The organism is Brevundimonas vesicularis, assembly GCF_014204545.1.
Classification (GTDB): Bacteria; Pseudomonadota; Alphaproteobacteria; order Caulobacterales; family Caulobacteraceae; genus Brevundimonas; species Brevundimonas vesicularis_B.
The window spans coordinates 392,770-448,478 of record NZ_JACHLJ010000003.1; the positions used below are offsets into that span (position 1 = coordinate 392,770).

Annotated in this window: 54 protein-coding genes (2 of these 54 only partly in view); 32 read left to right on the forward strand and 22 right to left on the reverse strand. The window is 66.7% G+C overall.

Annotated features, from left to right (window positions below):
- Together HNP47_RS13690 and HNP47_RS13695 are read right to left on the reverse strand one after the other, a co-directional pair.
- Positions 1 to 47: the 5' portion of a universal stress protein gene (locus tag HNP47_RS13690; RefSeq protein WP_184279953.1), read on the reverse strand. 421 nt of this gene lie to the left of the window's left edge; only the first 47 of its 468 coding nucleotides appear in the window; the start codon lies at positions 45 to 47; its stop codon lies off the left edge, out of view.
- A 73-nt stretch (positions 48 to 120) separates the two neighbouring features.
- Complete coding sequence (locus HNP47_RS13695) at positions 121 to 4,992, reverse strand: NAD-glutamate dehydrogenase (RefSeq protein ID WP_184279954.1); 4,872 nt, start codon at positions 4,990 to 4,992, stop codon at positions 121 to 123.
- A gap of 452 nt (positions 4,993 to 5,444) precedes the next feature.
- Here HNP47_RS13695 and HNP47_RS13700 point away from each other — a divergent pair, with 452 nt between their 5' ends.
- The gene (locus HNP47_RS13700) at positions 5,445 to 6,341 is read left to right on the forward strand and encodes a hypothetical protein (protein ID WP_184279955.1); all 897 of its coding nucleotides are present in this window, start codon (positions 5,445 to 5,447) and stop codon (positions 6,339 to 6,341) included.
- Here HNP47_RS13700 and HNP47_RS13705 read toward each other — a convergent pair whose 3' ends face one another.
- The gene (locus tag HNP47_RS13705) at positions 6,342 to 7,502 is read right to left on the reverse strand and encodes an aminotransferase class V-fold PLP-dependent enzyme (protein WP_184279956.1); all 1,161 of its coding nucleotides are present in this window, start codon (positions 7,500 to 7,502) and stop codon (positions 6,342 to 6,344) included.
- Positions 7,503 to 7,565: 63 nt separating this feature from the next.
- Positions 7,566 to 10,415 (reverse strand): preprotein translocase subunit SecA, encoded by a 2,850-nt coding sequence (gene secA / locus HNP47_RS13710; protein ID WP_184279957.1) that lies wholly within the window; start codon positions 10,413 to 10,415, stop codon positions 7,566 to 7,568.
- Positions 10,416 to 10,659: 244 nt separating this feature from the next.
- On the opposite strand from secA, the gene HNP47_RS13715 reads away from it, so the two are divergent.
- From HNP47_RS13715 to HNP47_RS13730, 4 genes are read left to right on the forward strand one after another with little or no spacing between them, the layout of a single operon-like run.
- Positions 10,660 to 11,571: a peptidyl-prolyl cis-trans isomerase gene (locus HNP47_RS13715; protein WP_260394861.1), complete on the forward strand. Its 912-nt coding sequence runs from the start codon at positions 10,660 to 10,662 to the stop codon at positions 11,569 to 11,571.
- 1 nt (position 11,572) lies between these two features.
- Entirely contained in the window at positions 11,573 to 12,964 is a 1,392-nt protein-coding gene (gene argJ, locus HNP47_RS13720) for a bifunctional glutamate N-acetyltransferase/amino-acid acetyltransferase ArgJ (RefSeq protein ID WP_184279958.1), read from the forward strand.
- Positions 12,961 to 13,374, forward strand: coding sequence for a (deoxy)nucleoside triphosphate pyrophosphohydrolase (locus tag HNP47_RS13725; RefSeq protein WP_045810978.1), 414 nt, complete (start codon positions 12,961 to 12,963; stop codon positions 13,372 to 13,374). The genes argJ and HNP47_RS13725 overlap by 4 nt, the downstream gene beginning before the upstream one ends.
- Positions 13,375 to 13,399: 25 nt before the next feature.
- Positions 13,400 to 13,588 (forward strand): Flp family type IVb pilin, encoded by a 189-nt coding sequence (locus tag HNP47_RS13730; protein ID WP_039246696.1) that lies wholly within the window; start codon positions 13,400 to 13,402, stop codon positions 13,586 to 13,588.
- Here the strand turns inward: HNP47_RS13730 and HNP47_RS13735 are convergent.
- Positions 13,585 to 14,487, reverse strand: coding sequence for a methyltransferase domain-containing protein (locus HNP47_RS13735; protein WP_184279959.1), 903 nt, complete (start codon positions 14,485 to 14,487; stop codon positions 13,585 to 13,587). The two genes, HNP47_RS13730 and HNP47_RS13735, sit on opposite strands and share 4 nt — an antisense overlap.
- Here HNP47_RS13735 and HNP47_RS13740 point away from each other — a divergent pair.
- From HNP47_RS13740 to HNP47_RS13760, 5 genes are all read left to right on the forward strand, one after another.
- A complete protein-coding gene (locus HNP47_RS13740; RefSeq protein WP_184279960.1) occupies positions 14,486 to 15,280 on the forward strand; it encodes a ComF family protein in 795 nt (264 codons plus the stop codon). The two genes, HNP47_RS13735 and HNP47_RS13740, sit on opposite strands and share 2 nt — an antisense overlap.
- 64 nt (positions 15,281 to 15,344) lie before the next feature.
- A complete protein-coding gene (grxC, locus tag HNP47_RS13745) occupies positions 15,345 to 15,602 on the forward strand; it encodes a glutaredoxin 3 (RefSeq protein ID WP_184279961.1) in 258 nt (85 codons plus the stop codon).
- A gap of 3 nt (positions 15,603 to 15,605) precedes the next feature.
- Positions 15,606 to 16,445, forward strand: coding sequence for a carbon-nitrogen hydrolase family protein (locus HNP47_RS13750; protein ID WP_184279962.1), 840 nt, complete (start codon positions 15,606 to 15,608; stop codon positions 16,443 to 16,445).
- Positions 16,446 to 16,451: 6 nt separating this feature from the next.
- A complete protein-coding gene (locus tag HNP47_RS13755) occupies positions 16,452 to 16,886 on the forward strand; it encodes a DUF1178 family protein (protein ID WP_184279963.1) in 435 nt (144 codons plus the stop codon).
- On the forward strand, positions 16,886 to 17,383 hold the full coding sequence (locus tag HNP47_RS13760; protein WP_184279964.1) for a GNAT family N-acetyltransferase: 498 nt from the start codon (positions 16,886 to 16,888) through the stop codon (positions 17,381 to 17,383). Before HNP47_RS13755 ends, HNP47_RS13760 begins: the two co-directional genes overlap by 1 nt.
- On the opposite strand, the gene HNP47_RS13765 is transcribed toward HNP47_RS13760, so the two are convergent.
- Positions 17,380 to 17,685 carry a UrcA family protein gene (locus HNP47_RS13765; protein ID WP_184279965.1) on the reverse strand — a complete coding sequence of 102 codons (306 nt, stop codon included), beginning with the start codon at positions 17,683 to 17,685 and terminating at the stop codon, positions 17,380 to 17,382. The genes HNP47_RS13760 and HNP47_RS13765 overlap by 4 nt on opposite strands.
- Before the next feature lie 232 nt (positions 17,686 to 17,917).
- Between HNP47_RS13765 and typA the strand changes: the two genes are divergently transcribed.
- From typA to HNP47_RS13790, 5 genes are all read left to right on the forward strand, one after another.
- Positions 17,918 to 19,750: a translational GTPase TypA gene (gene typA / locus HNP47_RS13770; RefSeq protein ID WP_184279966.1), complete on the forward strand. Its 1,833-nt coding sequence runs from the start codon at positions 17,918 to 17,920 to the stop codon at positions 19,748 to 19,750.
- A 51-nt stretch (positions 19,751 to 19,801) separates the two neighbouring features.
- Positions 19,802 to 22,507 (forward strand): [protein-PII] uridylyltransferase, encoded by a 2,706-nt coding sequence (gene glnD / locus HNP47_RS13775; protein ID WP_184279967.1) that lies wholly within the window; start codon positions 19,802 to 19,804, stop codon positions 22,505 to 22,507.
- Between the two features lie 170 nt (positions 22,508 to 22,677).
- The gene (murJ, locus tag HNP47_RS13780) at positions 22,678 to 24,273 is read left to right on the forward strand and encodes a murein biosynthesis integral membrane protein MurJ (protein ID WP_184279968.1); all 1,596 of its coding nucleotides are present in this window, start codon (positions 22,678 to 22,680) and stop codon (positions 24,271 to 24,273) included.
- A gap of 125 nt (positions 24,274 to 24,398) precedes the next feature.
- Positions 24,399 to 25,442 (forward strand): tryptophan--tRNA ligase, encoded by a 1,044-nt coding sequence (trpS, locus tag HNP47_RS13785; protein ID WP_184279969.1) that lies wholly within the window; start codon positions 24,399 to 24,401, stop codon positions 25,440 to 25,442.
- Entirely contained in the window at positions 25,442 to 25,906 is a 465-nt protein-coding gene (locus HNP47_RS13790) for an OsmC family protein (protein ID WP_184279970.1), read from the forward strand. Before trpS ends, HNP47_RS13790 begins: the two co-directional genes overlap by 1 nt.
- Here the strand turns inward: HNP47_RS13790 and HNP47_RS13795 are convergent.
- From HNP47_RS13795 to HNP47_RS13815, 5 genes are read right to left on the reverse strand one after another with little or no spacing between them, the layout of a single operon-like run.
- On the reverse strand, positions 25,903 to 26,844 hold the full coding sequence (locus HNP47_RS13795; protein ID WP_260394863.1) for an NAD(P)/FAD-dependent oxidoreductase: 942 nt from the start codon (positions 26,842 to 26,844) through the stop codon (positions 25,903 to 25,905). The genes HNP47_RS13790 and HNP47_RS13795 overlap by 4 nt on opposite strands.
- Entirely contained in the window at positions 26,822 to 27,301 is a 480-nt protein-coding gene (locus HNP47_RS13800; RefSeq protein ID WP_184279971.1) for an Rrf2 family transcriptional regulator, read from the reverse strand. Before HNP47_RS13800 ends, HNP47_RS13795 begins: the two co-directional genes overlap by 23 nt.
- Before the next feature lie 58 nt (positions 27,302 to 27,359).
- On the reverse strand, positions 27,360 to 28,109 hold the full coding sequence (locus HNP47_RS13805; protein WP_184279972.1) for a dienelactone hydrolase family protein: 750 nt from the start codon (positions 28,107 to 28,109) through the stop codon (positions 27,360 to 27,362).
- Between the two features lie 52 nt (positions 28,110 to 28,161).
- The gene (locus HNP47_RS13810) at positions 28,162 to 28,800 is read right to left on the reverse strand and encodes an alpha-ketoglutarate-dependent dioxygenase AlkB (RefSeq protein WP_184279973.1); all 639 of its coding nucleotides are present in this window, start codon (positions 28,798 to 28,800) and stop codon (positions 28,162 to 28,164) included.
- Complete coding sequence (locus HNP47_RS13815) at positions 28,763 to 29,131, reverse strand: hypothetical protein (protein ID WP_184279974.1); 369 nt, start codon at positions 29,129 to 29,131, stop codon at positions 28,763 to 28,765. The genes HNP47_RS13810 and HNP47_RS13815 overlap by 38 nt, the downstream gene beginning before the upstream one ends.
- A 257-nt stretch (positions 29,132 to 29,388) precedes the next feature.
- Here HNP47_RS13815 and dnaK point away from each other — a divergent pair, with 257 nt between their 5' ends.
- The 3 genes from dnaK (at position 29,389) to dapB (ending at position 33,453) form a co-directional block, all read left to right on the forward strand.
- On the forward strand, positions 29,389 to 31,329 hold the full coding sequence (gene dnaK / locus HNP47_RS13820) for a molecular chaperone DnaK (RefSeq protein ID WP_255353582.1): 1,941 nt from the start codon (positions 29,389 to 29,391) through the stop codon (positions 31,327 to 31,329).
- Between the two features lie 175 nt (positions 31,330 to 31,504).
- A complete protein-coding gene (dnaJ, locus tag HNP47_RS13825; protein ID WP_184279975.1) occupies positions 31,505 to 32,707 on the forward strand; it encodes a molecular chaperone DnaJ in 1,203 nt (400 codons plus the stop codon).
- Positions 32,704 to 33,453, forward strand: coding sequence for a 4-hydroxy-tetrahydrodipicolinate reductase (gene dapB / locus HNP47_RS13830; protein ID WP_184279976.1), 750 nt, complete (start codon positions 32,704 to 32,706; stop codon positions 33,451 to 33,453). The genes dnaJ and dapB overlap by 4 nt, the downstream gene beginning before the upstream one ends.
- 65 nt (positions 33,454 to 33,518) lie before the next feature.
- Here dapB and dnaQ read toward each other — a convergent pair whose 3' ends face one another.
- Genes dnaQ through HNP47_RS13855 form a run of 5 tightly spaced genes read right to left on the reverse strand, consistent with a single transcriptional unit; the run spans position 33,519 to position 37,223 of the window.
- Positions 33,519 to 34,241: a DNA polymerase III subunit epsilon gene (dnaQ, locus tag HNP47_RS13835; RefSeq protein ID WP_184279977.1), complete on the reverse strand. Its 723-nt coding sequence runs from the start codon at positions 34,239 to 34,241 to the stop codon at positions 33,519 to 33,521.
- Positions 34,242 to 34,265: 24 nt separating this feature from the next.
- A complete protein-coding gene (gene coaE / locus HNP47_RS13840; RefSeq protein ID WP_184279978.1) occupies positions 34,266 to 34,898 on the reverse strand; it encodes a dephospho-CoA kinase in 633 nt (210 codons plus the stop codon).
- Positions 34,895 to 35,725, reverse strand: coding sequence for a shikimate dehydrogenase (locus tag HNP47_RS13845; protein WP_184279979.1), 831 nt, complete (start codon positions 35,723 to 35,725; stop codon positions 34,895 to 34,897). Before HNP47_RS13845 ends, coaE begins: the two co-directional genes overlap by 4 nt.
- Positions 35,722 to 36,354 carry a nucleoside triphosphate pyrophosphatase gene (locus HNP47_RS13850; protein WP_184279980.1) on the reverse strand — a complete coding sequence of 211 codons (633 nt, stop codon included), beginning with the start codon at positions 36,352 to 36,354 and terminating at the stop codon, positions 35,722 to 35,724. Before HNP47_RS13850 ends, HNP47_RS13845 begins: the two co-directional genes overlap by 4 nt.
- Positions 36,354 to 37,223 (reverse strand): pyruvate, water dikinase regulatory protein, encoded by an 870-nt coding sequence (locus HNP47_RS13855; protein ID WP_055809600.1) that lies wholly within the window; start codon positions 37,221 to 37,223, stop codon positions 36,354 to 36,356. Before HNP47_RS13855 ends, HNP47_RS13850 begins: the two co-directional genes overlap by 1 nt.
- A 450-nt stretch (positions 37,224 to 37,673) precedes the next feature.
- On the opposite strand from HNP47_RS13855, the gene hemE reads away from it, so the two are divergent.
- From hemE to HNP47_RS13910, 11 genes are all read left to right on the forward strand, one after another.
- On the forward strand, positions 37,674 to 38,732 hold the full coding sequence (gene hemE, locus HNP47_RS13860) for a uroporphyrinogen decarboxylase (RefSeq protein WP_184279981.1): 1,059 nt from the start codon (positions 37,674 to 37,676) through the stop codon (positions 38,730 to 38,732).
- Positions 38,729 to 39,790: a ferrochelatase gene (gene hemH, locus HNP47_RS13865; RefSeq protein WP_184279982.1), complete on the forward strand. Its 1,062-nt coding sequence runs from the start codon at positions 38,729 to 38,731 to the stop codon at positions 39,788 to 39,790. Before hemE ends, hemH begins: the two co-directional genes overlap by 4 nt.
- Positions 39,787 to 40,254, forward strand: coding sequence for a CopD family protein (locus tag HNP47_RS13870; protein WP_184279983.1), 468 nt, complete (start codon positions 39,787 to 39,789; stop codon positions 40,252 to 40,254). Before hemH ends, HNP47_RS13870 begins: the two co-directional genes overlap by 4 nt.
- 207 nt (positions 40,255 to 40,461) lie before the next feature.
- Positions 40,462 to 41,895, forward strand: coding sequence for a transcription termination factor Rho (rho, locus tag HNP47_RS13875; RefSeq protein WP_184279984.1), 1,434 nt, complete (start codon positions 40,462 to 40,464; stop codon positions 41,893 to 41,895).
- Positions 41,896 to 41,977: 82 nt separating this feature from the next.
- The gene (locus HNP47_RS13880) at positions 41,978 to 42,202 is read left to right on the forward strand and encodes a DUF6489 family protein (RefSeq protein WP_184279985.1); all 225 of its coding nucleotides are present in this window, start codon (positions 41,978 to 41,980) and stop codon (positions 42,200 to 42,202) included.
- Between the two features lie 36 nt (positions 42,203 to 42,238).
- Complete coding sequence (gene mnmE / locus HNP47_RS13885; protein WP_184279986.1) at positions 42,239 to 43,549, forward strand: tRNA uridine-5-carboxymethylaminomethyl(34) synthesis GTPase MnmE; 1,311 nt, start codon at positions 42,239 to 42,241, stop codon at positions 43,547 to 43,549.
- A 102-nt stretch (positions 43,550 to 43,651) separates the two neighbouring features.
- Positions 43,652 to 45,532: a tRNA uridine-5-carboxymethylaminomethyl(34) synthesis enzyme MnmG gene (gene mnmG, locus HNP47_RS13890; RefSeq protein WP_184279987.1), complete on the forward strand. Its 1,881-nt coding sequence runs from the start codon at positions 43,652 to 43,654 to the stop codon at positions 45,530 to 45,532.
- Positions 45,532 to 46,164, forward strand: coding sequence for a 16S rRNA (guanine(527)-N(7))-methyltransferase RsmG (gene rsmG, locus HNP47_RS13895; RefSeq protein ID WP_184279988.1), 633 nt, complete (start codon positions 45,532 to 45,534; stop codon positions 46,162 to 46,164). The genes mnmG and rsmG overlap by 1 nt, the downstream gene beginning before the upstream one ends.
- Entirely contained in the window at positions 46,145 to 46,963 is an 819-nt protein-coding gene (locus tag HNP47_RS13900) for a ParA family protein (RefSeq protein ID WP_039246649.1), read from the forward strand. Before rsmG ends, HNP47_RS13900 begins: the two co-directional genes overlap by 20 nt.
- Before the next feature lie 24 nt (positions 46,964 to 46,987).
- Positions 46,988 to 47,878 (forward strand): ParB/RepB/Spo0J family partition protein, encoded by an 891-nt coding sequence (locus HNP47_RS13905; protein ID WP_184279989.1) that lies wholly within the window; start codon positions 46,988 to 46,990, stop codon positions 47,876 to 47,878.
- A gap of 25 nt (positions 47,879 to 47,903) precedes the next feature.
- Complete coding sequence (locus tag HNP47_RS13910; protein WP_055755069.1) at positions 47,904 to 48,086, forward strand: hypothetical protein; 183 nt, start codon at positions 47,904 to 47,906, stop codon at positions 48,084 to 48,086.
- A 2-nt stretch (positions 48,087 to 48,088) separates the two neighbouring features.
- On the opposite strand, the gene holA is transcribed toward HNP47_RS13910, so the two are convergent.
- The 4 genes from holA to HNP47_RS13930 all read right to left on the reverse strand — a co-directional run bounded on the left by holA (position 48,089) and on the right by HNP47_RS13930 (position 52,820).
- Positions 48,089 to 49,141, reverse strand: coding sequence for a DNA polymerase III subunit delta (gene holA, locus HNP47_RS13915; RefSeq protein WP_184279990.1), 1,053 nt, complete (start codon positions 49,139 to 49,141; stop codon positions 48,089 to 48,091).
- Positions 49,138 to 49,617 carry an LPS assembly lipoprotein LptE gene (gene lptE, locus HNP47_RS13920; RefSeq protein WP_184279991.1) on the reverse strand — a complete coding sequence of 160 codons (480 nt, stop codon included), beginning with the start codon at positions 49,615 to 49,617 and terminating at the stop codon, positions 49,138 to 49,140. Before lptE ends, holA begins: the two co-directional genes overlap by 4 nt.
- Positions 49,617 to 52,196 (reverse strand): leucine--tRNA ligase, encoded by a 2,580-nt coding sequence (leuS, locus tag HNP47_RS13925; protein ID WP_184279992.1) that lies wholly within the window; start codon positions 52,194 to 52,196, stop codon positions 49,617 to 49,619. Before leuS ends, lptE begins: the two co-directional genes overlap by 1 nt.
- A 159-nt stretch (positions 52,197 to 52,355) precedes the next feature.
- Complete coding sequence (locus tag HNP47_RS13930; protein WP_184279993.1) at positions 52,356 to 52,820, reverse strand: DUF3576 domain-containing protein; 465 nt, start codon at positions 52,818 to 52,820, stop codon at positions 52,356 to 52,358.
- Between the two features lie 363 nt (positions 52,821 to 53,183).
- Between HNP47_RS13930 and HNP47_RS13935 the strand changes: the two genes are divergently transcribed.
- Positions 53,184 to 53,564 carry an NtrZ family periplasmic regulatory protein gene (locus tag HNP47_RS13935; RefSeq protein ID WP_039246640.1) on the forward strand — a complete coding sequence of 127 codons (381 nt, stop codon included), beginning with the start codon at positions 53,184 to 53,186 and terminating at the stop codon, positions 53,562 to 53,564.
- A 10-nt stretch (positions 53,565 to 53,574) separates the two neighbouring features.
- Here the strand turns inward: HNP47_RS13935 and HNP47_RS13940 are convergent, their stop codons facing one another.
- Positions 53,575 to 54,219, reverse strand: coding sequence for a thiamine phosphate synthase (locus HNP47_RS13940; protein ID WP_221415125.1), 645 nt, complete (start codon positions 54,217 to 54,219; stop codon positions 53,575 to 53,577).
- Between HNP47_RS13940 and HNP47_RS13945 the strand changes: the two genes are divergently transcribed.
- Together HNP47_RS13945 and HNP47_RS13950 are read left to right on the forward strand one after the other, a co-directional pair.
- Positions 54,218 to 54,934, forward strand: coding sequence for a YggS family pyridoxal phosphate-dependent enzyme (locus HNP47_RS13945; protein ID WP_184279995.1), 717 nt, complete (start codon positions 54,218 to 54,220; stop codon positions 54,932 to 54,934). The two genes, HNP47_RS13940 and HNP47_RS13945, sit on opposite strands and share 2 nt — an antisense overlap.
- 64 nt (positions 54,935 to 54,998) lie before the next feature.
- The gene (locus HNP47_RS13950; RefSeq protein WP_184279996.1) at positions 54,999 to 55,685 is read left to right on the forward strand and encodes a response regulator transcription factor; all 687 of its coding nucleotides are present in this window, start codon (positions 54,999 to 55,001) and stop codon (positions 55,683 to 55,685) included.
- Between the two features lie 4 nt (positions 55,686 to 55,689).
- On the opposite strand, the gene HNP47_RS13955 is transcribed toward HNP47_RS13950, so the two are convergent.
- Positions 55,690 to 55,709: the final stretch of a YitT family protein gene (locus tag HNP47_RS13955; protein ID WP_221415126.1), read on the reverse strand. 580 nt of this gene lie beyond the right edge of the window; 20 of the gene's 600 nt are visible here — the last part of the coding sequence; its start codon lies beyond the right edge, outside the window; its stop codon occupies positions 55,690 to 55,692.

Consider the following 55,709-nt stretch of genomic DNA (forward strand, 5'->3'; position numbering starts at 1 on the left):
TCGAACTCCGGACTGTCGTCGACGACGACGAGGAACTTTCTCGGCATTGCGGCCTCCCCAGCCTGATCAGCGGCTGAAGAGGCCGTGAGACGACGGCTTCGTCAAGCGAAGACCCGCTGCTCAGCCATTCACCGCCGCCGTCGCCAGATCGCGGATCGTGGCGTTGGCGATGGTCAGTTTGGCGAAGGTCCAGCCCGAGCCAGACTGTTCGATCTCGTCCACCGAAGCGCGCACGCCCTCGACCGTCGCCTGTTTGGAGCCGATCCAGGCGTCCACGGCGGCCTCAGCCGCGTCCTCGCTGACGCCGACCGACGGATCGGAGGCGCGGGCGACGGCGCGGGTCAGGGCCGCCTGCTCGTTCATCAGATCCTCGATCAGACGACGGACGGCGAGACGATCGAAATGATCCGCAGACGGAATAGAGCCGGCGGCGGCCCGCAGACGGTCGAAGTCGAAGGCGGCGCCGACCTGGTGATACAGGCGCGCCATGGCCGCGACTGGCCAGTTCGCCTCCTGCGCCAAGTCCCCAATGTCGGAGGCGGCGACGAGGGGGCGCATGATGGCGATGCTGCGGGTCAGATCCTCTGGCGCGCCGTGGTTGGCGAAGCGTTTGACGCGCGCATCCAGACGCCCCTGTTCGAAGCGCGACAGGACCGGCGCGCCCTCGGCCTGCAAGGCGTCGGCGATCGGACGATAGCGATCGATCAGGGCCTGGACCGACAGACCGCCCTTGGCGCGGCGGGCCAGCCAGAAGGTCTGACGACGCAGGACGACGGCGATCTCTTGATAAAGGGCGATCTGGGCCTCGGCCGAGATCTTAAGGTCCAGGGCCGAAACGGCGTCCCAGGCCTCGTCCAGACGGAAGACGCGGCGCGCGGCCTCGAAGGCGATGATCAGGGCGGTGGTGTCGCATTCCGCCGAGCCTCGCAGGCGGTCGGGGAAGGTCGGGCCGCACATGTTCACGACTTCGTTGGCCATGACGGTGGCGATGATCTCGCGCCGCAGACGGTGGCTCTTCATCTCCGGTTCGAACCGAGCCAGGGCCTCGGGGAAGTAGCGGACCAGGATCTGTTCGAAGAAGGGATCCTCGGGCGCCTGCGAGGCGACGATATCGTCCGACAGCTCCAGCTTGGCGTAGGCCATCAGGACGGCCAGCTCCGGCCGGGCCAGCGGGATGCCCGCCGTCATCAGCTCCTTGACGCGGGCGTCGTTGGGCAGGCCCTCGACCTTGCGGTCCAGCTTTCCGCGCGCCGAGAGGGTCTGCATGAACCGCTGCTGGGCGTCCAGGGCGCCGACGCCTTCGGCCTGTTGCAGGGTCAGGGCCAGGGTCTGGTCGTAGTTGTGGGCCAGCACCTTGAGGCCGACCTCGTCGGTCATGGAGGCCAGAAGCGGCGTGCGCTCCTCGGCCGGCAGGACGCCGTTGGTCACGGCCGAGCCGACCAGGATCTTGATGTTGACCTCGTGATCGGAAGTGTCGACCCCGGCGGAGTTGTCGATGGCGTCGGTATTGATCCGGCCGCCGGCCTGGCCGAAGGCGATGCGTCCCGCCTGAGTGAAGCCGAGGTTTGCGCCCTCGCCCACCACCTTGACCCGCAGTTCGTCGGCGTTGATTCGCAAGGCGTCGGTGCCCTTGTCCCCGACCTGGGCGTCGGTTTCGGCCGCCGATTTCACATAGGTGCCGATGCCGCCCAGATAGAGCAGTTCGACCGGCGCTTTCAGGATGGCGCGTATCAGGCTGACCGGGTCCAGCTCGTCCTCGGCGATGTCCAGGGCCGCCTTGATCTGCGGCGTCAGCTGGATCGACTTGGCCGAGCGCGAGAAGACGCCGCCGCCCTCCGAGATCAGGGCCTTGTCATAGTCCTGCCAGGACGAGCGCGGCAGGTCGAACAGACGCCTGCGTTCGGTCCAGCTGGTCACATGATCCGGGTTCGGATCAATGAAGATATCGCGGTGATCGAAGGCGGCGACCAGGCGCGTCGCCTTGGACAGAAGGACGCCGTTGCCGAAGACGTCGCCGGACATGTCGCCGACGCCGACCATGGTGAAGGGCTGGGTCTGGATGTCCTTGCCCATTTCGCGGAAGTGGCGCTTGACCGCCTCCCAGGCGCCGCGCGCGGTGATGCCCATGGCCTTGTGGTCATAGCCGATGGAGCCGCCCGAGGCGAAGGCGTCGCCCAGCCAGAAGCCGTAGGCGGCCGAGACGCCGTTGGCGATGTCGGAGAAGGTCGCCGTGCCCTTGTCGGCGGCCACGACCAGATAGGGGTCGTCGCCTTCCCAGGCGATGACATTGGCCGGATGGGTCACCGAACCGTCGGCGGCGATATTGTCGGTGATGTCCAGAAGGCCGGACAGGAAGGTGCGATAGGCGCGGATGGCTTCGCCCTGAATGGCCTCGCGGTCCGTCGTGCGGGGCAGCTGCTTGGGATAGAAGCCGCCCTTGGAGCCGACCGGCACGATGACCGCGTTCTTGACCTGCTGCGCCTTGACCAGGCCCAACACCTCGGTGCGGAAATCGTCGCGACGGTCCGACCAGCGCAGGCCGCCGCGCGCGACGGGACCAAAGCGCAGGTGCACGCCCTCGACGTGCGGCGCCCATACGAAGATCTCGCGATAGGGTTTGGGCAGCGGCAGATCGTCCAGCTCGCGCGACGCGATCTTGATCGAGATGTGCGGCTTGGGCTGACCGTCGGCGTCCAGCTGGAAATAGTTGGTGCGCTTGATCGCGCCGATCAGGGCGGCGATGCGGCGCAGGGCCCGGTCGTGATCCAGGCTCTTCACGTCCTGCAGCAGGGTGACGATCTTGGCGTCCAGCTCGGCGACGGCCGGCGCGCGGTCGTCGGCCGAGCCGCCCAAAGAAACGTCGGAGTGAGGCGCGAACTTGGCCTTGAACAGCGACAGCAGGGCGCGCGCCACGTCGGGGTATTCGCGCAGGGCCTCTTCCTGCACCGTCTGGGAGGGGTCGAGACCTGTCTGCTGGCGATAGTGGGCCAGGGTGCGGATCAGGGCGGCGTCGCGCCATTCCACGCCCAGTTCGATCACCAGGCGGTTGAAGCCGTCGCTTTCATTGCGGCCGGTCCAGACGGCGGCGAAAGCGTCCTCGAACGGGCCCTTCACGTCGTCAAAGACCAGCGCCTCGCCGCGCGGATCCTCCATCAGGAACTCGTGGACGTGGATCTCCTCCTCGCCCATCGGGCGGATCGGATAGCCGTATTCCTCCAGCGTCTTCAGACCCATATCGGCCAGGATCGGCAGGACGTCGGACAGGGGAACGGCGGGGCCGCGGCGGTAAAGCTTGAAGCGGAACTGCAGGCGGCTGTCGTCCGGCGTGCGGAAGGCGCGCACGGCGACGGCCTTGCCCTCGCCAGGCAGACCCGTCTCGTTCAACCGGTTCACGTATTGCAGGTCGGTCGCGGCCTCGTCGGCGTCATAGCGATCGCGATAGGCGGCGCCGAAGGCGCGGGCCCATTGGGCGCTTAGCGGCCCGACGGCGACTTCCTCGACGCCCGAGCGGCGCAGGGCGGCTTCGAAACGGTCGACCCAGCCGCGACCGGCCTCGGCGACGTCGGCTTCCAGCTGGGCGGCGTCCGGGATCGGGTGGGCGCCGGGCTCGACGCCGATGATGTAGTGGATGCGCACCAGGGGCGCGTCGGACAGCTCCGGATACCAGGCCGAAATGCGGCCGCCCCAGGCGCGGGCGATGATCTGGCCGATGCGTTCGCGCACGGCGGAATCGAACTTCTCGCGCGGGATGAAGCACAGGACCGAGACGAAGCGGTCGAACGGATCCTGGCGCGAGAACAGACGGATGCGCGGCCGGTCGTAGAGGTGAAGGATGCCCAGGGCGATGGACAGCAGCTCGTCCTCGCTGACCTGGAACAGCTCGTCGCGCGGATAATTCTCAAGGATGTTCTTGAGGCGTTTCTCATTGTGGCTGCCGGGCGCCTTGTCGGCGCGGGCCAGGGCGTTGGCCACCTTGCGACGCAGCAGCGGCACCTCGGTCGCCAGATGGTCGTAGGCTTCCGACGTGAACAGGCCGACAAAACGGGTCTCGCCGATCGCCTTGCCGTCCGGGCCGTAACGCTTGACCCCGACATAATCCATATAGGCGCGGCGGTGGACGCGCGAGCGGGCGTTGGCCTTGGCCACCGTCACCGGTTCGCTGAGATCCAGCTGGCGGCGCATCTGTCGCGTCAGGACGGCGGGTTCCGAGGCGCGACGTAGCACGGTGCGCTCGGGATCGGCCAGAATGCCCAGGCCGTCGGTGGACAGGCCCAGCGGCGCCTCGGCCTCATAGTCGCCGTCGGCGTTCAGCGGATAGTCGTAGTCGCGCGCGCCCAGGAAGACGAAATGGTCGCTCTTCAGCCATTTCAGGAAGGCGATGTTCTCGGCCAGGACGGCGGGATCGACCGAGGGCGGGGTCTCTTCCAGACGCTGTACGGCCTGGCGCATCAGGGACGTCATGGCGTCGTGATCGGCGACGGCCGCGTGAACGTCCGACAGGCTCTGGGCCAGGCCTTCGCCCAAGGCGTCGCGACGCTCCTGCGGCACGCTGTCGATGACCAGCATGATGATCGACAGACGACGGCCGTCCAGCTCGACCACCGGGTGAAACAGAGCGCGCACGGACACGCCGGCGTCGGCCAGGGCGCCCATGACGCTGTCGACCAGGAAGGGGGCGTCGGACTGGACGATGCGCACCAGATCGTAATCCAGCACCTTGTCAGACGCGCCGTGCAGCGGGCCGACGGTGATGGCGGGGGCGGTTGCGTCGGTCGGATAGGCCTTGGCGGCGGTCCAGGAGGCGGCGAGCAGGGCGGCCAGATCCTCGCCGCTCAGCTCTGGCGTCTCATCGGCGGAATAGTCTTCGTGCGCCTGGGTCAGATAAGTCTGTTCGACTGCGCCGGGCCCGGTCCCCACGATCTTGGCGAAGGCCGCCTCCAGCGCGGCCTTGGTGATCGGCTGAACGGGTTGGCGCAGATCGTGGGCGGTCATGGACGAGCAGTCTCGAACGACGCGGCAGGGCCGCAAGGGATGCGGCGCGACGGGGCGCCACCCCCGCTGACTAGGCCAGGTCCGGTCGCTCGGGAAGCCCCTGGCGACCGTTCATTGTAATGATCAGTGATCAGGTTGGAATTATTGTGCAGCGCCACAAAGCAGAAAGCCGCCGGACTGGGGGAGTCCGGCGGCCTGCGCGAGCGGCGCCTGGAGGGGAGGGGGGGGCGCCGGCTTCGCTTCGCTGCGGTTCGGAGGGGGAGTGTCCCGCAGCGTCGAAATCGAAAATGGGAAGCCGCCTGCGCCGTTCAAGAGCGCATCGGGCGGAATCTTTCGCGACATTTTGGCGCCTCTGGTTGGCGCCGACGAAGACGTCGGCGAATGCGGGCGACAACGGATTCCGATGCTATGCGTTAGGAAGGGTCAACGGTGAAGCTGGAGCACCCGATTACATGCGTCGCTTTTTGATGGGTTCGATCGTGTCGGCCGTGGTCGGCCTGCTGCTCGCCGGCGCCGGATACTGGGCCTATTGGAACTTCTATTCGCGGTTCCAGCCGGTCACGATCAGCCGCAATCAGGCCGAAGTGCAGCAACTGCTGGACGAGGCGTCCTGGGTGTCGGACGGCAGCGGGGGGCAGGCCCTGTATATCGTCACCTATCGCGACAGCGCCTCGGCCCTGCGTTACGCACGCGACGAAGCGCCCAAGCTGAAGGCGGCGGGGATCGAGACGCGCTACATCCTGTTCGCTCGCCCAGATCTGGAGGGCGCAGCGCAATCGACGGCGGCGGAGCGGGCGACGGTCGCCGAACTGTGGCTGACGCGTGACTGGCCGCTTTATCAACGCTGGATGGCGACGCCGGCGAACAGCTGGACCGCCGCCGGCGTGCCGCAGGCGGACGGTAATCTGGCGCGCACCGCCGTGGTGGAGGCCGGCCGTCGCTTCAACGAACGGCTGAGCCAGCTGCTCAAGGAGTCCGGCGTCGACATCAGCTATCCGCTGATCCTGTGGCGTGACAAGCAAGGCTTTCTGAAGGCCTGCGGCTGCTCGGACCGGCAGGCCTGGGCCTTCATCCGCGACGATGTCGGCGCGCCCGACCGGTTGGGCCAGCCCGACGCGGGACCAATCGCGCCCGAAGAAGCGGCGCCGGCGCAGGACGCTCGCCCCTCGGCCATGCCCTATCCGGATTTGCCGGCTATTCCGCCAGTCGATGCGCCGGCTGCGGGGACGACGCCGGCGCCGCCCTCGCCTCAAGCCCGCCCGGCGACCCCGCCCGCATCAAACCGTCCGACGACGCCGCCGCGCACGGCCCCGGCGCCCAGCAAGCAGGACGACGCGACCTTCTATTGATCAAAGCGTTCGGCAGGCCGCGATCAGACGATCGACGTCCTCGGCGTCCTGATACAGGCCGAAGCCGAAACGGATCACATCGTCGCGCACGTCGGTGACGATGTTGGCCGTCCGCAGACCGGCGCACCAGGCCTGGGCGTCGGGATGACGCAAGGCGAGGAAACGGGCGCGCGGCGCGGCGCCTTCGACCGGATTGAGGATTTCGGCCTGCGACAGCACTCCGGCCTGTCCGGCCTGAACGGCCTGCTGAAACTTGCTCGCCAGATCGCGCGCATGGGCGGCGATGCCGGCGGTGTCGAGCCCCTGCTGATCCAGCAGTCGGCGCACGGCGTTGAAGCGATACAGCGGAGTGCAGTCGAAGGTGGCGCCCCAGAAACGACCGCCGTCGCTGCGATACTGAACGCCGCCGGGCGGACCCGACAGGTCCCCGAACTCCGCGAACCAGCCGGTGACGACAGGACGCGGGCAGAAGCCGGGCGGGGCATGCAGGAAGCAGACGCCCTCGCCCGACATGGCGTATTTATAGCCGCCAGAGACATAGAAGACCCGGTCCGCCACCGCCGACAGGTTGGTCGGGGTCGCCATGAAGCCGTGATAACCGTCGATCAGCACCCAAGGCCCTTCGGGTCTCGCCAGGGCGGCGAGCTCCTCGACCCGTTCGAACAGGCCCCCGGTGCGGAAGAAGACTTGGCTGACCACGATCCAGTCGTAACCGCCCTTGGACGCCTCGGCGACGAAGCGATCGGAGAAGGTGTCGAAGGGCGCCAGCGGAACGCGCGTGACCACCGCCGCCCCGACCTCTTCCCACCGTTCGGCCTGACGACGAAAGGAGTGGAACTCGCCGTCGGTCGCAAGAATACGGACCGGCTTGGTCTCCACGCCCGAAAACAGACGCAGCAAGAAGTCGTGGGTGTTGGACGAAAAGACGATGCTGTCGGGCGAGGGCAGGCCCAACTCGGCCGCAACATGAGCCTGGGCCTCGGGGATCACCTGACCGAAGACGAGGTCCCACTTGTGATCGGCATGAAGATTGGCGTCGAGCCAGGTCTGCTGCTGCGCCTCGAAACTGGCGTCGGGCCATAGGTGATGGCTGTGCGCGGCGAAATGCAGCCGACCGGGCGCCGCTGACAGGGCGTGGGAGAAGAGGGACTTGTAGGTCATCCCTCTTCTTTAGGACATCTCACCCAGCGCTCAAGCAGCGAGCCGCCGCGCGTAGCGCGCCTCTTAAACGAGCGCCCCGTGGCAGTGTTTGAACTTGCGCCCCGAGCCGCAGGGGCAGGGGGAGTTGCGGCCGGTCATTTCCCAGCCGGGCGGCAGGGCCTCGATCGGCAGTTTGGAGCGGTCGTCGCCGATCAGCGTGCCTTCGGGGTTCTGGGCCGACGGATTGGCCATCTCGTTCTCGCCGGTGCCGGGGTTCAGGTGGATTTCCTGGAACTCGGGCAGTTCGGGCGGCGCCTGGAAGCGGAACTCGACCGTCATCAGCCAGCGGGTCACGTTGTGGCGCAGGTCGTAGAGGAGGTTCTCGAACAGCGAGAAGGCTTCGGTCTTGTATTCGTTCAGTGGGTCGCGCTGGCCATAGCCGCGCAGGCCGATGACGCCGCGCAGGTGGTCCAGATGGACCAGGTGCTCGCGCCACTGCATGTCGATCATCTGCAGCATAAACTGCTTTTCCAGACCGCGCGTCTGGTCGGCGCCGATCTGTTCCAGGCGTTCGGCGGCGCGGGCGTCGGCGGCGGCCAGCAGCCGCTCCTCGATCTCTTCGTTCGACACGCCTTCCTCTGCGGCCCAGTCGTGCAGCGGCAGCTCCAAGCCCAGGGTCGAGCGGACCTTTTCGTCCAGGCCGTCGATGTCCCACTGCTCGGCATAGGCCTTGGGCGGCATGTAGCGTTCGACCAGATCGGACACGACGTCGCGGCGGAAGTCGCCGACCAGTTCGGACAGATCCTCGGAGTCCATGAACTCCTGACGCTGCTCGAACACGGCCTTGCGCTGGTCGTTCACGACGTCGTCGTATTTCAGCAGGTTCTTGCGGATGTCGTAGTTGCGGGTCTCGACGCGCTTCTGGGCCGTCTCGATGGCGCGGTTCAGCCAGGGGTGGGTGATGGCCTCGCCCTCCGCCACGCCGAAGGTCTTCATGATCGAATCGAGGCGGTCGCCGGCGAAGATGCGCAGCAGGTCGTCCTCGCACGACAGATAGAATTTCGAGGTGCCGGGGTCGCCCTGACGGCCGGTACGGCCGCGCAGCTGGTTGTCGATGCGGCGGCTCTCGTGACGCTCTGTGCCCAGAACGAACAGTCCGCCCGCCTCCAGCGCGATCTTCTTCTGGACGGCGATCTCGGCCTTGAACTCGGCCTCCTTGGCCGCTTCCATTTCCGGGGTGACCTCGACGGCCATGTTGCGCTGTTCCAGCAGCCACTTCTGCATCTTCATCTCGAGGTTGCCCCCGAGCTGAATGTCGGTGCCGCGGCCGGCCATGTTGGTGGCGATGGTCACCACGCCCGGCAGGCCGGCGTCGGCGACGATGTAGGCTTCTTGCTCGTGCTGGCGCGCGTTCAGGACGCTGTGCGGAATGCCGCGCAGCTTGGTCTCGTAGGTGATGTCATAGGCGGCGTCGCCGATCTTCTCGGCTTCCTTGGCCTTGCCCGCATATTCCGGCTTCAGCGCGCGCGAGGTCTCGACCTTGTATTCGAAGCGGCTCAGCAGATCCGACAGCTGTTCAGAACGCTCGATCGACACGGTGCCGACCAGGATCGGTTGACCGGCGAGGTGGCATTCGGCGATCTGGCGCGCGATGGCCTGGTTCTTCTCGGCGTGGGTCCGATAGACCTCGTCGTCATAGTCCTTGCGCTGGATCGGGCGGTTGGTCGGCACCTCCAGCACGTCCATCTTGTAGATGTCGCCGAATTCCTGGGCCTCGGTCGCGGCCGTGCCGGTCATGCCCGACAGCTTTTCGTACAGGCGGAAGTAGTTCTGGATCGTCACCGAGGCCAGGGTCTGGTTTTCGGGCTGGATCTTGACGTCTTCCTTGGCCTCAATGGCCTGGTGGAGGCCTTCGGACAGGCGGCGGCCGGTCATCATGCGGCCGGTGAATTCGTCGATCAGGACGATCTCGCCGCCCTTGATGATATAGTCCTTGTCGCGCTGATACAGGGTGTTGGCGCGCAGGGCCTGGTTGGCGTGGTGAACCAGGCTGATGTTGGCGGCGTCGTAAAGGCCGGTGGTGTCGGCCGCGAAGTGACCGCCGGCCTCCAGGGCCTCTTCCATCCGCTCGGAGCCCAGCTCGGTCAGCAGGACCTGCTTCTGCTTCTCGTCGAGCTCGAAGGTCTCCTTGTCCTTGATCAGCTCCTTGATCAGGCCGTCGAGGATTTTATAGAGATCCGAACGGTCCTCGGTCGGGCCGGAGATGATCAGAGGCGTGCGCGCCTCGTCGATCAGGATGGAGTCGACCTCGTCGACGATGGCGAAGTTGTGCGGACGCTGCACCATCTCGCGCCGATCATAGACCAGGTTGTCGCGCAGATAGTCGAAGCCGAATTCGTTGTTGGTGCCGTAGGTGACGTCGGCGTTGTAGGCCTGCTGGCGCTGACCCTGGCTGAGGCCGTTGACGATGACGCCGACCTCAAGACCCAGGAAGCGATAGACCTTGCCCATCGTCTCGGCGTCGCGGCGGGCCAGGTAGTCGTTGACGGTGATGACGTGCACGCCCTTGCCGGGCAGGGCGTTCAGATAGACCGGCGCCACGGCGACCAGGGTCTTGCCTTCGCCGGTCCGCATCTCGGCGATGCCGCCTTCATGCAGGATCATGCCGCCGGCCAGCTGGACGTCATACTGACGCTGGCCCAGCACGCGCTTGGAGGCTTCGCGCACGACGGCGAAAGCTTCGGGCAGGATCTTGTCCAGGGTCTCGCCGTTCGCCAGCCGATCGCGGAAGGCGTCGGTCATCATCCGCAGTTCGTCATCGGACAGGGCGGCGAACTTGGGCTCCAGCGCATTGATGCGCTGGGCGTGGTCCTGGAAGGCCTTGACCTTGCGGTCGTTGGAAGAGCCGAAAAGTTTCTTGGCGAAGCCGAGCATATTGGATCCGGTAAGCGGTCGAGCGTCTGCGAGCTGAGCGGCTCTGAAATCCCGTGAGGGGCGGCGATACGGACGCCGTGACAGAGGCCCTGACCGACCGCAGCCCCGGAGCGCCGCATCAGGCGCGCGCGAAGGGCCGCGCAGACGATCAAAACCCCTCGACTTGGGCGCAGGCGGGACTTAAGCACCGGCCTAACCCCTGTCAACGCGAGGGGCTTTCGGCCGCCTTCGACGGAGCGCCCCCTTGACCCCATTCCGGCGATCTTCACATCTTCTGACAGCGGCGGTGCTGACGGCGGCGCTTTCGACCGCCGCCTGTTCGCGCGGCGGCGACAACCGGCCGCCCGAACAGGGGGACCAGGCCGTTGCCACGGTCCAGGACGAGACCATCTGGGCCTCGGACGTGAAGCGCGAGGCGGTGGCGCAAGGTTTGATTGGCGAGGATGAGGCGCTGGACACGACGTCGGATCTCTTCCGCCGGGTGCTGGACGAGGTGATCGACCAAAAGCTGCTGGCCGGAGAGGCGCAGCGGCGGCGGCTGGACTCCTCGCCCCTGGCGCAGCGGCGTCTGGAAGCGACGCGCGAACGCATCCTGGGCGACATGCTGGTCGAGAGCGTGGTCAACAAGGCCGTCTCGGACCAGGCGGTGCAGACCCTGTATAATGAGCAGCTGCGGCTGGCGAAGACCTCGGAAGAGATCCGCGTGCGGCTGATCCTGTCGCGCACCAAGCCCGAGGCGGACGCCGTAATCGGCATTCTGGGCCAGGGCGCCGGCTTCGAAGCGGTGGCGGCGGAGCGGTCGATCGACGAGGCGACGCGGTTTTCCGGCGGCGATCTGGGCTATTCGACGCTGGACGTAATGCCCCAGGCCTATGCCGACGCCCTGCGTGACAAGCCGGCCGGATCGACCGTGGGGCCGTTCCAGACCGAGGGCGGCCAGACTCCCGCAGGATGGGCCGTTCTGAGGGTCGAGGACCGGCGCAAGGAAAATCCGCCGACGCTGGAACAGGCCCGACCGCAGATCGTGCGCTATCTGACCTATGAGGGTGTGCGGCAGTTGCTGGAACAATTGCGCGGCAAGGCCAAGGTCGATGTCCGCCTGCCCGCCCAGACGCCGCCCGCATCGCCTGCTCCTTCCGTTCCTCCGGGCGCCTGACATGACCAAGCCTCCCTCCACGACCGGCCAGAAGATCGAGCATGCGTTCGAAAAGGCGCTGGACCCGTTCGCCACGGCCCTGAAGCGCGCCACCCGCACGCCGGGATCGGATGCGGCCCCGGCCGCCGCGCCTGCGCCGGCCGCCGGCAAGCCGGGTCTGGCCATCTCGCCCCTGGCCGTGCCGTTCCCGACCATTCCGCCGATCGGCGGGGTCGAGATCGCGACCGCGCGCGCCGGCTTCTACAAGCATGAGCGCGACGATCTGGTGGTGTTCCGGTTCGCGCGGGGGACCAGCTGCGCCGGGGTCTTCACCCGCCACAAGATCGGCTCGGCGCCCGTGGACTGGTGCAAGAAGCATCTGGCCGGGGCCGAGGGCGGCAAGGATGTGCGCGCCCTGGTGATCAACGCCGGATGCGCCAACGCCTTCACCGGCAAGGCCGGCGCGGACGCCGCGCGGCGCACGGCCTCGGAGGTCGCCAAACGGTTTGGCTGTCGCCAGCGCGACGTCATGCTGGCCTCGACAGGGGTGATCGGGGTGGTGCTGGACGACAAGAAGATCGTCGCCAAACTGCCAGAGATCGAGAACGGGCTGGAGGCGGACGCCTGGGCCCGGGCCGGTCGCGGCATCATGACCACCGACACCTTCCCCAAGGGCTCCTACGCCGAGGCCGAGATCGAAGGCTACAAGGTCCGGATCGCCGGCATCGCCAAGGGATCGGGCATGATCGCGCCGGACATGGCGACCATGCTAGCCTTCATCGTCACTGATGCGGACATCCATCCGAACGTGCTGCAGGCGCTGCTGGGCCTGCACGTGCGCACCACCTTCAACAGCGTGACGGTGGACGGCGACACCTCGACCAACGACACGGCCCTGCTGTTCGCCACCGGAACCTCGGGCGCGCCGCGCATCGGGCGGGTCGGCGATCGCCGGCTGAAGAGCTTCTCGGCCGCCTTGGACAAGGTGATGCTGGACCTGGCGCACCAGCTGGTGCGCGATGGCGAGGGCGCGACCAAGTTCGTCAAGGTGACGGTGGACGGCGCCGCCAGCCCCGCCTCAGCCCGCAAGCTGGCCAAGTCCATCGCCGACAGCCCCCTGGTCAAGACCGCCATCGCCGGTCAGGACGCCAACTGGGGCCGGGTCGTCATGGCGGTGGGCAAGACCGAGGAACCGGTCGATCGCGACCGCCTGGCCATCAAGTTCGGCCCGCACCAGGCCGCCATCGACGGCGCCCCGTCCCCGACCTACGATGAGGCCAAGATGACCGCCTATATGAAGAACCCGGAGATCGACATCACCGTCGACGTGGGTTCGGGCCGGGCGTCGGCGACCGTGTGGACCTGCGATCTGACCAAGGGCTACATCGAGATCAACGGCGACTATCGCTCGTGACCGACACGGCGCTTCCCACCGTCCTGGTTGTCGCCGTCGCCCTGATCGACGTGGATGGACGTGTCCTGATCGCCAAACGTCCCGAGGGCAAGAAGCTGGCCGGCCTGTGGGAGTTTCCGGGCGGCAAGGTCGAGCCCGGAGAGCGGCCTGAACAGGCGCTGATCCGCGAGCTGAAGGAAGAGCTGGGCATCGACGTCAGCGAAAACTGTCTGTCGCCGTTCGTTTTCGCCAGTCACGCTTACGATTCGTTTCACCTGTTGATGCCATTGTATCTGTGCCGACGGTGGGACGGCGTGGTCACGGCGCGTGAACACGACGGCCTGGCCTGGGTGAAGCCGAGCAAGCTTTCGGACTATCCCATGCCGCCGGCGGACGAACCTCTGGTCGCCTGGTTGCGCGACCTGCTCTGACCACCGCCGACCAGGGAGGCCGGCCATGCGACGTCTTATCGGCCGGTTCCTGCGCAATGAGAGCGGGGCCACAGCCATTGAATACGGCCTGCTCTGCGCCCTGATCTTCCTGGCGATCGTGACCTCGATCAGCGCCTTGGCGAACAGCCAGAACGGCGGCTTGGCCGCGACGGTGAACAAGCTGAGCGCCGCCATACAGGCCGCGATCAGCTAGTCCGGCTCTTCGCCTGTCATTTCCTTGACGCCCAGCGCATCGGCCAGCCGCGTCTTGGCCGAGCCGCGCGGAAGGGGCTTCTGCTGGCTGTCGTGGGGCTTCCAGCCGGCCAGATGGATGATCTCGAACGTCGCCGGGATGCGGCCGTCGTCGAGACCGTAGCGCTCGGCATAGAGGGCGGCGGCGCGCGCGACGATGCGACGGCTTAAGGGTCGAACAGGTCCGTGCAGCACATTGGTCTCGCCCATGGCGCGCAGGTCGCGGATCAGGGCGAAGAGATCGGTGTAGCGGACGGTGAAGCGGTCCACGTCCGACACCGGCAGGGCGAACCCGGCGCGCTGCAACAGGGCCGCCCCGTCATAGCCGTCAGCGAAGGGCGAAACCCGCGCCTGGGCGCCGCCGCGCTCCTCCAGTTCGACCTCGGTCAGGACGGCGCGAAGCTCTTTCAGCGTGCCCGCGCCGAACAGCGTGCCGATGAACAGGCCGTCCGGTTTCAACGCGCGCCGGATCTGAGCCAACGCGCCAGGCAGGTCGTTGGCCCAGTGAAGGGTCAGAAGGGAGACGATCAGGTCGGTCGAGGCGTCGGCCAGCGGCAGCGCGTCCGCACCCGGCGCCGCACGCTGAGCCAGGGAGACGGGCGTCTGGACGGGACCGACGCGTCCGGCGGCGTCGCTGGACCGAACCGCCGCATCGAACACGCCTGGATGAGCGGATAGATCGTCCGCAACGGGAAAATCGCGCAGTATGGCTTCCAGGCTCTCGGCGGCGTTGGCGGCGGCGCGGGCGTGCAGGAAGTCGGCCTGGGGGAACCGGGAGGCGGACCGCGCCAGCCGCGCCTGACGTCGCACGGCGTCGAAGATGCGCGGGGGGCCGTCGGAAGGGGATTGGGGGGCGGTCATGGACGTACAGGATGGGGGCTGGCGACGCGCCTGGGAAGGGGCGGGCCGTCACTTGCGCGGCGCGGGGCGGGGACTGGCCGACCTGATCCTGCCGCCGATGGCGCACGACAGCCGTGAGGCGACGGCTGCGGCCGGCCTGACGCCCGACGCCTGGAGCCGGATCAGATTTCTGGAGGCGCCGGTCTGCGACGGCTGCGGAGCGGCCTTCGAATTTGACGGCGGCGCCTTCGCCGAGGATCGCTGCGCCGCCTGTATCGCCAAGCCCTACGCCTTCGAGAGGGCGCGCGCGGCATGCCTGTATGACGAAGCGTCGCGCGGCCTGATCCTGAGGTTCAAGCACGGGGACCAGCAACAGTTCGCGCCCCTGTTCGCGCGCTGGATCGCACGCGCCGCCGCCGATCTGGTCCAAGGCGCGGACGTGATCCTGCCCGTGCCGCTGCATCGGTTTCGCCTGTTGTCGCGGCGCTTCAATCAGGCCGCCGAAATCGCCCGGCCGCTGGCCCGGCACGCCGGCCGCGACTATTTGCCCGACGCCCTGGTCCGCAAGACCCACACGACCAGCCAGGGCGGCAAGAGCCAGCGCGGACGGCGGCTGAACGTCAAGAAGGCCTTCGCCGTGACCGAGGCGGGCCGGCGTCGGATCCGGGGACGACGCATCCTTCTGATTGACGATGTGTTGACCACGGGCGCGACCGGAGAGGCCTGCGCGCGCGCCCTGATCGACGCCGGAGCGCGCGCCGTGGATCTCGCCGTCATCGCGCGGGTGCGAAACGCCCGTGAACTTATTATGTAGGCCCTAGCGCTCGCCATGCGGCGGCTCGCTGCTTGAGGGCGCCTTTATTTCTGGAGATCTGATTTTGGCCGACGTCGTTATCTACACCAAGCCTGGCTGTCCTTATTGCTTCAGCGCCATGTCGCTGCTGAAGAAGAAGGGCGTGGACTATACCGAGATCGTCGCGTCCAACGATCCCGACAAGAAGACCGAGATGGTCGAGAAGTCGGGCGGTCGCATGACCTTCCCGCAGATCTTCATCGACGGCCAGCACGTCGGCGGTTCCGACGACATCCACGCGCTGGATCGCGACGGCAAGCTGGACGGACTTCTGGCCGCCTGATCCATGAGCAGCGGGCTCGACATCGCCCTGATTCAGACGCGCACGCCGGCGACGGCGCGCGAGGCGCTGGTCCATGTCGAGCCCCTGATCCGCGAGGCGGCGTCGGGCGGGGCGAAGTTCGTCCTGACGCCTGAAGGGACCAATGTCCTGGAGCAACGCCGCGACCGGCGAGCGGCGGCGGTCACCACCGAGGACGAGGACGTCGCCGTGCTGGGCCTGCGTCGTCTGGCGGCGGAACTGGGCGTCTGGCTGCTGATCGGTTCAGCTATCGTCCGGTCAGGTCAGGCGGGAGACGGCCGCGCCGCCAATCGGTCGCTGCTGATCGATGCGTCGGGCGGGATCGTGGCCCGATACGACAAGCTGCATGTCTTTGACGTGAACCTGCCCAATGGCGAGACCTATCGCGAGAGCGCGACGGTGCGGCCCGGCGACGGGGCGGCGGTTGCGGATACGCCCTGGGGTCGGCTGGGTCTGACCATCTGCTACGACATCCGCTTTCCCTATCTGCATCGCCAGCTGGCCAAGGCCGGGGCGTCGATGATCGCCGTGCCGGCCGCCTTCACCGCCCCGACCGGGGAGGCGCATTGGGAAACCCTGTTGCGCGCCCGCGCCATCGAGACGGGGGCCTTCGTTTTGGCGCCGGCGCAGGGCGGACTGCACGAGGACGGTCGCCGCACCTGGGGGCGATCCACCGTCGTCGGCCCGTGGGGCGAGATCATCGCCAAGGCGGATCACGACGAGCCTTGCATCGTGCATGCGAAACTGGACATGGAGGCCGTGGCAAGGGCGCGCGCCGCCGTGCCCAGCCTGACCCACGATCGCGATTTCCTGCCCGCTGTTTGACGCCCCATGATCCGCTACGCCTTGAAATGCGACCAGGCCCACGCCTTCGAAGCCTGGTTTGGCTCCTCGACCGACTATGACGATCAGGCGGCGCGGGGGCTGGTGGAATGCCCGTTCTGCGGATCGCACGCGGTCGAAAAGGCGATCATGGCCCCGGCCGTCAGCGGCGCCCGCAAGGCCGATCCCGCCTCTGACGTCGCCGCCAAGATGCAGACGATGATGATGGCCGCCGCCCGCGAGGTTCGCGCCCATGTCGAGGCCAACTTCGACTATGTCGGCGACACCTTCGCCCGCGAGGCGCGCGACATCCACGAGGGTCGGTCCGAGAAGCGCGAAATCTATGGCGAGGCCACGCCCGCCGAGGTCAAGAAGCTGAAGGACGACGGGGTGCCGGTCTCAGCCCTGCCGGCTGCGCCCGTCGATCCGGCCAAGGTGAACTGATGACCCTGCAATGGCGGCCCATGAGGCCGAAGGACATCGATGCGGTGGTGGAGGTGGCGCGGCTGTCGTTTCCCGACCATTTCGAGGATCGCGCCTGCTTCCAGAACCGTCTGGCGCTTTATCCGCGCGGCTGTTTCGTGCTGGAGGGGGGCGACGGCGCCGCGCGGGGCTATCTGATCGCCTATCCGTGGAAGGCCGAGAGCGCGCCGCCGCTGAATACGGTGATCGAAGGCCTGCCGGCCGAGCCGGACCTGATCTATCTGCACGATCTGGCCCTGCATCCCGAGGCGCGGGGCGGCGGCGTGACCGGCGCCATCGTCGAGCGATTGGCCGAACAGGCGACGGAAGACGGCTGGCCCGCCATCGCCCTGGTCGCCGTCAATGACGCCGTCGGCTTCTGGTCGCGACACGGTTTCGTCGAACAACCCGCCGAGGCCATGGCGGCCAAGCTGGCCAGCTACGGCGCAGACGCCCGCTATATGCTGCGACCGCTCTAGCGCCGATTGAGCGCGGTCTGGCCGCCCGCACGCACGAAATGCATACGTTGAGGACGGGGCAGGGCGACATAGGCCCGGCGTCTCATTTCACGCTCGCAGACGCTGGCGTCGCCAAGGCTGTCGGGCGTCAGGACCGCGCGATGGACCGCGCACCAGTCGCGGCTGGCGGTGCGGATGCGGCCGGCCAGGATCATGGCCTCGCCCGGTCGAGCCATGTTCAGCCCCTCGGCGTGCACATGCATGTCCGGCGCCTCGCCCGCGGCCAGGGCGGAGGCAAGCGCGGCGGCGATCATCAAACCCATCGTCATCTCCCATCGGAATGGGCCTGCGTCAGGCCCGTCGTGGGAAAGAGGCGTCCGTCTGCGGCGTCGGATGCGGCGTCAGGGATGAAATATCGGTAAGGCGGCGATCAGCGCGGCGAACGCCCGCTCTGGTCTTTCTGTCCACATGCCTGTAAGAGGCGCGCGCCTCCCGCATGCCTTTTCATGACCAGCGGCCGCCCGTATGCCGGCCGCGCCTTTTCGCGATACTCAAATGAACCTGCGCAACGTCGCCATCATCGCCCACGTTGACCACGGCAAAACGACCCTGGTTGACCAACTGCTCGCCCAATCCGGCGTGTTCCGAGCCAATGAGGCGACGACCGAACGCGCCATGGACTCCAACGACCAGGAAAAAGAGCGCGGCATCACCATCCTGGCCAAGTGCACCTCGGTGCTCTGGAACGGCAAGGCGGGCGAAACCCGCATCAACATCATCGACACCCCCGGCCACGCCGACTTCGGCGGCGAGGTCGAGCGCATCCTGGGCATGGTGGACGGCTGCGTCATCCTGGTCGACGCCGAAGAGGGCGTCATGCCCCAGACCAAGTTCGTGCTGACCAAGGCGCTGAAGATGGGCCTGCGACCGATCCTGTGCATCAACAAGGTCGACCGCGCCCACGCCGATCCGGACCGCGTCCACAACGAAACCTTCGACCTGTTCGCCGCCATCGGCGCGACGGACGAGCAGCTGGACTTCCCGCACATCTACGCCTCGGGCCGCAACGGCTGGGCGACGCTGGACCTGAACCAGCCCAACGACAATCTGGCCCCGCTGTTCGACCTGATCGTCGATCACGTCCCGCCGCCCGCCGTCCAGGCCAACCGCGACAAGCCCTTCCGCATGCTGGACGTGCTGATCGAAAGCGATCCGTTCCTGGGTCGTCTGCTGACCGGCCGCATCGAAAGCGGCAAGGCCGTTCCCGGCATGGCGATCCACGCCTTGGACCGTGAAGGCAAGGAAATCGAACGCGGCCGCATCACTAAGGTGCTGGCGTTCCGCGGCTTGAAGCGTCAGGCCCTGGACGAGGGTTCGGAAGCGGGCGACATCGTCGCCATCGCCGGCATGTCCAAGGCGACCGTGGCCGACACCCTGTGCGCCATGGAGGTCACCGAGCCTCTGCCCGCCCAGCCGATCGATCCGCCCACCATCTCCATGACCGTCTCGGTCAACGACAGCCCCCTGGCCGGTCGCGAAGGCGACAAAGTCCAGTCGCGCGTCATCCGTGACCGCCTGCTGAAGGAGGCCGAGGCCAACGTGGCCATCCGCGTGACCACGACCGAAGGCGGCGACGCCTATGAAGTCGCCGGCCGTGGCGAACTGCAGCTGGGCGTTCTGATCGAAAACATGCGCCGCGAAGGCTTCGAGGTTTCGATCTCGCGTCCGCGCGTGGTGTTCCAGACCGGCGAGAACGGCGAGAAACTGGAGCCGATCGAAGACGTCATGATCGACGTCGACGACGAGTTCTCGGGCATCGTCATCGAGAAGCTGTCGGCCCGTAAGGCCGAAATGACCGACATGGGCCCGTCGGGCGCCGGCAAGACCCGCATCAGCCTGAAGGCGCCGTCGCGTTCGCTGATCGGCTATCAGGGCGAGTTCCTGACCGACACGCGCGGTTCGGGCGTGCTGAACCGCGTGTTCAGCCACTATGAGCCGCACAAGGGCGCGATCGCCGGTCGTCTGAAGGGCGTTCTGATCTCGAACTCTGACGGTGAAACCGCCGCCTTCGCCCTGTGGAACCTGGAAGACCGCGGCATCATGTTCGTCGGCGCCGGCGAGAAGACCTATCAGGGCATGATCATCGGCGAGAACGCGCGCTGGGACGACCTGGACGTCAACCCGATCAAGGGCAAGCAGCTGACCAACGTCCGCGCCTCCGGCAAGGACGAGGCCGTTCGCCTGACCCCGCCGCGCCAGATGTCGCTGGAACAGGCCATCGCCTATATCGACGACGATGAGCTGGTCGAGGTGACGCCCAAGTCCATCCGCCTGCGCAAGCAGACGCTGAACCCGTCGTTCCGCAAGAAGCGCGTTCGCCCGGAGTAGTCAGCAATCCCTGACTGACGTGCGGTGGGATGCGGCCTATAGACGGCTGACATGAACGCCTCGCCCAGTCTGGATGACCGCCTTGACGAGGCCGCCCGCGCGGAAGACCCGCGCGCGGCGGTCTCTGTCGTTTTGCGCGAGACCTATGACGCCGCCCGCGCCCGGGTCGAGCGCAAGCTGGACGGCGGCATGAAGGGTCGCGACGTGGCGCGTCTGTACGCCGCGGCCGCCGACGAGATGCTGGCCGGCCTGTGGCGGGTGGCGACCCAGACGTTGTGGCCAACCTCGCCGGTCGAGGCCGAGCGGCTGGCCCTTGTCGCGGTCGGGGGCTACGGCCGGGGCGTGCTGGCGCCCCATTCCGATCTGGACCTGCTGTTCCTGAGGTCGTCGAAGGCGACGCCGCGCGGCGAGCAGGTGATCCAGTTCGTGCTCTATGTGCTTTGGGACCTGGGGGCCAAGGTCGGGTCGGCGGTGCGCTCGGTCGAGGAATGTCTGAGCCTGTCGCGAACCGACATGACGGTGCGGACGACCCTGCTGGAGGCGCGTCCGCTGGCGGGGGACGAGGCGCTGGCCCAGCTGATGATCGGCCGGTTTCGCGACATGGTGTCGAAATCCGATCCCCGCCCCTTCATCGCCGCCAAGCTGGAGGAGCGGGCCGCCCGGCACGAGAAGGCCGGCTCGACCCGCTACAAGGTCGAACCCAACGTCAAGGACGGCAAAGGGGGCTTGCGCGACCTGAACACCCTGTACTGGATCGCCCGGTCCCTGGCGCCCGAAAGCCGGCTGGGCGCGACGGTGATGGACGAACTGTTCACCCCGCGCGAGCGCCGCACGTCGGACGAGGCGTTCGACTTCCTGTGGCGGGTCCGCATTCATCTGCATCTGATCGCGGGCCGGGCCGAAGAGAAGCTGACGTTCGACATGCAGCCCGAGGTGGCCCGGCGCATGGGCTGGCGTGGGCGCGGCGACGAACCGGCGGTCGAGCGGTTCATGCGGCGATACTTTCTGGTGGCCCGCGACGTCGGCGCCCTGACCCGCGCCATGTCGGCCAAGCTGGAGGCGCGCCACCAGAAGACGGCGCATGGCCTGTCGCGTCTGATGGCGCCGTTCCGGCCCGCCCCCCGGCGCAAGCTGGACGTCGAGGGGTTCTGGATCGATCAGGGGCGTCTGTCGGTCGAGGGGCCGGAGGTGTTCGCCGCCGCTCCGGTCAAGCTGCTGACCCTGTTCGTCTGCGCCGACAAGCACGACCTGGACCTGCATCCCGACGCCTTTTCGGCGGTGACGCGCTCTCTGTCGCTGGTGACGCCCCGACTGAGGCGCGATCCGGCGGCGACGCGGGCGTTCTTGGACGTTCTGGCGCACGGGCAGCGGCCCTATCGCGTCCTGACCATCATGAACGAGACGGGCCTGCTGGGGCGATTCCTGCCCGAATGGGGGCGGATCGTCGGCCAGACCCAGTTCAACATGTACCACGCCTATACGGTCGACGAGCACACGCTTCAGGCCATCGGCATCATCAACGACATCGCGCGCGGCAAGCTGAAGACCGACCACCCGATGGCCAGCGAGATCGTGCATCTGATCTCGGACATGGAAGCCCTGATGCTGGGCATGCTGCTGCACGACGTGGGCAAAGGCGGCGAGCGGGGGCAGTTGGAGGACGGCGCCATCGCCGCGCGCCGGGCGTGCGAGCGGCTGGGCGTCGATCCGCGTCGGATCGAACTGGTCGTCTGGCTTGTGCGCAGCCATCTGGCGCTGTCCGACTATGCCCAGAAGCGCGACCTGTCGGACCCGGCGACCATCCGCGCCTTCGCCGAACTGGTCGGCGATCCCGAGCGACTGCGAATGCTGCTGGTCCTGACCGTCGCCGATATCCGGGCCGTGGGGCCGGGGGTGTGGAACGGCTGGAAGGGTCAGCTGATGCGCACCCTCTACAACCAGGTCGCCGCCCTGTTCCGGGGCGAGGACGTGACGCGCGAGGATCCGCTGGCGGCGCATCCCGCCCTGGTCCAGCGGGCGCGCGAGACGGGCGCGGCGGCCGAAGCGGCCCCGACCGCTCCGGTGCAGGGGCTGGCGGTCCAGACCACCGAAATCTCCATCGCCGCCGCCGACCGGCCGGGCCTGTTCGCCGATCTGGCCCAGACCATGGCCGCGCTTGGGGCCGACGTGACCGACGCCCGCGTGGCGACCGAGGACGGCGTCGTTCTGGACGTGTTTCGTGTTCAGGACGGAGCGGGCCTGCCCTATGGCCAGGCCGAGCCGCGTCGCCTGAAGGCTTTGGTCGAGGCCCTGGAAAAGGCCGCGCGGGGCGAGGGCCGCATCGGCCAGGCCCCCGATCCGACCGGCAATGCGCGCAAGGCCGCCTTCGAGGTGCGGCCCGTGGTCATGGTTGATCACCACGCCAGCGAGACGGCGACGGTGGTCGAGGTCTCGGGCGCCGACCGGCCCGGCCTGCTGGCGGCCCTCTCGCGCGTGTTCAACGACGAGGGGCTGAACATCCGTTCGGCCCATGTCGCCAGCTATGGCGAACGGGCGGTGGACAGTTTCTACGTCGTGGATCGCAAGGGTCGGAAGATCACCTCGGAACAGCGGATCGCCGAACTGCGCACCGCGCTTGAGGCTGTGCTGGACAGCCGCGCGCCCGCGCCCGCCGGACGCAAGGTCGCCTCGGCCCGCGCCAGCGCGCGCGACGTCTCTGACCTGGGCCGCCGCAGCCCGCGCGCAAAGCCCGTATCGCCCGGCGAACAAGCGCGCTAAGCGACAGGATCAGATGTCCGCTCATCCCCGCGAAAGCGGGGACCCAGGTCTTTGGGCGATCAGGCCTTTCCAGTTGGCGATATGCCAATCCCGGACAGGTCAGTGCGCCCCGAAAGCACTGGATCCCCGCTTTCGCGGGGATGAGCGGGGAGAATAGAGCCAAAGATCGCATGAGCCTCGCCCGAAACACCCTGGTGCAGTCGACCCTGACGCTGGGCAGTCGAATTCTCGGCTTCGTGCGCGACATGGCGCTGGCGGCGCGCTTCGGCCAGGGACCGATGATGGACGCCTTCACCACGGCGTTGATGCTGCCCAACATGTTCCGCCGTCTGTTCGCCGAGGGCGCCTTCGCCCAAGCCTTCGTGCCGGTCTATGGCGGGGTTCGGGCGCGCGAGGGCGAGGAAGCCGCCGCCGTCACGGCGTCCGAGGCGCTCAGCTTCATGCTGGCGGTCGTCGCCGGCTTCTGCATCCTGCTGCAGGTCGTGATGCCCTGGATCATGCCGTGGCTGCTGTCGGCCTATCAGGGCCAGCCTGAGGTGCTGCGCGCCGCCGTGATCGCGACCCAACTGGCCATGCCCTATCTGGCCTGTATGACCGTGGCCTCGCTTCTGTCGGGCGTACTGAACACGGGCGGTCGGTTCGCCCTGTCGGCGGCCGTGCCGGTGTTTCTGAACCTGTGCACCCTGGCCGCCCTGATGCCGCCGCTGATCCTGCCGATCCCGCAGGAGACGGTGCTGCTGATGGTGACGGCGGCGGTGACGGTGTCGGGCCTGATCCAGGCCAGTCTGCTGTGGTGGGGCGTGCGGCGTCTGGGCGTGCGGCTCAAGATTGGCCTGCCGCGCATCACGCCGAATGTGCGTCACACCCTGGCGCTCGCCGTGCCGGGCGCCCTGGCGGGCGGGGCGCTGCAGATCAACTCTCTGGTGTCGCAGTTCCTGACCGGCTCGGACGAGGGCGCGCGCTCGGTGCTGTATAACGCCGACCGGCTGTATCAACTGCCGCTGGGCCTGGTGGGGGTCGCCATCGGCCTGGCCTTGGTGCCGCGCCTGACCAAGGCGTTCGTCGACGGGGATCACGAGGGCGGGCAGAAGACGCTGGACGACGGCATCAATCTGGCGATGGCCTTCACCCTGCCGGCGGCCGTGGCCCTGTTCGTCATTCCCTTCTTCATCATCGACGCGACCGTAACGCGCGGCGCCTTCACCTCGGCCGACGCCGCCCGCACCGCCGATGTTTTGCGTCAGTTCGCCTGGGGCGTGCCGGCCTTCGTCCTGGCCAAGGTTCTGACCCCGCCCTTCTTCGCGCGCCAGGACACGCGCCGTCCGATGATCTTCGCCGTGGCCAGCGTGGTCATAACCGTCATCCTGGGCTCGGCCCTGTTCTTCTGGTTCCGCCGTCAAGGTTGGGACGGGGTGCTGGGCCTGGCCATCGCCACCAGCACCTCGGCCTGGGTGAATGTCGCCCTTTTGGCCGGGGTCCTGATCCGCGAGAACAGCTGGCGGCCGTCGCCGGCCTTTTTGTCGCGCATCGCCCGCGTGATCGCCGCCAGCGCCATGATGGCCGCTCTGCTGTTCGCCGCCGACGTCTTCTATCCGCAGCTGGCTCGCCTGTTCCTGGCCAAGGAGATCGCCGTCCTGGTGGTCTGCGGCGCCGGGGCCGGGCTTTACGGCTTCTGCCTGCTGGCGTTCCGGGCCGTCACCATCTCGGAACTGAAGGCCACGCTGAAGCGCGAGCCCGGCGGCGGCGCGGTATCCGGTCTGGACTGACAGGCGGCGAACCGATAAGCGCGAGGCCATGACGACCTCGGGCCTGATCCATGACCTGCGATGGCGCGGCTGAACCGCCGCCTGCCTCGCCACGCCTGCCTTTCGACCTTCCGAGACCCGATCCCATGACCGACCAGACCCCCGCCGTTGCGACCTATGACGGCCCGCGCCGCATCCTGTCCGGCATCCAGGCCTCAGGCGCGCTGCACCTGGGCAACTACCTCGGCGCCCTCAAGCGGTTCGTGGAACTGCAGGACCAGGGCGCGCCGGTCTATGTCTTCGTCGCCGACATGCACGCCATCACCGTGTGGCAGGATCCGGCCAAACTGACGGCCCAGACGCGCGAGATCGCCGCCGCCTATCTCGCCTCGGGCCTGGATCCGGAAAAGGCGATCATCTTCCCGCAGTCGGCCGTGCGCGCCCATGCGGAACTGGCCTGGATCTTCAACTGCGTCGCCCGCCTCGGCTGGCTCGACCGGATGACCCAGTTCAAGGAGAAGTCGGGCAAGCACAAGGAACGCTCCTCGGTCGGTCTCTACACCTATCCCGTGCTCCAGGCGGCCGACATCCTGCTGTACAAGGCCACCGAAGTGCCGGTCGGCGAGGACCAGAAGCAGCATCTGGAGCTGACCCGCGACATCGCCGCCAAGTTCAACAACGACTTCGGCGTTCCCGGCTTCTTCCCCGTGCCTGAGCCGATCATCCAGGGGCCGGCGACCCGCGTCATGTCCCTGCGTGACGGAGCGGCCAAGATGTCCAAGTCGGACCCGTCCGACAACAGCCGCATCAACCTGACGGACGACGCCGACACGATCGCCTCCAAGATCAAGAAGGCCAAGACCGATCCCGAGCCATTGCCGGAAACCCTGGACGGCCTGAATGAACGGCCCGAGGCCAAGAATCTGGTCGCCATCTATGCGGCGCTGGCGGGCCTGACCCGCGAACAGGTGATCGCACAGTTCGGCGGCCAGGGCTTCGGCGCCTTCAAGCCGGCGCTAGCGGACCTGGCGGTGTCATCGCTGGCGCCCGTGACGGCCGAAATGCGCCACCTGATGGACGATCCGGCCGAGATCGACCGCGTGCTGAAGGCCGGCGCCGAGCGCGCCGCCGAGGTCGCCGATCCCGTGGTGGACGAGGTCAAGAAGATCGTCGGCTTCTGGAGGGCGTAATGGGCGTCTACGAGGCCAAGGTCGTCTGGAACCGGGGCGATCAGCCCTTTCTCGACAAGGGTTACAGCCGCGCCCATTCGTGGAGCTTCGACGGCGGGGCGGTGGTGCCGGGGTCGTCGGCGCCCTCCAGCGTGCCCGTGCCGATGTCCGATCCGGCCGGCGTCGATCCGGAAGAGGCGATGATCGCCTCTCTGTCCAGCTGCCACATGCTGTGGTTTCTGGCCTTCGCCGCCAACGCCGGCCTGGTGGTCGACACCTATGTCGACGAGGCGTCGGGCAAGATGGGCAAGGACGATGACGGCAATCGCTACCTCGCCGAGGTGACGCTGCGCCCCTTCACCAGCTTCACCGGCCGCGAGCCTGACCAGGCCGAGATCGACGCCCTGCATCACCAGGCCCACGACCATTGCGAAATGGCCCATTCGGTCCGCGCGACCATCACGGTCGAAGCGACGATCCGCTAGGCGGCGACCGCCGTCTCTTCCTCGACCAGGGACCTGAACAGGGCGTGGGCGGCGATCATGCCGTCCGAGGTCGCCAGGGTGATGTTGGAGGCGGCGCGCGCAAGATCGCCGGCGGCGAAGACGCCCGGCTGGGTCGTCTGCTGCATGGCGTCCACCTTGATCACCCGCCCCATCGGGGTATCGGTCATCTCGCAGCCCAGCCGCTCGGCGAAGGGGCTGGCGACGCTCACATTGGCGCCGACAAAGATGGCCTTCAGCTCGACGAACCGTCCATCGGTCAGCCGAGCGCCGCTCAGGCCCGGCGCCTCGCCCTCCAGCCGCGCGATTGGCGTGGCCTCGATGGTGACCCCGCGTCGATCCAGCAGATGGGCGTCCTCGGGCGACAGGCCGACATCCAGATCCATGAACAGGGTGACCTGGCCCCATTCGGCGACCGTGGCCGCATACTGGACCGCGTGATCGCCGCGCCCCAGCACGCCGATAGGGCCGCCGCCGATCTCATAGCCGTGGCACCAGGGACAGTGCAGGGCGGTGCGGCCCCAGCGTTCCTTCACCCCCGGGATGTCGGCCAGCACGTCCTCGACCCCGTGCGACAGCAGCAGCCGGCGACCGCGCGTGCGTGTGCCGTCAGCGAAGGCGACCGAGAAACCGCCATCGATCCGTTCGACCTCGACCGCCTCCGCCATGCGGAAGGCGGCGGTCGGATAGGCCGCGACCTGGGCCCGGGCCGACGCCGTGATCTCGGCGCCGGGCTTTCCGTCATTCGTCAGGACGCCATGGGCGCGAGCGGCGAACCGATTGCGCGGCCGGCCGTCGTCGATGACCAGAACGCGGCGGCGCGCGCGGACCAGCTGCATGGCGGCGGACAGGCCGGCGTAGGAGCCGCCGATGATCAGGGCGTCGTGCGGCATGACGTCAGGACTTTCGGTCGTGGGCATGGAGTAGGTCTCTCTTGGGATGTTCGGCCATGCGGCGCGAGAAATCCGCCGCCAGATCGGCCAGGGTGATGTCGTTCAGGCGCGCGATCAGCAGGGCGCGGGCCGCGGCGTAGGTTTCGGCCAGTGCATCATTGACCGCCGCCTCGACCAGGCAGCCGTCGGCCTCGACAGGCGGAGCGGCCGGAAACAAATCCGCCCCGCCGAGGGCAGTGCTCACCTGGCCCAGGGTGACCTGATCCAGCGGTCGCGACAGACGCCAGCCGCCGCCATGCCCCTTCTCCGACGCCACCAATCCCTGCTCGCGCAGACCGGCCATGGTTCGGCGCACCACCACCGGATTTGTCGAAAGGCAGACCGCTAGCTGATCCGAGGTCATGGGCGAGCCGGTTCGTGTCTCATGCTCGGCCATGTGCAGCAGAGCGTGGAGGATGTTGGACAGACGGGAATCCCTTTTCATGTAACCACAATTGTTACGTGATGCGTCGCCCGTCAAGACTGCGGGTCAGTTTTCTTTTTCACCCGTGTGGGACGGCGTCGGTCAGGAAGGCACCGAAACGGCACAGGGCCTCGACCGTCAGGGTAGGATCGTGGCGCATCGGGCCGTTGTTGGTCGGTTCGTCGAAAGCGTGAGTGCCCTCGGCGATCCAGCTTTCGACCTGGGAGCCGCAGTTTCGGATCATGGCGTTGACCTGCTCGGCGTTGCGCACGGTCGTCAGGTGGTCGCGCTTGCAGGTGACGGCCAGGACGCGCGGGCAATGCCGCCAGGGCTTCAGCCGGTTGAAGGCGAACGGGCCGATGTAGGGATAGGCCAGCCACACCGCCTTGACGCCGGACAGGCTGGCCTCGGCGGGATCGGTCACGCCAAAGGCGCCGGGCGTCGGCGCGCCGCTCATCATCTCCATGATCGACCAACCGCCGTGGCTCCAACCGGCCAGGGCCAGCTTCGTCGCCTCGACATCGGGGCGTGCCGAAATGCCCTGGATCGCCGCCAGGACGTCGCCCACCCGCTCATAACCCCGAAACGACAGGCCCGTGCAGACCGCCGTTAGAGTGAAGGCCCGACCCCAGCCGCGAGGGCCGTAGGAATCGACGATGAAGGCGCGCCAGCCCGCTGCCTTGGCGACCTCGGCATAGCGAGGCAGGTGATCACGCAGACCCCCGCAGCCGTGGAACAACAGCACCGCCGGCCGGGGCCGGTCGTCGTCGGGGCCCACGACGGTGATGTGGGGTTCGAGGCGGGCCCAGCGGCGCTTCAGGTCGTCCATTCCCGAGTTACGCCGCAGCTTGCCGTCGAAAGCCAGTCCAAAAATCAGGCGCTCAACCGGCGCAGCGCAGCGTCAGGTTCAGCCGGCCGCCGCCGGGGATCAGGCGCGACGATCCGGCCAGCACGCGGTCGACGCCGTGGCGGGCCAGGCGCGCGGGTCCGGTCAGGGCGCAGACGTCGCCGCTGTCCAGCCTCAGCGTCGTGGTGCGTCCGCCGTCCGCCGCGCCGATGCGGAACGTCGCCGTGTCTCCCAGGGATACCGACAGGACGGGCGCGCCGAGGTCGGCCTCGTCCTTGTCCTGGTGCAGGCCCATCTTCGCCGCATCGCGATACAGATTGACCAGACAGGCGTCCGGCGGCGTGGGCCAGCCGACCGTGGCGTCCCACAGGTCGAGCAGCACAGTCGGGATCGCGGGCCAGGGTCGCCCGGTCTCGGGATGGGTCGACTGATAGCGATAGCCGCTCCGGTCAGAGACCCAGCCCAGCGGCCCGAAGTTGCTCATCTGAACCGAAAAGGGCCGCCCGCCCGGCGTGGTCGGCTGATAGAGGGGCGCGTCATCCAGCCGGGCGAACACCTCGGCGACCAGATCAGCCTGCGCCGCGGCATCGAGCGCCCCCGGCCAGAACCGGAAGCCCTCGACGGCGGTCTTCACCTCAACGGGTGTAGGTGTATTCGCTGACCTCACAGACATTGATGCGCGACCGCGTCAGCTCCTGACCGTTGGTGAACTCGGCCTTGAAGTCATAGATGCAGGCGCCCGAGCCGTCATCGATGTTGATGCGCACATCCTGCCCGTTTTCCAGAACGTCCGAACCCAGGATGTCCTCTTCCCAGTCGTCGCTACGGGAATCCGACGCGTAGAATCGCAACATGGTCCAGCCGGTGCGGTTCTTGATGGTGACGTGCCGATCATAGCTGTCCTTCGACTGCACCATGGGCGTCGCAGCAGGCGGCGCGGCCGCCGCAGCGGAGCCGACAAGAACGGCTGCCGCGACGACGGCCTTGAGCGTGGTCTTGATCATTGTTTCCTCTCCCTTCCTCGATCGCGATCCCCAGAGCGCGATGGGAAATCTTATGCCTGACGATCGCTGTCTCCGCATCTTCGAATTTCCGCGTTCTTCGAAAGCTTTGAATCGCATAACGCCCTTGCGGGCGGGGGGGATTTTCCCATATCGGGGCCAGCTTCGGAGAAACCCCGCGAAACTTGGGGCTATCCAGCCTGATCCACGCCAACCCAACCGGGGGCGGTCACGCGCGGCGCTTCGTCGAAGGCCGCCGCATCGCCCGCCGAACCAGAGAGACTGAAGAACACATGGCCAAGATTATCGGCATCGACCTGGGCACCACCAACTCGTGCGTCGCCGTCATGGACGGCAAGACGCCGAAGGTGATCGAAAACGCCGAGGGCAACCGCACGACCCCGTCGGTCGTGGCGATCCAGGACGGCGCGGAAGTGCTGGTGGGCCAACCCGCCAAGCGCCAGGCCGTCACCAACCCGTCCAACACCTTCTTCGCGATCAAGCGCCTGATCGGCCGCAACTTCGATGATCCCGTCGTCGCCAAGGACAAGGGCATGGTGCCCTATGAGATCGTCAAGGGCCCGAACGGCGACGCCTGGGTGCGCGCCTTCGGCAAGGACTATTCCCCGCAGCAGATTTCGGCCTTCACCCTGACCAAGATGAAGGAAGCGGCCGAGGCCTATCTGGGCGACAAGGTCACCCAGGCCGTGATCACCGTGCCGGCCTACTTCAACGACAGCCAGCGTCAGGCCACCAAGGACGCCGGCAAGATCGCCGGCCTGGAAGTGCTGCGCATCATCAACGAGCCGACCGCGGCGGCCCTGGCCTATGGTCTGGAAAAGAACGACGGCCAGAAGATCGCCGTCTATGACCTGGGCGGTGGCACCTTCGACGTCTCGATCCTGGAGATTGGCGACGGCGTGTTCGAGGTGAAGTCGACCAACGGCGACACCTTCCTGGGCGGCGAGGACTTCGACCTGCGGCTGGTCGACTACCTGGCCGACGAGTTCAAGAAGGAGCAGTCGGTCGACCTGCGCCAGGACAAGCTGGCCCTGCAGCGCCTGAAGGAAGAGGCCGAAAAGGCCAAGAAGGAGCTGTCGACAACGACCCAATACGAGGTCAACCTGCCGTTCATCACCATGAACGCCTCGGGTCCGCTGCACCTGAACATCAAGCTGACGCGCGCCAAGCTGGAAAGCCTGGTCGAGGATCTGGTCCAACGCACGATCGAGCCGTGCAAGAAGGCTCTGGCGGACGCCGGCCTGAAGGCCTCGGACATCGACGAAGTGGTTCTGGTCGGCGGCATGACCCGCATGCCCAAGGTCGTGGAAGCCGTGAAGGCCTTCTTCGGCAAGGAACCGCACAAGGGCGTGAACCCTGACGAAGTCGTGGCTCTGGGCGCCGCCGTTCAGGCCGGCGTTCTGCAAGGCGACGTCAAGGACGTGCTGCTGCTGGACGTGACGCCGCTTACCCTGGGCATCGAAACCCTGGGCGGCGTGTTCACGCCCCTGATCGAGCGCAACACGACGATCCCGACCAAGAAGAGCCAGACCTTCTCGACCGCCGACGACAACCAGTCGGCCGTGACGATCCGGGTCTTCCAAGGCGAGCGTCCGATGGCGTCGGACAACAAGATGCTGGGCCAGTTCGACCTGATGGGCATTCCGCCCGCACCGCGCGGCATGCCGCAGATCGAGGTCGCCTTCGACATCGACGCCAACGGCATCGTCAACGTCTCGGCCAAGGACAAGGCGACCAACAAGGAGCAGTCGATCCGCATCCAGGCGAACGGCGGCCTGTCGGACGCCGACATCGACAAGATGGTCAAGGAAGCCGAGGCCAACGCCGCCACCGACAAGGCCAAGAAGGATCTGGTCGAGGCGCAGAACGCCGCCGACAGCCTGATCCACTCGACCGAGAAGGCCCTGGCCGAACACGGCGACAAGGTCGGCGCGGACGAAAAAACGGCTATCGAGACCGGCCTGGCCGAGCTGAAGACCGCGCGCGAAGGCACCGACCCGGAAGACATCCGCGCCAAGACCAACACCTTGGTCCAGGCCTCGATGAAGCTGGGTGAAGCCATGTACGCCCAGCAGCAGGGCGACGCCGCCGCCGAAGGCCAGCCGGCTGACGACGGCGTGGTCGACGCCGAGTTCGAGGAAGTGTCTGACACTGACGGCGACGACAAGAAGAGCGCCTGATCCGTCACAGATCGCTGAAATGATATGGCCCCGCTTGTCTTGCGATAGGCGGGGCCTTTTCATGAAACTTGCATCATTGGTCCCGGACCCCATGTCAGCCGGGACATCGATTTCGACCAACGCTCGATAAGAGGCGAGGCGAAAGCGAACGGGGAAGTATGAGGACGAACGCCCGATGGCGCGTGATTATTACGAAGTTCTGGGTGTCGAACGCACGATCGACGCCCCCGGCCTGAAAGCCGCCTACCGCAAGCTGGCCATGATCCACCACCCGGACCGCAACGGCGGCTCGGAAGAGTCGATGGTCAAGTTCAAGGAGCTGTCCGAGGCCTATACGGTGCTGTCGGACGACAACAAGCGCGCGGCCTATGATCGTTACGGCCATGCGGGCGTGAACGGCGGTGGGGGCGGCAATCCCTTCGGCCAGGGCGGCCAGGGCTTCTCGGACATCAACGACATCTTCTCCCAGGTCTTTGGCGATGCGTTCGGCGACGCGTTCGGCGGACGCCAGGGCCGGGGCCAGCAGGGCGGACCGCGCCGGGGCTCGGACCTGCGCTACGATCTGGAGATCACCCTGGAGCAGGCCTACAAGGGCGAGGACGTCGAGATCGACATCCCCTCCACCATGACCTGCGACACCTGCGAGGGGTCCGGCGCCAAGCCGGGCACCAAGCCCGTCACCTGCACTACCTGCCAGGGCGCCGGTCGCGTGCGTCAGGCCAACGGCTTCTTCCAGGTCGAGCGCACCTGCCCCCGCTGCCACGGCCAGGGTCAGATGATCGCCGATCCCTGCACCACCTGCCACGGGCACGGCCAGGTGCGCAAAACCCGCACCCTGAACCTGAAGATCCCCGCCGGCGTGGACGACGGTTCGCGCATTCGTCTGTCGGGCGAGGGCGATGCGGGCCAGCGCGGCGGACCGCGCGGCGATCTGTACGTCTTCATCTCGGTAACGCCGCACGACCTGTTCGAGCGCGACAACCTGGACCTGCTGGTCACCGTGCCCGTGCCGATGACGGTGGCGGCCCTGGGCGGCGAGATCGACGCCCCTTGCCTGGTCTCAACGGCCTGCGACGGCAAGTGCAAGGCCTCGGTCGCCGTGCCGGCCGGCGCCCAGACCGGCAAGACCGTACGCATCAAGGGCAAGGGCATGCCCCATCTGAACGGCCGCAACCGGGGCGATCTGGTGGTCGAACTGTTCGTCGAGACGCCCACCGATCTGACCGCGCGCCAGCGTGAGTTGCTGGAAGAGCTTGCCCTGTCGTTCGGGGAGGGGCAGAACCCCAGGAATTCCAGCTTTGCCGGAAAGGCGAAGCGTTTCTGGGCCGACATCCTGGGCAGTCAGGACGCGGACGGGTCGAAAGAGAACGCGGTTTGAGCGCAATCTTCCACGCCGGCATTTCCGGCTATCGCGGCCGGATGGGGCGTGCGGTCTCTCAGGTTCTGGATGCCCGCGAAGACGTGGTGGTCGCCGCCCGCTTCGATTGGGGCGAAACCGCCGACCTGTCGCTGTGCGACGTGATCATCGACTTCTCGACCCCGGCCGCCTCGGTGGCCCTGGCCCAGGGCGCGGCCGAGCGCGGCGGCCCGGCCTTGGTGATCGGTTCGACCGGCTTCACGGACGAGCAGGAGGCCGAGCTGATGAAGGCCGCCGAGAAGGTCGCCATCGTCAAGAGCGGCAACTTTTCCCTGGGCGTGAACATCCTGATCGGCCTTGTCCAGCACGCGGCCCAACGTCTGGACGCCCAGGATTGGGACATCGAGATCACCGAGGCCCACCACCGCCGGAAAGTGGATTCACCGTCGGGCACGGCCCTGATGCTGGGCGAAGCCGCCGCCGAGGGTCGGTTCGCGGATCTGGATGACCTGCGCTCCAAACCCTATGACGGGGTCCAGGGCGAGCGCGAGAGCGGCAAGATCGGTTTCTCCTCTATCCGCGCCGGCGGCATCATCGGCGAGCACACGGTGCTGTTCGCATCGGAAGACGAGGTGCTGACCCTCAGTCATTCGGCGATCGATCGGTCGCTGTTCGCAAAGGGCGCTGTCGCCGCCGCCGCATGGGTGCGAACGCGAGGGCCCGGTCTCTATGACATGCAGGACGTGCTGGGCTTCCGGCAGGCATAAGCCTGAGGCGGTGCGCGCCGCTACGTTCACAACGCGGTCGCTCACGACTTGAGCGCTAAAAGAGACTAAGCCGCGTCTTCCTGAGTGGGCAGGCCGTAGGCCTCCCACAGCGACCGGTCCTTCAGCGCCTTGGCGAGGAAGGCGACGTGGGCGGCCTGTTCCTCACGCGTGGAGCGCGGCGCCAGGGGGCGGGGACGCTGGCCGTAGGCGGCGGTTTCGATGACGCCGCCGGGACCGCGACCGACCGGCGCGGACGACAGGTCCAGCACCCGCTCCTTGCCGCCACGAAGCTCCAGATAGACCTCAGCCAGCAGACGGGCGTCGATCAGGGCGCCGTGCAGCGTCCGCTCGACCAGCGACACCTTGTAGCGTTTGCACAGGGCGTCCAGCGAGTTGGGCATGCCCGGGAACCGCGTCTGGGCCAGTTTCAGCGTATCGATCCAGCGCGCCTCGCCGGTGATCGGCCGGCCGCACCGCGCATATTCGAAGTCGATGAAGTTGCGGTCGAAGGCAGCGTTGTGGGCGATCATCTGCGCATCGCCGATGAATTCGATCAGCTCGTCGGCGATCTCGGCGAACTTGGGCGCATCCTTGACCTTCTCGTCGGTGATGCCGTGAACCCGGATGGCGTCGGGCGGGATCAGCCGCTCGGGATTGACGAACCGATGGAAGGTCCGCCCCGTCGGCAGCAAATCCTGAATCTCGATACAGCCGACCTCGATCAGCCGGTCGCCCGTCTTGGGGTCGAAGCCGGTGGTTTCCGTATCCAGAACGATCTCGCGCGCCATCCGCCCTTAATGGCGGCATTCGCCTCAGCGCGAAAGGCTCGCCGCGCCTCGCCGGGGAGATATCCACGATGGGTCCAGAACGGCGGCCACGATCGCCTCGACCTCGGCCCGCGCGGCCTCCAAACCATGGCCGGTGTCGATGACGAAATCGGCGCGAGCGCGCTTTTCGGCGTCCGGCATCTGGCGCGCCAGGATGGCGTCGAACCGTTCGCGGGTCATGCCGGGACGGGCCAGCACGCGCTCCGCCTGTATCGCCGGATCGGCGGTGACCACCACCACGGCGTCGACAGCCCTGTCTCCACCCGTCTCGAACAGCAGGGGGATGTCCAGAACCGCCAGTTTCACACCCGTCGTGCGCGCCGCCTCCAGATCGGCCGCGCGACCCTGGGCGACCAGGGGGTGCACGATAGCCTCCAGACGACGGAACGCCGTGTCGTCTTTCCCGAGCGCCTCGGCCAGACGCGTGCGATCGACCGCGCCGTCCACGACGACGCCGGGAAAGGCTTCGCCCACCGGACCGACCGCCGCACCGCCGGGCGCGTAGAGGCGGTGGACCGCGTCGTCGGCGTTCCAGACGACGGCCCCCAAATCGGCGAACATGGCCGTCGTCGTCGACTTACCCATGCCGATGGAGCCGGTGAGACCGAGCAGGATCATGCCGCCTCGCCTAGATGCGTCATCAACAGGGCGCGAAGATCGAGAGGCGGCGGCGGGCGGCGGAACAGGGCTTCGAACGACGGCGCCGCCTGGCCGATCAACATGGCCAATCCATCCACCGTCGGCAGGCCGCGTTCGCGCGCCGCCTTCAGGAACGTCGTGGCCAGCGGCTTGTACGTCATGTCCATCATCACCGTGCCGGACGCGATCTGGTCGAAGTCGATGCTGGGCGCAACGCTGAGCGCATTGATGACCAGAACCGCGCCGTCGAAGGCGTTCTCGGCCGCCATGACCCGAACCGAGGGTCCAAGATCAACGGCCAAAGCCTCAGCGCGTTCGAGCGAACGGTTGACGATGCGCACCTCGGCGCCGGCCTCGACCAGGGCGCCGGACCCTGCGCGGGCCGCGCCGCCGGCGCCCAGCATCACCACCGGCCGCCCGGCCACGTCGAGTTCCGACGCCTGTTCCTTCAGGCCGCGCATCAGGCCGATCCCGTCGGAACTGTCGGCCAGCACCCGCCCGTTTTCGAACTGCAGGATATTGGCCGACGACGTCAGCCGCGCCGCCGCCGTCGCCTGATCCGCCAGGGCGAAGGCCTGTTCCTTGAACGGGGCGGTGACGTTCAGCCCCATGATCAGACCCGCACGCCCCGCCGCGACCAGCGCCTCGAAACCGGCCGCATCGGCAGGGGCGAAGGGGACATAGGCGCCGTCGATCCCGCCGGCCGCCAGCCAGGCGTTGTGGATGACCGGGCTGAGCGAATGAGCGACCGGGTTTCCGGCGATCCCGGCGACCATGGCCGCCCCGGTTATGCGGTGCGTGCTCATGCCGCGATCACCCCCGCCCGACGCAGCTCTTTCAACACCGGCCAGAGCGGCAGGCCCAGCACCGTGAAATAGTCGCCGTCCACCGCCTCGAACAGCTGCGAGCCCAGCCCCTCGAGCCGATAGGAGCCGACGCAGGACAGCAGGGCCTCGCCCTCGGCCGCCAGATAGGCGTCGAGGAAGGCGTCCGAGAAATCGCGCATCCGCATCTGAACCGTATCGACGCCGGACCAGACGATCTGGCCCTTGGTCGCCAATGCTGCGCCGGAATGCAGCTGGTGCGACTTGCCACGCATCGCTTTCAGCCGCTCGCGCGCCGCGTCCAGAGACCTGGCCTTGGAAACCAAGCCGCCGTCAAAGGCCAGGGTCTGATCCGAGCCCAGCACCCAGGCGGTTTCGTCGTCGCGCGAGACGGCCAGGGCCTTGGCTTCCGCGAGACGAACGGCGAGGGCGGCGGCGTCCAGGTCGGTCGAAACGGCCTTGATGGCGTCCTCGTCCACATCGGCGACGCGCACCTCAAAGGCGACGCCGGCGTTTTCCAGCATGGCGCGGCGGGCCGCGCTCTTGGACGCCAGGATCACGGTTTCGCTCTCAAGCAGCCCGGAGGGCGATAGCGCAACAGAAACACTCATCACCAGGTCGTCCCGATCTTGTGGTTGCGATGCTCGCTCAGAAGATTGGTGATCGCCGCCGCCGTCTCTTCCACCGAGCGGCGGGTCACGTCGATGGTGGGCCAGCCGCGCCGCTCGAAGGCCCGCCGGGCCTTGATCGTCTCGTCGCGCACAGCGTCTTGATCGGTGTAGTTCGACGACTGGCTGGCGTTCAGATTGTCGATGCGGTTGCGCCGGATCTGAACCAGCCGATCGGGCGACACGGTCAGGCCGATCACCAAGGGGTTCTTCAGCTTGGTCAGCCGCTCGCCGTCCTCCTGGCCCGGCACCAGGGGCACGTTGGCCGCCCGGATGCCCCGGTGGGCCAGATAGATGCAGGTCGGCGTCTTGGACGTCCGGCTGACCCCGCACAGGACGACGTCGGCGCCCTCCAGCTGATCCAGCGACCCCTGGCCGTCATCGTAGGCCATGGCGAAGTCCAGCGCCGCGATCCGGTTGAAATAGTCGTGGTCCAGCGCGTGCTGGGCGCCCACGCGGGTGGACAGGGCTGCGCCGAGATAGCGCGACATGGCGCCGACCAAGGGATCCAGCGCCCCAATCTGGGGCATGTCCAGACGACGACAGCCTTCTTCCAATTGCTCGCGCAGATCGCGGTCCACCAGGGTATGGAGAACGACGCCCGGCGCGGATTCAACCTCCTGCAGCACCCGCTCCATCTGCTTTGCCGATCGCACCAGGGAATAGATGTGCTCGATCGGAATGACGCCGTCGAAACGCGCGGTCACCGCCTTGGCCATGGCGTTCAAGGTCTCGCCGGTGGAGTCCGACACCAGGTGAACGTGGAAATAGGTGGCCAGACGGGCCGGTCCCGAGGGTCTCGCAGGGCTCATGAGACTGTCTGTCTCCCTGTTGAAAGTTGGGGGACGGCGTTGGACCGTCGGGGCGCCGTTTTTCTTAGCCGCTGATCGATCCGCCCGCGAGCGGGGATGATGGTGGATCGCGTCAGCCGTCCGCGGCCGGATCATCCCAAGGCGGGAAACCGAATTTCCAACCGCTGTGGAAAATCCTAATGAAAGGTTAACGGTGCTTAACCGCGTTCACAGCCGGAAGTCCCCGCGAACCCTTGCCCGTTAAGGTTTCGTTAGGGATTGTCCACCGGCGGGATGGGCCGTTTCGACATCCCCGTTAACGATATGACGGGCGTGGATATCCGCTTTTGTTCCGCCGCCGCCGATCGAGTCATCCCCGCCATTCCACCGCCCTACCTGCCACTTCGAATCTTTTAATTCTTAATCTGATTAGGGATTGAGAGCGGGGGGCTGTGACCTTAATCCTCCGGAATGACCGATCAGACCCAGACTGCCGATCCGACACCCCCGGTTCTCCGGGCTCTCCGCGGGGAGACGTTGGAGCGTCCGCCGGTGTGGTTCATGCGCCAGGCCGGTCGTTATCTGCCGGAGTATCGCAAGCTGAGGGCCGAGGCGCCCGACTTCATCGCCTTCTGTCTGAACCCCGAAATGGCCGCCGAGGCGACGCTTCAGCCCATGCGCCGGTTCGGCTTCGATGCGGCCATCGTCTTCGCCGATATTCTGCTGATCCCGCGCGCCCTGGGCCAGGACGTCTGGTTCGAAACGGGGGAGGGGCCGCGTCTGGGCGAAATGCCGATCCCGGGTCGGATGGCCGAACTGGCCCCGGCGGCGGGCGAGCATCTGTCGGCGGTGGGCGAGACCCTGTCGATCGTGCGCGCGGCTCTGGAGCCTGAACGGGCCCTGATCGGCTTCGCCGGCGCGCCCTGGACCGTGGCGACCTATATGCTGGACGGCCAGGCGCGCACCATCGGCAAGGGCGAGCGCGCTCAGGCCCGCACCTACGCCTATGCCGATCCCGAGCGTGTCGACGAGACGCTGGAGGTCCTGGTCGAGGCCACGGCCCGATATCTGAAGATGCAGGCCGACGCCGGCGCCCAGGTTCTGAAGATCTTCGAGAGCTGGGCCGAGGGCTTGCCTGACGACCTGTTCGAAAGACTGGTCCTGAAGCCCCACCAGGCGCTGGTGAAGCGCACTCGGGAGCTGGGGGTCACCGTACCGCTCATCGGCTTTCCACGGGGTTCTGCGGCGCTTGCAGAGCGATATGCCCAAGAGGTCGAGGTCGACGCCGTCGCCCTGGACACCGCCTGCCCGCTCGAGGTCGGCAAACGGGTGCAGCAGATCAAGCCGATCCAGGGGGCGCTCGACCCGCTGTTGCTGCGCGCCGGTGGCGATCTGCTGGACCGACGTGTCGATCAACTGATGGAGGCTTGGGGGCAGGGGCCCTGGCTGTTCAACCTAGGCCACGGCATCCTGCCGGACGTGCCGATCGACCATGTCGAACAGGTTCTGAGACGGATCGGCGCCCAATGAGCGATGCGAACCCCGGCCGCCGCATTGCGGTGGTGCTGTTCAATCTGGGCGGGCCGGACGATCAGGCTTCGGTCAAGCCGTTCCTGTTCAACCTGTTCAACGACCCGGCCATCATCGGCCTTCCGGGGATCTTGCGCACGCCTCTGGCCAAGCTGATCTCCAGCCGGCGCGAAACCAGCGCCCAGGCCAACTACGCCCTGATGGGCGGGGGATCGCCGTTGCTGCTTGAGACCCGTCGTCAGGCCGAGGCCTTGCAGGCGATACTTGGCGCGCGGCTGGGCTGTGATGAGGTCAAGGTCTTTATCGCCATGCGCTACTGGCATCCGTTGACCGAGGAGACGGCGGCCGAGGTCGCCGCCTTCGGACCCGACGAGCTTGTCCTGCTGCCGCTCTATCCGCAGTTTTCGACCACGACGACGGAATCGTCGCTGAAGGCTTGGAACGCCGCCTATGCCGGGCCGGGCGTCAGCCGTGCCGTCTGCTGCTATCCGGCCGCGACAGGCTGGGTTGAGGCCCAGGCCCAGGCGATCGGCGAGAAGCTGGACGAGGCGGTAGGTCAGCCGGTGCGGGTGCTGTTCTCCGCCCACGGCATCCCCGAGAAGCTGGTGACCGGCAAGGGGGATCCCTACCAGGAGCAGATCGAGACGACGGTCGCCGCCGTGGTCGCCGCCATCGAGGCGCAGCGCGGGCCGATCGACCACGCCATCTGCTACCAAAGCCGGGTCGGGCCGATGAAATGGCTTGGCCCGTCAACGCCCGAAGCCATTGAAACGGCGGCCAAAGACGGCGTCGGCGTGGTCGTTACGCCCATCGCCTTCGTCTCGGAACATATCGAGACTCTGGTCGAGCTCGATATCGAATACGGCGAACTGGCCTACGAAAAAGGGGCCAGTCCCTATTTGCGGGCTCCGGCGGTCGGGATCGCGCCGCTGTTCATCGACACCTTGGCCGACGCGGCGGTGGGCGCACTGTCCCACAGGGGCGTCGCGCCGTTTGGTCAGGGGTGCAAGGCGGACTGGGAGGCCTGTCCGCATCGCAAGGCAAGGCAGGCGGCATGAACACCTACGATCTCGCACGCGGGCTGCACATTCTGGCGGTGATCGCCTGGATGGCGGGACTGCTGTTCCTGCCTCGGCTCTACGCCTATGACGCCGAGCAGAATGCCAAGCCCGAACCGCTGAGAAGCGAAATGCAGGATCTACTGCGCCTGTGGCAGACGCGGCTGCTGCGCATTATTCTGAACCCGGCGATGATCCTGGCCTGGGTGTTCGGTCTGTGGCTGATCCACATCGACGTCTCGGCGCGCGGCGCCGCCTTCCTGGGCGAGCCGTGGATGATCGCCAAGCTGACTGGCGTCTTCCTGCTCAGCGGCTGGCATGGATTTCTGGCGGCCCAAAGGAAGAAAATCGCGGCCGGCACGTCGAAATATTCCGGCAAGTTCTGGCGTATGACGAACGAAGTGCCCTTCGTTCTGGCCCTCGTCATGGTGCTGTCGGTGACGACGGAGTGGACGTTCCGGTAAGCGGCTCCGCTTGACCTCGTCCGCCGCCTGTGGTTCCGCTGGCGGCGAACCGTTCGGCGTCCCGCGTCGGCGGTCCCTCTCTTTCGTGACGCCTGCAGGCCTTGGAGCCAGCGGGAGCCCGTCGCACCTCCCTTCGGCCTTCCGGCCAGACATTTTCAGAGACCCGCGCCGCAGCCGTCTGGCCGCGTGCGCCCGCGAGCCTGCATCATGACCGACGTCCGCGACCCCAATACCGACACCCCCGAGAACGAAGGCGTGGAGGTTGAAGCCCCCACCCATCACGGCGCTGCGCATGAAGCGGGCGAGGCGGCGGGCGCCGATTCCGGCGTGGATACGACAGCGGACGATGAAGAGGACGGCGAGCCCGTCGTCGCCAACGGCCGCATCACGCTCGCCGAACTGAACGAGAAGACCCCGGCCGACCTGGTCGCCTTCGCCGAACAGCTGGAGGTCGAGAACGCCTCGAACCTGCGCAAACAGGATTTGCTGTTCGCCATCCTGAAGGCTTTGGCTGACGAAGAAGTCGAGATCATCGCCGATGGCGTGCTGGAAATCCTGCCGGACGGCTTTGGCTTCCTGCGCAGCTCAGACGCCAACTATCTGCCGGGGCCGGACGACGTCTATGTCTCGCCCTCGCAGATCCGCCGCTTCGGCCTGCGTTCGGGCGACACCGTCCATGGGGCCGTGCGGGCGCCGCGCGAAGGCGAACGCTACTTCGCCCTGCTCAAGGTCGACACGATCAATCTGGAAGATCCTGAAGCGGTCAAGACCAAGGTCCTGTTCGACAACCTGACGCCGCTCTATCCCGAAGAGCGACTGCACATGGAGATCCAGGATCCGACGTTGAAGGATCGCTCGGGCCGGGTCATCGATATCGTCGCGCCGCTGGGCAAGGGCCAACGCTGCCTGATCGTGGCGCCGCCCCGCGTCGGTAAGACAGTGATGCTGCAGAACATCGCCAAGTCGATCGAGCGGAACCACCCGGAGGTCTTCCTGATCGTCCTGCTCATCGACGAACGCCCCGAAGAAGTGACGGACATGCAGCGCACGGTGAAGGGCGAGGTCGTCGCCTCGACCTTCGACGAGCCCGCCACCCGCCACGTCGCTGTCGCCGAAATGGTGATCGAAAAGGCCAAGCGTTTGGTCGAACACAAGAAGGACGTGGTGATCCTGCTGGACTCCATCACGCGCCTGGGCCGAGCGTACAACGCCACCGTCCCCTCGTCGGGCAAGGTGCTGACGGGCGGTGTGGACGCCAACGCCCTGCAACGGCCTAAGCGCTTCTTCGGCGCCGCGCGTAATGTGGAGCAGGGCGGTTCGCTGACCATCATCGCCACGGCCCTGATCGACACCGGCAGCCGGATGGACGAGGTGATCTTCGAAGAGTTCAAAGGCACCGGCAACTCGGAAATCGTGTTGGACCGCAAGGTCGCAGACAAGCGCATCTTCCCCGCCATTGACGTGCTGAAGTCCGGCACCCGCAAGGAAGACCTGATCACGCCGAAGGATCAGTTGGCCAAGACCTACGTCCTGCGCCGCATCCTGAATCCGATGGGTCCGCAGGACGCGATCGAGTTCCTGCTCGACAAACTGCGTCAGTCGAAGAACAACTCTGACTTCTTCCAGTCGATGAACACCTGATCGGTCATCCTCAAGCAGCCCCGCGCCGCGCGCGTGGCGTTAGGGTAGAAATGGCGTTTCACGTGAAACAGGAGACCGTGCTATGAAGGTCAATGTGGAAGTTGATTGCACGCCGGCTGAGGCGCGTGCCTTTCTCGGCCTGCCCGACGTAACCCCGCTGAACGACGCCATGGTCGCGGAGATGCAGAAGCGGATGGAGACCAATGTCGCCGCCATGCAGCCCGAGGAACTGATGAAGACCTGGACCAGCTTCGGGCTTCAGGCTCAGGACCAATTCCGTCGCCTGATGGAAGCGGCGGTGAAGTGAGCATGCGCTCGCTTCGGAGCCGCTCGGTCTGAGTTGATGATCGACACCATCTTCGCCTTGGCGACGCCGGCCGGCCGAGGGGCCATTGCGGTTCTCCGTTTGTCGGGCCCCGGCGTCGAAGCTGCGTTGACGGCGCTGGGCGCAACCCGTTTGAAACCGCGTGTGGCGTCGGTGCGCGATCTAAGCCATGCCGGCGATCATATCGATCAGGCGTTGGTGCTGCGTTTTGCGGCGCCCAACAGCTATACGGGCGAGGACGCCGCCGAACTGCATCTGCATGGTGGTCGTGCGGTCGTCGAGGCCGCCAGCCGCGCCTTGATCGCATTGGGCCTGCGCCCGGCGGACCCCGGCGAGTTCACACGCCGCGCGTTCCAGAACGGCCGCATGGATCTGGCGCAGGCCGAGGCGGTCGCCGATCTGATAGACGCGGAAACCACCGCCCAGGCCAAACAGGCCTTGGGGCAGTTGGACGGCAAGCTCAGCGAGACCTACGCCGGTTTCCGCCGTGATCTTCTTCACGCCTTGGCTCTGGTCGAGGCCGAGATCGATTTCCCCGATGAAGAGGTGCCGGACAATCTGGCCCGTACGGCAGGGCCGGTGCTTGAAAGACTTGGCGCCGACCTGAGACGCGCGGTCGATACGGGGCGGCGTGGCGAACGGGTGAGGGACGGCTATCGCATCGTCTTCATCGGCGAGACGAACGCCGGCAAGTCTTCGCTGTTCAATGCGCTGGTTGCGCGTGAAGCGGCCATCGTGACGCCGATCCCCGGCACCACGCGCGATGTGCTGGATGCGGATCTGGTGATCGGCGGCTATGCCGTGACTTTGTCGGATACGGCCGGCTTGAGAGACAGCGATGACCCGGTCGAAGCCGAGGGCGTGCGTCGCGCCCGGGTGCGGGCCGAACAAGCCGACCTGCGTCTGTGGGTCCGCGCGCCTGGCGACCCGGCCGGGGTGGCTGCGAACTACGTCAAGGATGGCGATCTGATCGTGGCGACGAAGTCCGACCTTGGCACCCGTTCAGCAGGGCAGGGTGCTCTTGAGACGTTAGCGGTTAGCACCGCGACAGGCGAAGGCCTGATCGCGCTTCGCGACTGGATTGCTGCCCGGCTTGCGAGAGATCTTTCCGGCGCCGACTTTCCTGCCGTGACGCAGGAGCGCCATCGACTGCGCTTGCTGGAGGCGTTGGAAAGCGTCGATGCGGCGCGCGGGGCGCTCGATGTGGCGCCGGAAATGGCAGGCGATGACTTGAGGCGTGCTGCCGATGCTCTGGCCCGCGTCACCGGCGCGATCGGTGTCGAGGACATTCTGGGCGAAGTCTTTTCGACCTTTTGCATCGGAAAATAGGTCTAGCCATATCAGCGTTTCACGTGAAACGGAGATGAGTTGCAGCCCGACGGAACTTTCGCGCCTCTGGCGATAACACCCATTTTGCCCTATGTGGCGGCAATGATTTCTCCTCCTGATCTCCTCTTCGACGTCGTCGTCATCGGTGGAGGCCATGCCGGCTGCGAAGCGGCGGCTGCCTCGGCACGGGCCGGCGCCCGAACTGTTTTGTTGACTCAGCAGCTGGAGACGATCGGCGAGATGTCGTGCAACCCGGCCATTGGCGGGCTGGGCAAGGGTCATTTGGTTCGCGAGATCGACGCCATGGACGGCGTCATGGGGCGGCTGGCCGATGTTTCCGGCATCCAGTTCCGCCTTTTGAACCGATCCAAGGGCGCGGCGGTTCGGGGTCCGCGCAGCCAGATCGACCGTCGCCTCTATCGCGAGGCCATGCAGGCCGAACTGAAGGGCACGCCCAACCTGACCCTGATGGCGAGAACGGCCGAGCGGCTTGTCGTTGAAGGTGACCGTGTGGTCGGCGTCGTGACCGGTGCGGGAGAGACGGTTCGCGCTGGGGCGGTTGTCCTGACGACCGGCACCTTCTTGAACGGGGTCATCCATCGCGGCGACGAGCGCATCCCGGCGGGGCGGCATGGTGAGGAGCCTTCGACGGGTCTGGCCGCCGATCTTCATGCGGCTGACCTGATGATGGGACGACTGAAGACAGGCACGCCCGCACGTCTGGATGGGCGGACGATCGCCTGGGACCGTCTGGAAATGCAGCAGGCGGACGAGGCGCCGTCGGCCTTCTCCTTTCTGACAGACCGGATCGACGTACCCCAGATCGCCTGTGGCGTGACCCACACGACCGGGGAGACCCATCGGATCATCGCTGAGAATCTTGGCGAGAGCGCCGTCTATGGCGGCAAGCTGTCGGGCCGGGGGCCGCGGTATTGTCCGTCGATTGAGGACAAGGTCGTTCGATTCGCTGACAAGACGAGCCATCAGATTTTTCTGGAGCCGGAAGGCTTGGACGATCCCACAGTCTATCCAAATGGGATTTCGACCTCGGTATCGGAGCCGACGCAGCTCGCTTTCTTGCGCACTATTCCGGGGTTGGAAGGGGTTGAGGTCTTCCGATACGGCTACGCCATCGAATACGACTACGTCGATCCGCGCGAGCTGACGGCGGCGCTCGAGGTCAAGAAGCGCCCCGGGCTGTATTTGGCCGGACAGATTAACGGCACCACGGGTTATGAGGAGGCTGCGGCTCAGGGGCTGATGGCGGGATTGAACGCCGCGCGGTCGGCAACGGGTCAGGAGCCCGTGATCCTGGGGCGTGATCAGGCCTATATCGGCGTTATGATCGACGATCTGGTGACGCGCGGTGTGACCGAACCGTACCGGATGTTCACCAGCCGAGCGGAGTATCGGCTGACCCTGCGAGCCGATAACGCCGACCTCCGGCTCACGCCCCTCGCGATCAAGCTGGCCATCGTCGGCGAAGAACGGCGCGTTCGTTTTGAATCCAAGGCTTCGGCGCTTGCAGTAGCGAGCTCTGTTTCACGTGAAACACTATTCACGCCCAATGAAGCCGGTGCGCTTGGCATTTCAGTCAATGCTGACGGTCGTCGGCGGTCGATGCGCGAGCTGCTGGCCTTCCCCGATGTGACTTTGGATCAGTTCGTTTCGGTAGTGCCCATCATCGCCGATTGGACCGACGACGTTCGCGAGCAGGTTCAAATCGACGCTGCCTACGCCAACTACTTGGATCGACAGTCGCAGGATGCGGACGCACTGAATGCGGAGGAGGGGCTGATGCTTCCGACCGATCTCGACTACGGCGCCGTCGGCGGTTTGTCGAATGAGGCGAAGGAGAAGCTGACTCGCGTGCAGCCTCGCACCTTGGGCCAGGCCGGACGGATCGAGGGTATGACGCCCGGCGCATTGACGGCGCTGTTGGCCTATGTGAAGCGCGCGCCCAAGGCGTCGGTCGTGGCCTGATGTTGGAGGCCGAACAACAAGCATTCCGTGCACGCGCCAATGCGTCGTCGGAACAGATCGCCGACCTCGAAGCCTTTCGACTGCGATTGGTCGAGGCCAATGCGGTGATGAATCTGGTGGGCCCGGACAGTCTGCCGGACTTTTGGAACCGCCATGTCTGGGACAGTGCTCAACTGCTCGATCTGGCGCCAGAAGCGCGCACTTGGGCGGATCTTGGGGCGGGGGCCGGCTTTCCCGGATTGGTGCTTGCCATTATGTTAAAGGCCCAGGCCGGTGCGCATGTCTGGCTGATCGATAGCTTGGCCAAGCGCTGCCGATTCCTGCAGGAGATGGTTGATGCATTCTCCTTGCCGGCGACGGTCATCGTCGGTCGGGCTGAGGCGCAGTCGGTGACGTGTGACATCGTCACCGCCCGCGCCGTCGCACCGATGGAGAAACTGCTGGGTTATGCACAGCCCTACTTCCAAAGGGGTGCACAAGGTCTGTTCCTGAAGGGGGAGCGTGCCGAATCCGAGTTGATCGAAGCGCGCAAATCCTGGCATTTCGAGGCTGAACTGGCCCCGTCGCAAAGCGACGTGCGCGGCCGCATCGTGACAATCCGGAGCCTCCGCCGTGCCCGCTCAACGCGCTAGAAAGCCCGCCCGCGTCCTCGCTGTTTCCAATCAAAAGGGCGGGGTAGGCAAGACGACGACAGCCATCAACCTCGGCACCGCATTGGCCGCCATCGGGGAGCGCGTGCTGATCGTGGATATGGACCCGCAGGGCAATGCCTCAACGGGCCTGGGTGTTCCACGTGAAACACGGCGCGTCACCATTTATGATGTCGTCGTGGACCAGCGCTCCATCGCCGATGCCTCGGTGCAGACGACGGTGCCGGGTTTGTGGATCGTGCCTGCCGATGCTGACATGTCGGGCGTGGAGATCGAGCTCAGCCAGGCGGATCGCCGGTCCTATCGCCTGCGGGACGCCCTGCGCGCACACGACGACGGCCCTACCGCGTATGACTATGTGCTGATCGACTGCCCGCCGTCGCTGAACCTGTTGACGCTGAACGCGATGGCGGCGGCGGACGCTGTGCTGGTGCCGCTGCAATGCGAGTTCTTCGCCCTAGAAGGCCTTAGCCAGCTGATGCGCACCATCGATATGGTCAAGCACAGCCTCAATCCATCGCTAGAAATCCAGGGTCTGGTTCTGACGATGTTCGATCGTCGCAGCGCCCTGTCGGGTCAGGTGGCCAACGACGTGCGCGCTCACTTCGGCGACAAGGTCTATGAGAGCGTCATCCCGCGTAACGTTCGCGTCGCCGAGGCGCCGTCGTTCGGCAAGCCTGCGCTGATCTATGACCTGAAGTGCGCTGGCAGCCAGGCCTATCTGCGGCTGGCCAAGGAAGTGGTGAAGCGCGAACGCCAGCGGCTGAAGCTGGCCGCCTGAGTTTTAATAGAACGGAACAGTATCTTGGCTGAACGACAAAGAGGTCTGGGCCGCGGCCTGTCGGCGTTGATGGGACAGGACGCCGAGGCGCCGGTCGCATCCGACGCGCCCGTGCCCGCCGGCGTGCAACGCGTGCCGATCGAAAGCCTGAAGCCCAATCCGGACCAGCCGCGCAAAACCTTCCGCCAAGAGGATCTGGAGGAACTGACCGCCTCGATCCGCGACAAGGGGGTGCTGCAGCCGATCTTGGTGCGGACCCAACCGGGTGAGGACGGCGTCTGGCAGATCATCGCCGGCGAACGCCGCTGGCGCGCGTCGCAGGCGGCGCGCCTGACCGAGGTGCCGATCGTGGTCCACGAGATGGACGACGTCGAGGTCTTCGAAGTCGCCATCGTCGAGAACGTCCAGCGCGCGGACCTGAATCCTCTGGAAGAGGCCGAGGCTTACCGCGTTCTGATGGAGCGCTTCGGGCGGACGCAGGATGCGGTGGCGGGCGTGGTCGGCAAGAGCCGCAGTCACGTGGCCAACACCATGCGCCTGCTGCAACTGCCTGAGCGGGTGCTGTTCTATGTGCGCGAAGGCAAGCTGTCCGCGGGTCACGCGCGCGCGCTGATCAATACTCCTGATCCGGGCCAGTTGGCGGATATCGCCTTCGTGGACGGGCTTAGCGTCCGTGAGACCGAGGCCCTAGCGCGCCGTGCGGTTGAGGGGCCGAAGCCGACGAAGGCCAAGTCGGCGCCGGCGGCCGCAGGCGGGGAGGGGGCGGCCGATGTCGCCGCCCTGCAGCAGGACCTGGCCGATGCGCTGGGCCTGAAGGTGCAGTTGTCGGACAAGGGCGGAAAGGGCGAACTGACGATCGGCTACGGCTCGCTGGAGCAGCTCGACGACCTGTGCCGCCGTTTGATGCGCGGTTGAGCGAGGACTGTGCTAGAGTGTCGATATGACTGAAGACACGACACCCACCGCCGCCGACAAGCTGAAACAGGCGCTCGCCGCCAAGAAGGCCAAGGCGGGTCATGGGTTCAACGCCCAACCGGGCGCCAAGGCCGAAGAGAAGGCTGTGTCGGCGCGCAATGTCGCCATGGCCCAGCCCGCCTTCCGCAAGGCGTCAAAGCGCGGCTAGGGCTACAGCCCCAGCCGTCTGGCGCGACCTGCGATTTCCAGCAGCAGGCGTTCGGCGATCAGTTGGTCCGGCATTCCGGTCGTCTTGGTGGCGATATCGGCCGTGTTGATGCTGTCCAAGACCTCGTCCAGGGCTTCGAGCCGCCAGGACCGCGCCTGACGCAGCATTTCCGCCTCCTGTTTCCAGAAGACGCCGGCGGCCTTGGCGGCCTCCTTGGCGTTTGCGCCATTGGCTTGCAAGATGTTGATCCGGCGTAACTTTCCGAGATGGATGGCGGCGGAGCGAACGGCGAGCACCGACGATTCCCCCTCGGCGAAGGCGCGCCTGAGCCCCGCCTGCGCCGGACCGGGACGCGCGCCGAAGGCCTGGAGCGCCGCATCTGATAGGGAGGCGTCCGGCTCAACGCCGAGATGATGCTCCAGCGCGTCCATATCCAGCGTCTTGCCGGAGCCGGGGCCGATGAAAAGAGCCAGGCGCTCGATCTCTTGCCGCATCAGCCCACGCTCGCGCGGCAGGCGCGCGACAAAACGGTCCAGGGCGTCGGACGTCAGGCCCACCTTGTCGGCAGCCAGGGCCTCTCGGACCATGCGGGCGACATCACCGGTCTCGTCCTCATAGCAGACGATGCCGACCGCGCCGTTTTCCTTCTCGGCCGCCTTTCTGAGCGCGGATTCGCGGCCCAGCTGGTCGGCCTCGACCACCATCATGGCGTCGGGATTGTAGCCGCCGTCGGCGTGGATCTTCAGCGCGGCGGCGACAGCCTTGTCCACGCCGGGCTTTAGCGTCGACAGACGGATGCGCACCAGACGGCGGCCGCCCATCAGGGACATGGCCGTCAGCGCCTCTTCCAGCTTCGTTTCGTCGCCATCGATGTCGCTGTCGGTCAAGACGGTGACGTTGAAGGGGTCGTTCAGGTCGGGCGTGACCGTCTTGCACAGCACCTCGGCCCGCTCGGCGACGCCGGACCGGTCCTTGCCGTGGATCACCGCCGCCCGGATCGCCGGATCGGGCGCCTTCAGAAAGCGATCGATCTCGGGGCGTTTGGCCAGGATCACGGGTTCGACAGCGCCTGCATCAGATCCAATCGGATCAGGCGAGCCAGTTCGGCCGCGGCGCGCTCCTCGCCATCCTGCTGGGCGGCGATGGCGGCATAGGGCTGGTCGGCGGTGGCGTAGGTCGTGGTGACCGTTTCCGTGCCGCTGACAGGCGTGCCCCCGGCGGCCGGGGTCAGGGTCCAGGTCGCCTTGACTGTCAGTTCATAGCGGGTGGCGGTGTCGTCGATGCGGCGACCTAGCGAGCGGCGGTTCTGCTGGACCTCGGTCGTCAGGCGATACAGCGGCGTCGCGCGGCGATCCCAGGCGAGCACGTCCTCCAGCTGCTCGCGCAGGCGATAGCCAAGGCGGTCATCCTGGGTCGTGACGGCGATCCGGCGCAGGGACGAACCCACGGCCGGCTCGGCGTACATGGGCGTGAAGCCGCAGGCGGAAACCGCCAGAGACGCGAGAACCGCGAGAGCCGCCGCGATACGCATCAGCCGGCCACCAGATTGACGATGCGGTCCTTGACCACGACGATCTTCTTCACGCTCAGACCCTCCAGCCGCGCCTTGACCGTTTCGTCGGCCAGGACCAGCGCTTCGACCTCGGACGGCTCCATGCCGCGCGGCACGCGGATTTCCGCGCGACGCTTGCCGTTGATCTGGATGGGCAGGACCACCTCGTCGTCGGCCGCGAGCGCAGCGTCCCACACGGGCCACGGCGCGTCCAGAACCATCCCGTCCTCACCCAGGCGCGTCCAGGCTTCTTCGGCTAGGTGCGGGGTGAAGGGGGCGATCAGACGGGCCAGCGCCGAAAGGGCCTGACGCTTGGCGCCGCCGCCGGCTTGGGCATTGTCGCGGATGGTGGCGACGAAGGCATAGAGCTTGGCTATGGACGAGTTGAAGCGGAAGCCTTCGACCCCTTCGGACACGGCCTTGATGGCCTTGTGCGTTTCGCGCAGCAGGTCGGCGTTGGCCTTGTCCTCGCCGGCGAAGGCGGGATCGTACGCATCGAACAGGGTCCAGGCGCGCTGGACGAAGCGGCTGGCGCCCTCGACGCCGCCGGGCGTCCATTGCACGTCCCGCTCGGGCGGGCTGTCGGACAGGACGAACAGGCGGCCTGCGTCCACGCCGTGGCTTTCCAGGATTTCGGCCGGAGCGACGACGTTCTTCTTGGACTTGGACATCTTTTCGATGTCGCCGATGACCAGGGTCTCGCCGGTCGAAAGCTGGCGGGCGGAACGCACGCCGTTGTCGTTCTTGAGCTCCACGTCAGTCGGCTCGACCCAGGCGCCGTCGGCGCGGCGATAGGTCTCGTGGACGACCATGCCTTGGGTGAACAGGCCGGCGAACGGCTCCTTCACCGACAGCATGCCGGCGTCAGACAGGGCGCGGGTGATGAAGCGGGCGTAAAGCAGGTGCAGGACCGCGTGCTCGACCCCGCCGATATATTGATCGACAGCCAGCCAGCGGTCGGCGGCGGCCTTGTCGATCGGCGCCTCGGCCGTCGGATCGGTGAACCGAGCGAAATACCAGCTGGAATCGACGAAGGTGTCGAGCGTGTCGCTCTCGCGCGTCGCCTCCGCGCCGCACGACGGGCATTTGACGTGCTTCCAGGTCGCGTGACGCGCCAACGGGTTGCCGGGCACGTCGAAGGTCACATCATCAGGCAGGACGACCGGTAACTGATCGGCGGGAACCTCGACGACGCCGCAGGATGGGCAGTGGATGATCGGAATCGGGCAACCCCAATACCGCTGGCGCGAAACGCCCCAGTCGCGCAGGCGATAGATGGTCTCGGCGCGGCCCTGGCCGGCGGCCTCGACCTTGGCGATCGCGGCGGCCTTGGCGGCCTCGACGTCCATGCCGTTCAGGAAGTCAGAGTTGAAGATGCGGCCGGGGCCGACATAGGCCTCGGTTCCGATCTCGACCGTCTCGGCGCCGTCGGGTTTGACCACCGGCGTCACCGGCAGATCGTATTTGCGGGCGAAGTCGAGGTCGCGCTGGTCGTGGGCCGGGCAGCCGAAGATCGCGCCCGAACCATAGGTCGACAGCACGAAGTTGGCGGCCCAGACGGGCAGGGTCTTGTCCGGATCGAAGGGGTGGCGGACGCGAACACCCAGATCCACGCCCAGCTTCTCGGCCTTTTCGATTTCGGCTTCGCTGGTGCCGGTCTGAGCACAGGCCTTGATGAAGTCCGCCACGTCCGGCCGATGCTCGGCGATGGCCTTGGTCAGAGGATGGTCGGGTGCCAGAGCCAGGAAGCTGGCGCCGAACAGGGTGTCGGGGCGGGTGGTGTAGACCTCGATCGGATCGCGGGCGTGATTGGGTTCGCCCTCGGGGGAGGCGGGCAGGAAGGCCGGCGCCTCGGCGATGTCCCACCACAGGGTCGCGCCCTTAGACTTGCCGATCCAGTTCTCCTGCATCAGCCGGACCTTTTCGGGCCAGCGGTCCAGGGCCTTCAGGCCGTCGATCAGGTCGTCCGCATAGTCGGTGATGCGCAGGAACCACTGGTTCAGTTTGCGCTTCTCGACCAAGGCGCCCGAGCGCCAGCCGCGTCCATCGATCACCTGTTCGTTGGCCAGGACCGTGTTGTCGACAGGATCCCAGTTGACCACCGCATCCTTGCGATAGACCAGACCGCGCCGATACAGCTCAAGGAACCAGGCCTGCTGCTTGCCGTAGTATTCCGGGTCGCAGGTGGCGAACTCGCGCGACCAGTCCAGCGACAGGCCCAGCAGCTTCAGTTGCTCGCGCATGTTCGCGATGTTGGAATAGGTCCAGCCTTTCGGGTGGATGCCACGCTCCATGGCCGCATTCTCGGCCGGCATGCCGAAGGCGTCCCAGCCCATCGGGTGCAGAACGTCGAACCCTTGCGCGCGCTTGGACCGAGCCACCACGTCGCCCATCACATAGTTGCGGGCGTGACCCATGTGGATGTTGCCCGACGGATAGGGGAACATCTCGAGCACATAGTATTTCGGCCGGCCGGTGTCCTTCGTGACAAAGGCGGAAGCCTCGGCCCATCGGGCCTGCTGGCGGGGTTCGGCGGTCTTCGGTTCGTAACGGGCCACGGTCGTCCTGAAAGTCGAAAGGGCGCTGACGCCCTCCCGGCTCAACTAGCCCGAAGGACGACAGCGCCCAAGAAGTAATGCGTCCTACAAACTCTTGGACGCGTCGCGCTCAAGCAGCCCGAAGGGCGGTAGCGCCTACAAATTAAGCGAGCGCTTGCTTTAGCGAGCGTTCGACAGGTTCAGCTGGCGCGCCTTGGTCAGGATGGCGTTTTCCAGATCGGCCTCGGTCTGGGCGGCGACCGGGGCGGCGGTCCACTGACCATCGGCGCCCTTCACTTCCTTGGTCACCGTGACGTTCAGCGCGTCGGCGCGCAGACGGGTGTCCAGGATGAAGACGGTCGTCTTGAAGCGCTCGTTCGGCGTCTGGGGGTTGATGTACCAGTCATAGTTGATGACGCCGCCCCACGGATCGGCGGTCAGCAGCGGCATGAAGCTGAGGGTGTCGAGCGAGGCGCGCCACAGGAAGGCGTTGACGCCGATGCCCTGTTGCACGTTCGTCTTGGGCGCAGACTTCTTGCCGCCGACGAAGGGAATGCTCGAGCAGGCCGACAGGGACGCGCCCAGGGCCACACCCGAGACCAGCACGACCGCGACGTTCCGAACCAGGGCCTTGTTGAGGCTCATCAAGAGAAGTCTCCGTAAACTCAGGGACGTGAGAGCCCTCGCCCGCACGCGCGCACGGCATGAAGAATGCCGACTGCCAGGCTCTATAACACGGCGAAAAGGGGCGATGACAAGGCGAAGTCGGTTCGCTTCGCATGGCGCGTCGCGGTGTTTTGTGAAGAGCAACTGAGATTTCGCCGGAATCCGCCTGAATCCCGTGACGCTTGAGACACATACGCCGACAACAATGCGCGGGAACCTTGTTATCGCCGGCTCATTGCGTTGACCGCGCAGACACCCGGTGTCTAATCGCGGGGCTCACGACCATATAAGGTCGGTTCAGGGTTGAAACGTCGCCTCATGGCGGGGTTCGAAGGATTTGGTATGCGGTTTGGTGGTTTCCTGGCTGTGATGATGGCGACGACGGCGATGGCCGCGTCGACGTCGGCGCTCGCCCAAAGCACGTCCGCCGTTTCCCTTTCGGAGGCCCAGGCGGCGCAGCGCAATGCGCCGGCGCCGCAGCGTCGCGGCCTGCGCCTGAATGATCGTGGCCGGTGGGGGCTGGATTTCAACCTGAACCAGCCGGTGGGTCGCGAAACCGACTGGGGTGATGTCGAGGCCGGCGCCTATTATCGTCTGAACGACCGTCTGCGTGTGGGCGCCGCCGCCGCCGTCAGCACGCCGGAAGCCGATCCGGCCCGTGCGCCCGAAACCAATGGCCGGGCCCAGCCCCGCGTCCGTCTGGAAACCATCTTCAAGTTCTGATTTCGATCGGTCAGCGAAACGCCGACCGAATCGCATTCACCGCCGCCAGGCCGCAGGCGCCTGTGTGTGCGAGCGTTGCGGCGTTTTCTGGCGTGACGCCGCCCAGTGCATAAATGGGCAGGCGGGCGGCTTTCACATGCTGTTCGAATGCCACGACGCCCAAGGCGGGTTTACCGGCCGACGCACCGCCCGCCGGAAACACCGGCGACAGGATCAGGGCGTTCAGGTCTTCGGGTGCGGGAGAAGATCCATGCCAGGCCGCCGTCAGAAACCAGTCTGGTCGGTCCGATCGAATGCGCGCCGCCTGGTCCGCGGCCCGTTCGGGCAGGTGCAGCCCGTCGGCGTCGATAGCCTCGGCCAGATCGAAGTCCAGCCCAACCAACAGCTTCACGTCCCGACCGGCCGTCGCTTCACGCACCCGATGCCCCGTCTCGACGGCGTTGGAGGAGCCAAAGGCGCGATAGACCACCGCTGAGCCGGCGGGAAGGCGCGCCGCCGTCTCCCACGGTCGGGGCGTGCGATCGGGGTCGGTGAAGAACAGCATCGGCGGCAAGGCTGCGGCGGCCGGGCTGACAGCGGCGGCGGCGCGGTTTAGAGCGGTCGCGGCGTTCCAGAGCGCGCGCGCATCGTCGCTGTAACCGGCCGGCAAGATCATGACCTCTTCTTCCTCCGCTTTTTCCGCCCCGTCCATCGCCGAAAGGGTCGCCGAGGTGCGGGGGCGCATCGACGCCGCCTGCCATGCGGCCGGTCGGGATCCAGCGGACGTGACCCTGACCGCCGTCTCCAAAACCCAACCGGCCGAGGCCATCGACGCCATCCTGGCGACGGGTCAGCGGATCTTCGGAGAGAACCGGGTGCAGGAGGCGCAGGGCCGTTGGGCTGATCGTGGCGGGGGCGTAAAGGGTCTGGAACTGCGGCTGATCGGCCCCTTGCAGACCAACAAGGCGGAGGATGCGGTCGCCCTGTTCGACGTGATCGAAACCCTGGACCGGGAAAAACTGGCGCGCGCCCTGGCGCAGGCGGGCGAAAAGCGCGGCCGATCGCCGCGCGTCCTGGTCCAGGTGAACACGGGCGCGGAGCCCCAGAAGGCCGGGGTCCTGCCCGACGCCGCCGACGCCTTGATTGCGGCCGCGCGCGACACCTATGGGCTGACGGTCGAGGGTCTGATGTGCATTCCCCCGGCGGATCAGGACGCAGAGCCGCATTTTCAGATGTTGCGGAAGATGGCCGAACGAAACGGTTTGTCGGTCCTGTCGATGGGCATGAGCGGCGACTACGAGACCGCCATCCGGTGCGGCGCGACGCACGTCAGGGTCGGAACGGCCTTATTCGGGGAACGAAATCGACCCGAAACCCCCTCTAGCTCGTAACCCGATGTGAATATTCGCACCCCAAGCCTTGGCGCGGGGGCCAAGCCTCGCCATTGTCTGTCCCATGCCTACGCCCAAGACCATTCTGATCATCGACGACGACGACGACCTGCGCGAGGCCTTGGCCGAGCAGTTGAACCTGCACGAAGAGTTCAGGACTCAGCAGGCCGCGACCGCGACCGATGGCGTGCGAATGGGGCGCGAGATCCGCGCCGACCTGATCCTGCTGGACGTCGATCTGCCCGACATGGATGGCCGCGAGGCCTGTCGCCTATTGCGCAAGGACGGGGTTTCGACCCCGGTCATCATGCTGACGGCGCAGTCGGCGGACGCCGACGCCATCCTGGGTTTGGACGCCGGGGCCAACGACTATGTGACCAAGCCCTTCCGGTTCGCCGTGCTGCTGGCGCGCATCCGCGCCCATCTGCGCAGCCATGAACAGTCGGAAGACGCGGTCTTCACCATTGGTCCCTACGAGTTCCGGCCCGCCGCCAAGGTGCTGATGGACGCCAGGGGTAAGAAGGTGCGGTTGACCGAGAAGGAAACCAACATTCTGAAATACCTCTATCGCGCCGGGGCCAAGCCGGTGTCGCGCGAAGAGCTGCTGACAGAAGTTTGGGGCTACAACGCCGGGGTCACGACCCATACGCTGGAAACCCATATCTATCGTCTGCGCCAGAAGATCGAGCCGGAGCCGGGTCATGCCCGCCTGTTGCTGACCGATGCGGGCGGATACCGGCTGCAGCCTTAAGGGCTCAGTCGGCCGTCTTTGGGC

What these genes read in the sequence shown, in the direction of transcription:
- HNP47_RS13695 (WP_184279954.1), bottom strand. Translation starts at nt 4,992, where the DNA reads ATGACCGCCCACGATCTGCGCCAACCCGTTCAGCCGATCACCAAGGCC.
- HNP47_RS13700 (WP_184279955.1), top strand. Translation starts at nt 5,445, where the DNA reads ATGCGTCGCTTTTTGATGGGTTCGATCGTGTCGGCCGTGGTCGGCCTG.
- HNP47_RS13705 (WP_184279956.1), bottom strand. Translation starts at nt 7,502, where the DNA reads ATGACCTACAAGTCCCTCTTCTCCCACGCCCTGTCAGCGGCGCCCGGT.
- secA (WP_184279957.1), bottom strand. Translation starts at nt 10,415, where the DNA reads ATGCTCGGCTTCGCCAAGAAACTTTTCGGCTCTTCCAACGACCGCAAG.
- argJ (WP_184279958.1), top strand. Translation starts at nt 11,573, where the DNA reads ATGACCAAGCCTCCCTCCACGACCGGCCAGAAGATCGAGCATGCGTTC.
- HNP47_RS13730 (WP_039246696.1), top strand. Translation starts at nt 13,400, where the DNA reads ATGCGACGTCTTATCGGCCGGTTCCTGCGCAATGAGAGCGGGGCCACA.
- HNP47_RS13740 (WP_184279960.1), top strand. Translation starts at nt 14,486, where the DNA reads ATGGACGTACAGGATGGGGGCTGGCGACGCGCCTGGGAAGGGGCGGGC.
- HNP47_RS13735 (WP_184279959.1), bottom strand. Translation starts at nt 14,487, where the DNA reads ATGACCGCCCCCCAATCCCCTTCCGACGGCCCCCCGCGCATCTTCGAC.
- HNP47_RS13750 (WP_184279962.1), top strand. Translation starts at nt 15,606, where the DNA reads ATGAGCAGCGGGCTCGACATCGCCCTGATTCAGACGCGCACGCCGGCG.
- HNP47_RS13755 (WP_184279963.1), top strand. Translation starts at nt 16,452, where the DNA reads ATGATCCGCTACGCCTTGAAATGCGACCAGGCCCACGCCTTCGAAGCC.
- HNP47_RS13760 (WP_184279964.1), top strand. Translation starts at nt 16,886, where the DNA reads ATGACCCTGCAATGGCGGCCCATGAGGCCGAAGGACATCGATGCGGTG.
- HNP47_RS13765 (WP_184279965.1), bottom strand. Translation starts at nt 17,685, where the DNA reads ATGGGTTTGATGATCGCCGCCGCGCTTGCCTCCGCCCTGGCCGCGGGC.
- typA (WP_184279966.1), top strand. Translation starts at nt 17,918, where the DNA reads ATGAACCTGCGCAACGTCGCCATCATCGCCCACGTTGACCACGGCAAA.
- glnD (WP_184279967.1), top strand. Translation starts at nt 19,802, where the DNA reads ATGAACGCCTCGCCCAGTCTGGATGACCGCCTTGACGAGGCCGCCCGC.
- murJ (WP_184279968.1), top strand. Translation starts at nt 22,678, where the DNA reads ATGAGCCTCGCCCGAAACACCCTGGTGCAGTCGACCCTGACGCTGGGC.
- trpS (WP_184279969.1), top strand. Translation starts at nt 24,399, where the DNA reads ATGACCGACCAGACCCCCGCCGTTGCGACCTATGACGGCCCGCGCCGC.
- HNP47_RS13790 (WP_184279970.1), top strand. Translation starts at nt 25,442, where the DNA reads ATGGGCGTCTACGAGGCCAAGGTCGTCTGGAACCGGGGCGATCAGCCC.
- HNP47_RS13795 (WP_260394863.1), bottom strand. Translation starts at nt 26,844, where the DNA reads ATGCCCACGACCGAAAGTCCTGACGTCATGCCGCACGACGCCCTGATC.
- HNP47_RS13800 (WP_184279971.1), bottom strand. Translation starts at nt 27,301, where the DNA reads ATGAAAAGGGATTCCCGTCTGTCCAACATCCTCCACGCTCTGCTGCAC.
- HNP47_RS13805 (WP_184279972.1), bottom strand. Translation starts at nt 28,109, where the DNA reads ATGGACGACCTGAAGCGCCGCTGGGCCCGCCTCGAACCCCACATCACC.
- HNP47_RS13810 (WP_184279973.1), bottom strand. Translation starts at nt 28,800, where the DNA reads ATGTCTGTGAGGTCAGCGAATACACCTACACCCGTTGAGGTGAAGACC.
- HNP47_RS13815 (WP_184279974.1), bottom strand. Translation starts at nt 29,131, where the DNA reads ATGATCAAGACCACGCTCAAGGCCGTCGTCGCGGCAGCCGTTCTTGTC.
- dnaJ (WP_184279975.1), top strand. Translation starts at nt 31,505, where the DNA reads ATGGCGCGTGATTATTACGAAGTTCTGGGTGTCGAACGCACGATCGAC.
- dnaQ (WP_184279977.1), bottom strand. Translation starts at nt 34,241, where the DNA reads ATGGCGCGCGAGATCGTTCTGGATACGGAAACCACCGGCTTCGACCCC.
- coaE (WP_184279978.1), bottom strand. Translation starts at nt 34,898, where the DNA reads ATGATCCTGCTCGGTCTCACCGGCTCCATCGGCATGGGTAAGTCGACG.
- HNP47_RS13845 (WP_184279979.1), bottom strand. Translation starts at nt 35,725, where the DNA reads ATGAGCACGCACCGCATAACCGGGGCGGCCATGGTCGCCGGGATCGCC.
- HNP47_RS13850 (WP_184279980.1), bottom strand. Translation starts at nt 36,354, where the DNA reads ATGAGTGTTTCTGTTGCGCTATCGCCCTCCGGGCTGCTTGAGAGCGAA.
- HNP47_RS13855 (WP_055809600.1), bottom strand. Translation starts at nt 37,223, where the DNA reads ATGAGCCCTGCGAGACCCTCGGGACCGGCCCGTCTGGCCACCTATTTC.
- hemE (WP_184279981.1), top strand. Translation starts at nt 37,674, where the DNA reads ATGACCGATCAGACCCAGACTGCCGATCCGACACCCCCGGTTCTCCGG.
- hemH (WP_184279982.1), top strand. Translation starts at nt 38,729, where the DNA reads ATGAGCGATGCGAACCCCGGCCGCCGCATTGCGGTGGTGCTGTTCAAT.
- HNP47_RS13870 (WP_184279983.1), top strand. Translation starts at nt 39,787, where the DNA reads ATGAACACCTACGATCTCGCACGCGGGCTGCACATTCTGGCGGTGATC.
- rho (WP_184279984.1), top strand. Translation starts at nt 40,462, where the DNA reads ATGACCGACGTCCGCGACCCCAATACCGACACCCCCGAGAACGAAGGC.
- HNP47_RS13880 (WP_184279985.1), top strand. Translation starts at nt 41,978, where the DNA reads ATGAAGGTCAATGTGGAAGTTGATTGCACGCCGGCTGAGGCGCGTGCC.
- mnmE (WP_184279986.1), top strand. Translation starts at nt 42,239, where the DNA reads ATGATCGACACCATCTTCGCCTTGGCGACGCCGGCCGGCCGAGGGGCC.
- mnmG (WP_184279987.1), top strand. Translation starts at nt 43,652, where the DNA reads ATGATTTCTCCTCCTGATCTCCTCTTCGACGTCGTCGTCATCGGTGGA.
- rsmG (WP_184279988.1), top strand. Translation starts at nt 45,532, where the DNA reads ATGTTGGAGGCCGAACAACAAGCATTCCGTGCACGCGCCAATGCGTCG.
- HNP47_RS13910 (WP_055755069.1), top strand. Translation starts at nt 47,904, where the DNA reads ATGACTGAAGACACGACACCCACCGCCGCCGACAAGCTGAAACAGGCG.
- lptE (WP_184279991.1), bottom strand. Translation starts at nt 49,617, where the DNA reads ATGCGTATCGCGGCGGCTCTCGCGGTTCTCGCGTCTCTGGCGGTTTCC.
- HNP47_RS13930 (WP_184279993.1), bottom strand. Translation starts at nt 52,820, where the DNA reads ATGAGCCTCAACAAGGCCCTGGTTCGGAACGTCGCGGTCGTGCTGGTC.
- HNP47_RS13935 (WP_039246640.1), top strand. Translation starts at nt 53,184, where the DNA reads ATGCGGTTTGGTGGTTTCCTGGCTGTGATGATGGCGACGACGGCGATG.
- HNP47_RS13945 (WP_184279995.1), top strand. Translation starts at nt 54,218, where the DNA reads ATGACCTCTTCTTCCTCCGCTTTTTCCGCCCCGTCCATCGCCGAAAGG.
- HNP47_RS13940 (WP_221415125.1), bottom strand. Translation starts at nt 54,219, where the DNA reads ATGATCTTGCCGGCCGGTTACAGCGACGATGCGCGCGCGCTCTGGAAC.
- HNP47_RS13950 (WP_184279996.1), top strand. Translation starts at nt 54,999, where the DNA reads ATGCCTACGCCCAAGACCATTCTGATCATCGACGACGACGACGACCTG.